Here is a 57,671-nt window from a genome sequence, read left to right as displayed (position 1 = left end):
GCTGACCTTCACGCCCGCAAAGGCGGTCAAGGATCAGCTGAACGGCTAACAGGCCGGGCGCCCCTTCCGGCAAGGAACGGGGCGCCGCGAATGTTACGATTGCATGACATGCAATCGACATGCCGATCTAAACAATTGTCAGGAGAGGGTCGCGGCGGCAAATGCCGCCCTGCCTTTCAGGCATCCTCTCCTAAAAACTCATTAGGCCGGTCCTTTTTGGACCGGCCCTTTTTTTTGGTCCGCAGCGCGACGGCCGGTTACTTTCGGCGATAGCGGCGTATTTTGGATGCGCATTTCGCGGTCCTCCTCCGGCGACAATATATAAGATGGTTACGGCCCAAATTGTGGGTAGAGCCGCGTTCAATCAACATCTTCACCAATCATGTCGATAATGAGATGGGACAAGATCAGCCCTCTAGTAAGGGCGCCACAGCAGCGGAACATCAGAAGCGTCCATCATAGGGACAGATATCGCCACACTAAAAGAGTGAAGGTGATTTACATTTGAGTTGAAAGCGCGCAGAAGGTCGCTCCAGTTATTCGGTGTGGAGAAGCGTACCAATGTCTGAAGAATCGCAGCCCGACATCACGACGCTCACAGTTCAGCTTTTGAGTGCGTTTGTCTCCAACAATTCGGTTACGAGCGAGGGGCTCCCCGAGCTTATCCGGACAACCCGGATCGCCTTGACTGAAGATCCGGCGGCGGAGTCTGCCGATGCGCAGGCAGCGACTTACACACCGGCCGTTTCCGTTCGCAAAAGCCTGTCGTCACCCGACCACATCCTGAGCATGATCGACGGCAAGCCGTACAAGACGCTGAAGCGCCATTTGGCGACGAATGGCCTTTCGCCGGACGAATATCGCCAGCGCTACAATCTGCCCAAATCCTATCCGCTGGTTGCGCCCAGCTATTCCGAAGCGCGCCGCGCCGTTGCCACGCGCCTTGGCCTTGGCCGCAAGCCCGCAGTCGCCAATGGCGTGAAGGCAGCCGCACCGCAGCAGGCGGATGCAGGCGCCAAGGCAGCGCCGAAGGCAGCGCCGAAGGCAGCCGGTGCCGCTGCAAGTGCCAAGACGCCCGCAGGCAAGGTCGCGAAGGCTGCAAAGCCCGCCAAGGCAGCGGCGAAGCCCGCAGCAAAGCCTGCCGCCGCTCCGGCAAAGGCGGCTGACGGCGCGCGGCCGAAGGCGGCGAAGGCAGCACGCAAGCCTCGCGCAAAGGCGGCAACGGCCGGGGCCGAAGCCAAGAGCTGACGCCTCCCCTTTCTTTTCGAGATAATGGACGGGCCGTTGCGGTTGGCGCAATGGCCCGTTCTTCGTCCGTCGAAGGTCAGTCGTCCCTGGCGGTTACGCGTACCGGTACATGGCCCACCCGCTTGGCGAGTTCGACCGCATCCGTCAGTTGCAGACGGCCCGAACGCAGGATGACATCGCCACGCCGCCGCATCTGTTGCAGTGTGCGGTTGACGTGAACGGACGTCAGGCCGAGGGCATCAGCAAGAGCGTTCTGGGTCAGCGGCCATGCAAAGCTGCCCTCGCTCACCAGGCCGCACAGCGCCAGACGGTCGCGCAATTCCAGCATGAGATCCGCGAGCCGTTCCTCCGCGCTGAGGCGGCCGAGGCGCGTGATCTGGGCAAGCAGATAGGCTTCGTCCAGGGCGTGGCTTATCCGGTAGGCCTGCTGAAGCGCCGGGGAGCCGATGGACGGCGCGGCACAGACCGTCAGCTGGCTGAGCGCGACGACGGTCGATACCGACAAGGGGCGGTCATGATGGCAATTGCCGATGAGGTCGCCGGGCAGGATTATGCTCATGATCTGCCGCCGTCCGTCGGGCAGGAAACGCGTTCGAGCGGCCCAGCCATTGAGGATCAGCAGCGGGTTCGGAACAGGCGCGCCCTCCGCGATCAGTTCGCGCGCGGGCTTCAATATGCGGCTGCGCAGGGCGGCATCGGCCAGCGCCGCCTCCGCATCCTGATCGAGAGGCGCAAGCGCGGAGAGCCTGCGGATGGCTGGGCGCGCGGGAGCGGACAGGCGGGTGATGGCGGTCATGGCTGGACGACAGGATTGATGACAGCGCGTTTGCCGATCAACCGCGCCATCGCGAACGGCTTTCCGAACCGGGGCGCGTCAATGGGCCGCAAGCCGCCCCTAATTGTCATGGATAGGGGCAAATTCTTCATTGGGAATGCCTGTCCCATGTCACTGACCTCCAACAGCGCCCGCCTTCTCACAGGGGTGAACAATCGATTTTGCCTGCAAAGGTTAATATGAACGGATGGGAAACGATGTTGGGGGCGAAAGGGTCCACATGTGGTGGTCAACTGGACCGGTTCGTCTTAAGCCTGCCGATGGAGCTTGGCATTCGCCCGATGGCGTCGCGGGCGATGGAGCATTATCCGCGTCAGCACATGTGCATCATTGGGGGCCTGCCAAAGAAGCGTAGAATTCGGTGAGATCGGCAGAATATCGACACATGCCATAGACCTGTGCCGTCGGCGATGCGGTTGGGGCGGTCAGAGACCAAGCTCCCCCTGCCGCGGGCGCACTGGCGCGGATATTGGCGGAGCAAGCGGCGGCGGCATGGGCGGCATGGCGGCGGATGCTATCAGGATACGAGCGAGGCCGGTGAGCGTATAAACGGCCTGTCGCTGTGCGCCGCGATTATGGTGATCGACGCGGTAGCCCTGATAATGACGGCGCAGCAAGCCCGCCGCGACCATTTCCGATACGGCGCGGCTAAGGTTGGTCTTGCCCGAAGCGCGGACCCGAAGCTTCACCTCCTCTTCGACCGCGAGATTAGCCGCATCGGGATCGGCGGGAAGGCGCCCCTGTACGGCAAGTTCGGCGCGCACGCGCGCGGCCAGCGCCATGCGGCGAGGATCGCGGCCGCCCATGGGGGTCAATGCGTCGCACAGCCAGTCGCGCAGGGGCTGCAAGCCGCCCTCTTTCGCCACCAATGGCCCGGCGCTGCCGTCCGGGCGCGCCGCTTCGGCAATCAGGGTCAGCAGCATGAAGGCGTAGCGTGGCCGCGTGCTGACATGCGCAAGCCGGTCCAGCAGCGCGGACAAATCGCCACTGGAGGAAGAAGGAGGCCTGATCGAACCGTGAAACATAACGGGGATGAATCAAGCACAGGTGGAGGCCAATGTGAATCCCTTGCGTTGGGAATTGGTCGCTTTTGTCGCGAATGACACTTTGCCCGAGGGTAAAGTGTCATTGTTGGCACTTTGGTCGATGGGGTAGTTGAGGAACGGTGGATGGCGGCTCAGTGCAAGCCCGACCCACCCCCCGTCAGTTCCTTGGCGATGGAGCCGACCATGTCCTTGGCGTCGCCGAACAGCATCTGGGTGTTGCTGTTATAATAGATCGGATTGTCGATCCCGGCAAAGCCCGCGTTCATGCTGCGCTTGATCACGAACACAGACTTGGCGCGGTCCGCCTCGATGATCGGCATGCCCGCGATCGCGCTTTGCGGATCGTCGCGCGCCGACGGGTTCACCGTGTCGTTCGCGCCGATGATCACCGCCACGTCCGCCTGCGGCAGTTCGGGGTTGATGTCGTCCAGATCGACCAGCTGCTCATAGGGGACGTTCGCTTCGGCCAGCAGCACGTTCATGTGACCGGGCATGCGGCCCGCCACCGGATGGATCGCGAACTTGACGTCCACGCCCTTCTTCGTGAGCGCCTGATACAGCTCGCTGACCTTGTGCTGCGCCTGCGCGACCGCCATGCCATAGCCCGGGATGATGACCACGCTGCTCGCATTCTCCAGCTGCATCGCGGCTTCCTCGGCAGAGGCGGAGCGCACCACCCGGTCGTCCTTGCCGCCCGCAACGCCCGCGACCACCTTGCCGAAGCCGCCGAACATCACATTGGCAAAGCTGCGGTTCATCGCCTTGCACATCACCAGCGCCAGGATGAAGCCCGATGCGCCATCGAGCGCGCCCGCCACGATCAGCAGCTTGTTGCCGAGCGCAAAGCCCATCGCGCTTGCGGCAAGACCCGCATAGCTGTTCAGGAGCGCAATGACCGTCGGCATGTCCGCGCCGCCGATCGGGATCACCAGCAATATGCCGAACAGCAACGCCAGGCCCGCGAAGGCCGGGAACAGCCAGGTCTGCGTCGGGTCAAGCGCCAGCGTCACGCCGATCGCCACCGTCGCCAGCGCCACCGCGCCATTGACGATGCGCTGGCCGGGGAAGGACACCGGACGGCTGCCCATCAGTTCCTGCAGCTTGGCAAAGGCGACGACCGAGGCCGTGCAGGTCAGGAAACCCAGCAGCATCTCGAACATCAGCGCCCACAGAATGAAGCCGCCCGCATATTCCGCATGGGCATGCTTGTAATATTCCGCCGCGCCGATCAGGCCAACCGCCAGCGCGCCAAAGGCGTGGGAGATGGCGGTTCGCTGCGGGATCGCCGTCATCGGCATCAGCAGCGCCATCGGAATGCCCGCCGCCGCGCCTGCGATCATCGCGATGATGATCAGATTATAGTCCACCACCTCATGCTGGACCAGCGCGCCGATGATCGCGATCACCATCCCGATCTCGCCCGCGCGCACGCCGCGACGGGCGGTCGAGGGATGACTCATCCACATCAGCGACAGGATGAACAAAGCGGACGCGACAATCGCCGCGAAGGGTACGAAGGCGTTCATCTGTTACTTCCCCCGCGGCTTGAACATCTTGAGCATGCGATCGGTAATCATGAAACCGCTCACAAGGTTCACCGTCGCGCAGAACACCGCGATGAAGCCCAGCGTCTTGGCCAGAGGCGTCGCCCCCGCCTCACCCGTGATCGTGATCGCCCCCACAATCACCACCGCCGCGATCGCATTGGTCAGCGACATCAACGGCGAATGCAAAAGCGGCGATACCTTCTTGATCAGCTGAAAACCCAAAAAAGCCGCCAATATGAAGACGAACAGATAATCTGCATTGAAAGCGTTCACTGAATTATCCCCTGTGTTCAGGCCGCCGCTGCCTGCACGAAGCGCGGGTGGACGATCTCGCCATGGCGGGTCAGCGTTACCGCTTCGATCAGCGCGTCATCGGCGGGCATCGCCAACCTCTTTTCCGCCTTGTCCCAATAGGCTTCGATGAAATTGTAGCAGTTGCGCGCGAACAGGTTCGATGCGTCCACGGCGACCTTTGCCGCTCCATCGACAAGCCCGATGAGCTTGACACCATGACGCAACACCATTTCTCCGGCGACGACACCTTCGACATTGCCGCCGCTTTCGGCGGCCAGATCGACGATCACACTGCCCGGTTTCATGCTAGCGATCTGCGCGTCGCTGATGAGGTGCGGGGCGGGCCGTCCGGGAATGAGGGCGGTCGTGACGACCATGTCCTGCCCGGCGATATGTTCGCTGACCAAGGCCGCCTGGCGCTGCCGATAGGCTTCGCTCATTTCCCCGGCATAGCCGCCCACCGCTGCGGTCAGCTGGTCGCCGTCCTGAATCTCTTCGAATATGGGCTTGGCGCCCAGCGACATGATCTGTTCGCGCGTTTCGGGCCGCACATCGGTGGCGGAGACGACCGCGCCCAGTCGCCGGGCGGTTGCGATCGCCTGAAGACCCGCGACGCCCACACCCATGACAAACGCCTTGGCCGCCGCGATTGAGCCTGCGGCCGTGGTCATCATCGGCAGGCAGCGATTGAGTTCGGTCGTGGCCCGCGCGACTGCATGATAGCCAGCGAGATTGGCCTGGCTGGACAATATATCCATCGCCTGCGCGCGGGTCGTGCGCGGGAGCAGTTCAAGCGCCATCGCTTCCACCCCCAGATCGGCATAGGCCGCCATCCTGCCCGGATCGGCAAAGGGCGCCAGGCCTCCGACCAGCTTCGTTCCCGGACGAACCCCGAGCAGTTCGGCGGCAGCCGGGGGACGCACCGTGACCACGACATCCGCCTGTCCAAGCGCTTCCTTGCGATCCACGATCAGGGCACCTTGCGCGGCATAGGCGTCATCGGAGAAGCCCGCAGCAAGACCTGCACCGCTTTCAACCAGCGTCGACAGGCCAAGCTTTGCATATCGCGCAACGATCGAAGGCGTCATGGCTACGCGATGTTCACCAGCCACCTGTCCGGCCAGGACGGAAATATTTACCATCGATCCTCTCTCTGCCTCAATCAGCCGGGCAACGATCGCCGCAGCTGATGCGCCTCGCTATGCGGGGATAGCCCGATCCAGCCTTCGCGGGCTGCGCCAGTGATACATATTACCTGACATATGTCAATTATCAATGCGGCCCGAACAGGTTCGCGCAGCGGGCCGTCATGGAGCAGGCGTCGTCATGAAGACCGGCGCCTGCCCAAAGGTTCAAAGCGAAATGCCGCCGTCGACGCAGGTGATCTGGCCGGTGACATAGGACGCCTGTTCAGACGAAAGGTAGAGCACCATGCTGGCAAGCTCTTCGCCACGGCCCGGCCGATTGCCCAGGCGAATGCGGCTGGTCATCCATTCCAGCGCTTCGGCCCCAGCGTCGCCGCCGGTCATGGCACGACCCGGATCATCGAGCGAAGCCTCCGTCTTGTCGATCGCGCCCATGCCGAAGTTGAACCAGCCCAGGCGAACGACATTCGCGCGCACGCCGTAGACAGCCTCTTCCGCCGCCAGATAGAGCGCCATGCTTTCAAGCCCCGCCTTCGGCACCGCCGACTGACCGTCGCGATCGAAGCGGCGGGCGTTGCCGAAGCTGGTGCAAACAGTGATGACGCCCTTATTGGCGCGCATCTGTTCCTTGGTGGCGCTGATTACATTGAAGAAACCGAACAGTTCGGTCTTGACGAGAAACTCCATGAAGCTGGGCTTCACATCGGCCAGTTGCAGGGTGTTGTCCCACATCGGCCCGGACGCATAGATGACCGTGTGGATATGGCCGAAACGCTTCACCACGCCGCTGATGCATTGTTCGACAGCCTGCAAGTCGGTTATGTCCAGCTTGCTGGCCGATGCCGTTACACCTTCGCTTTCCAGTTCATTCACCAACGCATTCGCCTTGGTTTCATTGCTGTTGTAGGTGAAGGCGATATTGGCGCCCGTCTTTGCAAAGGCGCGCACGATCGCCGACCCCGCGCCGCCGGTTCCGCCGATGATGAACACGGCACCTTCGCGCCGCACCGTCAAATTATAGGTCATTTTTTCCTCTCCATAAGTCTGCGTTGCAAGCACCCAATCCGCCAGCGAACGCCCGTCAGCGCCAAAGGTGTTGGCATATTACCTGACGGTTGTCGTTCATTTAGTCAATGACCAATGCGCTGCCCGGCCGTCCAAAGAGCGCCTCCGCCCCGCTCCATTCGGTCGATACCATCATTTATCAATTTGACGAATGGAGGCATATTCGTTAGCAGACATTTGTCGTTTGTCGAGAAATCAGCGACGGAGGAGCTGGGCATGAGCCGCTCCGGGTAGAGGATGAACGATCATCAAAAGGTCACCAAAAACGCGGCATAGCGGAGAGCCTCCCGGTTCAAGGACCAGGAAATACGCAGGTTTTCGGACCTGCGGCATGTCCCTGGCCACCGTCGGCCGACATGGCCCGATGCCGTCGGCGAAGATCGGATCCCTCGCGCGATTACCCTCACCATCGAATCAATCATCTGACAATTGTCTTTGAAGGAAGCAACGCCATGAGTGATTTTATCTTCACGCCCGCCCTCGCGATCACGCAGATCGCTTTTGTGGTGCCAGACGCCATCGAAGCGGCCCGCGCCCATTCCCGCCGCTATGGATCGGGTCCGTTCTGGGCAGTCGAACATTATCCGCTTCACGTGCATCGCTATCGCGGCAAGGAAAGCACCATCGACGTCACCTCCGTCTATGGTCAGTGGGGCAATATCACCGCCGAATTCGTGCAGCAGCATGATGACGAACCGTCCGCCTATCGCGATCTTGTGAAGAAGGGCGAGTCGCGGATCCATCATTTCGCCATGTTCGTCGATGATCTGGACAAGCGGATGGCGCAATATGAAGCTGAAGGCTGCGAAGCTGCCCTTTATGGCGAAACCTTCCCTAATCGTATGGGCCGCTACGCCATCATGGATACGTCGAAACAACTTGGCGTGATGACTGAACTTTATGAAGAAGAGGGCACCCGTCCCTTCTACGACCATATGAAGAAGTCCGCGGAAGGATTTGATGGAACCGATCCGATCCGCCGGATGCAATTCACCGACCTTTAAGGCGAGGCGAAGGCGCCCCGACAAGCTGACAGGTCGGGGCGGCTACCGCGTGTAGCAAACGGGTTGTTCAGGCGGTGCCCACTCCGCACCGCCTCCGCAGATTCAATATCAGATGGCGCGAATTCCGAGCCGGGATGCGGCTGGTTGATATACGGCCACACAGCGTGCGACGCGCTGGAAATCGAAATGCCGCCAGCAGCAAAATAGGGAGGGTAGCCAGTGCTACCCTTCCTTTCTTGACCCTGCGCCGTTTGCGGACGGAAGCAATGCTCCCGCCCGCACCGCTGTGTCGTTGTCAGCTGCTCAGATGCGCCGTGGCACGCGCGGCCACCTCGCCCAGTTCGGACAGGATCGGGTTGCGACGGAGCGTGAGCCCGCCATTCACCTGAAGATTCTGGCCGGTCATGAAACATTCGTCGGATGCCAGCCATACGACCGCAGCCGCAATATCTTCGCGCGTTCCGAGGCGGCCTAGCGGATATTCCTTTGCAAAGGCGTCGATCAGTTCCTTCACGCTGAAGCTGTCGCCAGCCATCGGCGTTTCGGTGAGGCCCGGCGAAATGGAGTTCGCCCGGATGCCGCGCGCGCCATATTCGTTGGCGACGGTGCGGATCACATGGTCGATTCCGGCCTTGGTGCCCATGTAGGCGGCGTGATTTTCGAGCATGATGGTCGCCGTGGCGGAGGAAATCTGAATGATCGATCCGCCCTGCCCCATTACCCGCAACATCGCCTGGATGAAGAAGAAGGGGCCTTTGAACTGAATGTCCATGATCTTGTCGAGATCAGCCTCGGTCGTTTCGTGGGTCGGCTTCATCAGCCCCCAGCCAGTCGCGTTCACCGCAACGTCCAGCTTGCCATAGGTTTGGACGGCAAAGTCAGCGGCGGCATCGACATCGGCCTTGCTCGTGATGTCCATCAATATGTAGCTGCCGCCGATCTGCTCCGCGATGGCGCGCAGCGGCTCTTCATGCCGCCCTGTCACGACGACCTTGCAACCTTCCTGCGCCAACCGCTCCGCAATTTTCTGGCCCATATTGGCGGTTCCTGCCGCCCCGGCGACCAGCGCCACCTTTCCTTCAAGCCTCATCTGAACAACTCCTACGTTTCAATTGGCGGCAGCTTGTCGTTCTTCGGCTCTGAGCATTGCAGGGAGGGTCTGGACCCGCCTGCCGCTCAGAGCCGAGGCTCGATCAAAAACGCGCCGTCAGCGATGCGCCCCACTGGCGGCCAGGCGACGGATTGGCGAATTCGATGAAAGTGCCTACCGCGTCACCGGAGGTATATCCATCATATGTCGTGTTGTTGGTGACGTTCTTCACAAAGCCGGCCAATTCGACGGTCGTGTTGCCCGCGACGGGCAGCTCATACCGAACGCCAAGATCGATTTTCGTGACGGGCGGGATGGAGCCGCGAGGATCGTTCAGCACGTCGGTTTCATAGCGACTGGTGTAGAAGATCGCCGCATTGAGCCCCACAGTGCCCGGACCCGCCGAGAAGCTGTAATCCGATATGGCGCCTGCGGTCCATTTGGGAACGCGCCGCAGCTTGAGGCCGCTCAGATCCGCCGGGCCTTGACCCAGATCTCCGAAGAAATCCTTATATTTGGCGTCCAGATAACCGACCGACCCGGTGATCGTCCAACCGCGCATCGGTGCGAGGGCCAGCTCTGCTTCAAAGCCCTTATACTGCGCCTTGGCCACGTTGAGAGTGGTGGCGACATTGGTCGTACCCACGACCTGGAGGACATTTTCCTGCTTGTCATCCAGAGTATTGTGGAAAGCCGACAGGTTCAGGCGAACGCGCTTGTTGAAGAGTTCGGTCTTGAGGCCGATTTCATAGGCCTGCATCGTCTCCGGCTCATAGGCCTGAACGGCGGTGACCAGATTGCCGGGGCGTCCGTTGAACCCGCCAGTGTTGTAGCCCTTGCTATATTGCGCATAGGCAAGAATGTCGGGCGTGAACTTATATTGCAGATTGACCTTCGGCGTGAACTTCTTGAACTTCGCGCGGCCTGTGACCTGGCCAACAAGTGGACCGATCGCGTCGTTGTCACGAGTGTCCGAAACTATTGGTGCCCAGAGGCTGTAATCGGTCGTCTTCTTGTCCCAGGTTTGACGGCCGCCGACGGTCAGGCGCAACTTTTCGGTGATGTCGTAGTCGGCCTGAAAGAACAGGGCGAAAGTCTTGTTGGTCTGGAACGTGCGATAGCGGTTCAAAGAATTGAGGAACGCTACGCCCGGCGGTGTCGAGAAGGTCGGCAAGCCGTTGGTCAGAATGACATCTCCATTTGCATCCATGTCCGGCAGCACAGCCGCGTCCAGCGACGGGTTCTGCTTTTCGGTGTACCGGTAATTCATATAGAAGGCACCGGCCACGATGTTGAAGGGGCCTGAGAAAGATGTCGCGAAACGCGCTTCCTGCGAAAACTGCTTCGCGTCGACCGATGCCTTGTCGCGGAACAGGGCGAAACGCGTCGCGTCGAAGTCGCTGGTCTGCCGTTCGTGGAATTCGCGATACCCGGTTAGGGACGTGAACTTCACTTCATCGGTCAAGTCATAGGAAATTTCGCCAGTGGCTGCGGTCAGGCGCAGGGAAGCTGGCAGCTGGGTGGTTTCGACTTCATTCTTGCCCTTGTCCAGATCGCTCAGGGGACGGCAGATGATCTGCGTCGCGGGATTGAGACAAGTGGAGTTCAGGCCGCCGAAATAGCCGGGGATGGGATAGGCAATAAGATCGGGGACAGGCGTGGCCACATAGGGTGGGATGGCGCTGTCATTTTCCAGCCGGTCGAAAGCGACATAGATGTTGAGCCTGTCCGTGGGCGTCGCGACTGCGGCCAGCGAATATTGCCGGACGTCGCGATCCCCTTCGCGGCCGCCGTCCACGATGTTGCGGAACTGACCATTGTCCTTGCGTACGGCGATGGTTGCCTTGACCGCCAGCATATCCTTGACGACTGGCGCCATGATATAGCCTTCATAGTCGTTCTGGCCAAAGCTGCCGATGGTGAAGCGAACCTTTCCGGTCGTGTCGGCGGATGGGTCTGGACGAAGGCGCACGACGTTGATCGATCCGCCCGTCGTGTTCTTCCCGTTCAGAACGCCTTGAGGACCGCGCAGCACCTCCACGCGCTGCACATCGAACGCGTCGATCAGAGCGCCGCGCTGAAATGCGATGGGGATACCGTCCAGGGTGATGCCGATGCCTGGTTCCACGCTGGGCAGGACGTCCTGAATGGAAATGCCGCGCAAGCTGATCTGCGGCACATCGACGGCTGCGCCTGAACGTGTGACGGTCATGCCCGGCACGAGGCCGCGAAGGCCGGTCAGGCCATCGACACGGGCCTTTTGAAGCGTGTCATTGCTGAATGCGGAAACGGAGACAGGCACACTTTGAAGTGGCTCGGCACGCTTCTGCGCGGTCACGATGATGTCCGAAAGTCCTTCGGATTGCTGCGGCTGATTGGCTGCGGTCGCGTCCGGCGCCTGCTGCGGCTCCGCGGCCAATGCCGCCTGAAAGCCGCCCAACGCAGTTGCGATCGCTATCGCCGACGAAAATGCCAGGCCTCGCATATGCCCTCCCCATTCAACGCTGATTTTTGATCCGATGTGGCCGCGACTCTTTCTGGATCGACTTGTCGCTACACAAGTGTGCTAGCTAACTGCTTTTCTCAGGAGGGTCAACAGTGAAGGGGCCGTAACAAGCGCTTATGAGCATTTTTATCTGACATATGACGCTTATTTTTTCTTCTCGCGCCCGGTTATGGGGCTATCCCTGTCACGCGATCGGCTGATCCCTGATGCATCATGTCGTCGCTTGAATATCAGACGTTCGTCATTTATCGTAAGATTATGCGGTGAGAGCCAGGCTCCGACCGCGATCGCAAGGAGTGGATATCAGATGAGCGTTTATCTTCAGGCAACGTTGGAACTCGATTATGAAACGCTTCCCGTCTTTTTGAACATAGTTCCGGAGATGAAGCGCATCGCCGAAGGCGCGGGTTGGGAGATGATCGCGGGACTCGTCACCAAGATCGGGCGGGCGAATACCGTCATCCATCTTTGGAAACTGCCGGACATGAACGCTTTCGATGCCGGTATCCAGGCCATGGCCAGCGCCCCTGAAGGTGGCAAAATCTATCAGGAAATCTGCCGCAGCGGTGCGAAGGAAACGCTGATCTTCGCTGATGCAGCGCCCTATTCACCAGCGCATTGACGCAAAGCCGAAAATGAAACGGCGGGAGGCTTAGAGCTTCCCGCCGTTTCTTATACTGGTGCTCCCCAGCCGCAGTGACCGGGGGCCGCCGCTAGAGCGCGCTGCGTTTAATCGGGCGCAGGTCGCGCGCTCTAGTTTTTTGTTATCGCATCCTTTTAAGCGCAAAACCGGTTCCCACTTTTGCGCACGATGCTCTAATTACAGCTGATCCAGCTCCGCCATTATGTCTTGCGGCAAAACTGTCATGCAGGCCTGCGCATTGGCGTAAACCTGTTCAGGCTTGGTCGCCCCGGCAATCACGGATGAGACGAAGGGCTTTGCGGCGAGCCAGCCGAGGGCCAGCTTCACCATCGGGATGCTCGATTTACGGGAAATTTCGCCGAGACGGCCGACCTTCTCAAACCGTTCCGGCGTCAGGAACTTATCGAAGAAGGGTATCTGCTTAAGGGTTTCCAGACGGCCCGAACTGTCGTCGCCACCCAGATATTTGCCCGTCAGCAACCCGTTGGCGAGGGGGAAGTAAGGCAGAAACCCGACGCCATTGGCGACCATCAAGGGTGCAAGTTCGCTTTCGACATCGCGTGCCAGCAGGCTATATTCGGATTGGCACGATATGAAAGCCGCACGATGGGTGGCTCCCGCTGCGTCCAGTGCTTCAGCCAGTTGGGCGGCGCTGTGGTTCGCACAGCCGACATAGCGCACCTTACCTTCCTGGATCAGCTGGTCGAATGCGGCCAGCGTTTCGCCGATCGGGACGTTCGCGTCGGGATAATGCAGCTGATAGAGATCAACATAATCGGTGCCCAAATTGGCCAGGCTTTCTTCCAGAGCCCGCCGGACATAAGCAGGGGCAGCGCCCTGATTATCGTCGCTGTCGCCAACCTTGTCACCGACTTTCGTGGCGATAATCACGGAATCCCGACGGCCGCGAAAAGCTTCGCCGAGGATGCGTTCCGATTCTCCGGGAGGAAAACCATAGTTGTTGGCGGTGTCGAAGAAGTTGATCCCGGCGTCCAGCGCAGCAGAGATCACCTCAAGGGATTTTTCCTTGTCGAGGAACCAGCCGAAATTATTGCAGCCAAGACCGGCAATAGAGACTTTTAGGTCGGATTTCCCGAGATTACGCTTTTCCATGTCGAGAATATCCCCTTCAGGGTTGGCCATATATGTAGCGGATGGGATCGGACCCGTCCCAGCCGTCGGCGGCATCCCGCACCATCTTGTAAAAGTCGCTGACAACAGCCTCTTCATAGAATTCGGTCAGCATGCCGAACTCCTTGCGCGTGTCCATCATCGCATAAGGGCTGGGTTTGGAGTCGCCGAGCGGTGACACGACCGAATAGAGGATGTTATCAAAGCCCTTGCTTTCATAATCCTTGATCGCCGCGTGAATGTCATCGACGAACACCGTCATATGGTGCAGGCCGGGACCACCTGTCGGATAAAGCTCGCTGTAGGCTGATGGCGTGTCACAATGCTGCTCCACCAGCTCGACCATCACGTCGCCCCATTGGCCCACGACACCTGTCGTATCGAGGTCGATTTCCTTGCCGCGATAGGTTTGCAGGTCATGGGGAAGGTGCGCGAGCACAAAGAAGGGGCCAGAGCCGAAGCGGGCCATGTGCCGACGCGCCCATTCGATCGCGTCCGGCACGACGAATGCGATCTGCCGCACTTTCTTGAGTTGGCCTGAAACAGGGTCCAGGAACATCGAGCCTCTCCTTATCTTTAGAGCGCCGCCCGTGGGTGCGGGCGCACGTCTTGCGTTTCGCCAGCTACCGGACGACATCCGTTACACCAAAGGCGCTGCGGACGCGTACGCCCGCAGCGCCGTTCGTCATTCAGCGGCGATGGACATCCCATTTTCGGCGATCAGTTGATCGATACGGTCGTGATAGTGGGAAATCCGCTTTTCCTGACCGGCCAGTTCCGCGCCATTCCAGCCGCGCGAATGCATGCCGCGCTGCTGCGCCTCCATGATACCCGCGTCGCCATCGAGCGTAATGCCAAGGCTCCCTTCGCCGAAGTTGCGCCATTCGCGTTCCACAGGCGCACGCGCAGTGTCAGCCACGCCGCCCGCCGAAGTCAGCATCTTGGTGAAGAAATCCTCTGAACCCGTCGCATAGAACCAGGTGTCGAAGGTGCATTTTTCCGGGTCGGTCGGATGCGGCCAGGCGCGCAGGAACAGCATGCCGTCCGAAAAACAGGTCAGCGTGAGGTTGGGGAAGATCGAATAGAGGAAGGTATCGGTCAGCTGCGCGTCTTCCATCCGGTCATAATGGCTATGGCCGCGTTCGACGCCCAGCTTCCGCTTTTGCGCGATGATCGCTTCCCGGATCGCCAGCGGCTTGTCCTTGAAATCGTCCGGCTGCAATTCCCAGGTCTTAAGGTCCTGGATCAGATACTCGTCGATCGCCAGCTTGCCATCGGGCAGATAGCGCGAAGGCTGGCTGCCCGGCGTCACAAGGCGCGCGTGCCCGTTCTTCAGCGTTTCGATGACCGCTGTCACATAATAGGGCTCGTTCACATACAGCCCCTCCGGATGCGCGGTGGGGATGTGATATGTTTCGCGGAAATTGTCCGAAATGATCTTCCAGTTGCAGGGCATCCGCACCGATATGGCCTGGGTGCAGTGCATCTGCTCGAAGGGATAGCGCGCCAACGGTTCGTACAGTTCGCCCAGATACTCCTTGAGAGGCATCGGGTTGGCGTCCATGTTCACCCAGACGAAGCTGGCGAAGGTCTCGCTGTTGATTTCGGCGAGCCGCTTGCGTCCGCATGGGGAGCCTGCGGAGAAGTCCTCCGGGTCCTGCGCGCCGATGCATTCGCCTTCCAGCGACCATTTCCAGCTGTGATAGGCGCAGGTGAAGGATGGCATGGACCCTTCCGCCACGGACACCAGCTTGTTCCCGCGATGCTGACACACATTGTAGAAGGCCTTGATGCCGCCATCTTCCTGACGCACCACAAGGATGGATTCCGTGCCAACCTCTTCCACCAGGAAGTCGCCCGGCTCAGGAATCTGGTCTTCGCGGCACACCACGAGCCAGCTCTTGGTCCATACCGCATCCCATTCCCGCCCCGCGAAGTCGCGGTCGAAATAGCGCCAGCCCTGAAGTTTCGAAGAATGTCCGGCTCCCGCCTCGGCGACCAGATTTTCCGTCATTTCCATCTCCTGTCGATTCAATCCAGTCGCACCTCGGCGCGCTGATCCTGTTTCCAATCGTCCAGCTACATCCAACGGCCCGCTTTACGCGCAGTAGGCAAGAGGCGGCCAGGTTCCGGACGATCATGCATAACGGACATTTGTCCGTCAATAGCGGAGTATCCTTCCTTCGCGGAGTCCACGCCTTTACGGCAGACCCCGCGCAAGATTTATCCTTGTGACGGCTTGTCCACCGCCTGGGCGATCTTCATCGCCAGATCTTCAGCAACCGGTTTCAGCATCGGTCCCAGCAGCAGGTTGAGGACCGGCCCGGTGGCGCCACCCGCCTGAACGTTCAGCCGGAAAGTGATCTGCGTGTTCGGATCGCCCGCATCTGCCACGGGCGCTGCCGCTTGCACATCGACGCTGTTGGTGACGCGTCGCAGCAACCAGCGGGAGAGGCGTTCCCACAATCTGCTGAGCCAGCCGCCTGAGCGCGCATGTGCGGGGACGGAGGCCGGTGGCACGGCATTCGCTATGCCGCCGCCCAGGTCGATCGCCAGAAACTCGCCCGAGCCGGTGACAGGCTCCTGCAAACCCTGCATCACGAAGGTCACGCGGCTAGGCTCGTTCCATTCCGTGACCTGAACCTTGAATTCCGCGCTGCGGGTCAGGCCGCCCAGTTCGCCCTTCACAACCCAGATGGATTCATCGCGGTTGATCTTCTCGTGGCGCTGATACCCTGTGAGGAACGGCGCCCAATTGTCCATGTCCTCGACGAAATTCCAGACCTGAGGCAGGGAGGCGGTGACCTTTGTGGTATGTTCGACTTCGGGCAATGTCGCCTCCTTTTCAGAACCTGTTGACGCTGGACGCCGCCTCGCGTCCGGCGATGTGGCCGAAGACCAGGCCCGGCCCGATCGTGGCTCCGGCGCCGGGATATGCCATGCCGGTGAAGCCGCCGGAGACGTTCCCCGCCGCGTAAAGGCCGGGGATGCGGCCGCCCCTGACGTTCACCACTTCCGACTTGGCGTTGATCTTCGGCCCGCCCTTGGTGCCGAGAACGCCGGAATAGACCCGGCAGGCGTAGAAGGGGCCTTGCTGGATCGGTCCTAGCGACTGGAGCGCACCTTCGCGTGACGGGTCGCCATAATGACGGTCATATTTGCTCCGGCCACGGTGGAAGTCGGGGTCCTCACCCCGTTCGACATTCGCGTTGAAACGCGTGACCGTGTCTTCAAGGCCATCGGGATTTACGCCGATTTTCTCCGCCAGTTCGCGCAGCGTTGGCGCGGATTCGAGCCATGCCGGAATCGGATCGCCAGGATAGCGCGTGCCGAACGGATATTTGTCGAGGAAAGTCGAATCGAGGATGATCCAGGCGGGCAGGTTCGGATAGTCGAACGCCACGGGATCGAAGTTGCGGAAGGAGCGGCCAACGTCATTATAATTGTGGGCTTCGTTGACGAAGCGCTTGCCCGCGCGGTTGACCATGATCGAACCGGGGGAGGCTCTTTCGCCGACCACCATGCGGTTGAGTTGCTGCCCTTCATATTCGTCGCCCGGAATGCGGATCATCGGCATCCACCAGGCTTCATGGGCGTTGGCCATGCTGGCCTGCGCCTCGGCCGCCATGATCAGACCGTCGCCCTCATTGAAAGGCGGGCTGAGCGGACCTTCGATGGGAGCGCCCATCAGGTCGGTCGCCATGTCCTTGTTCCATTCAAAGCCGCCGCTTGCCAGAATGACGGCGCGGCGCGCGCCGATGCGGACCATGCGGCCGTCCTGTTCGACCTCAATGCCCACAATGGCGCCATCGTCGATCACTAGGCGGCGGCCACGGGCGTTGCGGCGAAACTCCACACCCTTGTCCACCGCACCCTTGATGAGGCCAGCCATCAGCGCCATGCCGGTACCCACCATGCCTTTGGCTAGACGATCGCCGATGATCTCGGGGTCCAGCATATTGGTCCCGTCATCGATGTCGGTCATCGCGACAGGCAGCGGGAAGCAGGGGGCCGAACGCAGGTGCGCGCGCAGATCCCCCAACTCGCCCGCAGGAAACAGGCCGGGGCTGACGGAGCGGCCGAAGGTGCCGCCGGGATGTTCGGGGTGATAGTCAGGCGTCTTGAGCGCCCGGAACGCCAGCTGGGTCTCTTGCTCCAGATAACGCAGCACGCCCGGCGCTTCATCGACATAGGTTTCGGCGAGTTCGATATCCATTTTGCCGAGCGAAAGGCTGCGAAGATAGGTGAGCGCCTGTTCGCGCGAGTCGGTCGTCCCTACCTCGTGCATGTGGTGATTGTTGGGGATCCACGGCACGCCGCCCGACACGGCGCTCGTCCCGCCCAGCTTGTCGCTGCGTTCCAGCACCAGCGTCTTGCAGCCGCGATGCTGTGCCGCGATCGCGGCGGAAACGCCCGCTGCGCCGGAGCCCATGACCACCACGTCGAAAACCTCATCCCATACCGGCATTATAGCTCTCCAGTCGCTCGCGGTTCGCGCCGCGTCCTATGTCTTTTACACTTGTCACGCATGGCTGCGGTCCCTGATCAGGTCCGCCGCCTTTTCGCCGATCATGATGGCGGGCATATTCGTATTCCCGCCGACGAGAGTCGGCATCACCGACGTATCGGCCACCCGTAGCCCGCCAATGCCCCTGACCCGCAGGCTGGCATCGACGACGCTGTCATCGTCCGATCCCATCTTGCACGTACCGGCCGTGTGATAATCCGCACTTGCGTTGGCACGGATGAAGGCGTCGATCTGGCTGTCGGTCTGTACAGACGCGCCCGGCGACAATTCATCGCCGCGATAGGGATCGAACGCGGCCTGTCCGAAAATCTGGCGGCACACACGGATGCCGTTGCGGAAATCGACCATGTCGCGGGTATCGCTAAGGTAGCGGTGATCCACGACCGGCGCGGCATGCGGGTCGGGCGAGGCCAGCGTCACATGCCCACGGCTGTGCGGCCGGACGACGCAGACATGCGCCATGAAGCCGTGACGCGGCATCAGGCCTGTCAGCGTATCATTCATCAACGCCAGCACGAGCGAGAGCTTTATGTCAGGTTCGGCGATGCCCGGTTGCGATCGCACATAGGCGACCGCTTCCATGCCGGTGCTGGCGAGCGGCCCCGTGCGGAAAGCCAAATATTGCGCAAAGGCCAGCACGCCCTTCAGCGGGCTGACATATTGATAATGGGATACCGGCTGCGTCACCGCCTGCTTCACATAGGTGGACAGATGGTCCTGAAGATTCCGACCGACGCCGGGCAGATTATGGACCGGGTCCACGCCGACCTGCGACAGGGCCGAGGCGTCACCGATGCCGGACAGCATCAGAAGCTGGGGCGAATTGATGCCGCCGCCACAGAGGATCACCTCGCCGCCCACGCGGAGGTCAAGCTCCTGCCCTTTTTCCCGGATGCGAACGCCGACGGCGCGGCCATTTTCGACCAATATCTTCAGCACCTGCGCGCCGAGACGAACATCCAGGTTCGAGCGCGAGCGGAACGGCTTGATATAGGCGGTCGCCGCGCTCCACCGGCGGCCCCGGCTGACGAACATATCGACGGGACCGGCGCCATCCCGAACCGCGCCGTTGGTGTCGTCATTATAAGGGTAGCCAGCTTCTTCGCAGGCTTGCAGGAACGCCTTGGCGAGTGGATTGTGAACGCCGGGGCGGCTGATCCTGACCGGCCCGGAGTGACCGTGCCACCGCGCGTCCCCGCCCGGCTCGTAACTTTCGGCCCGTTTGAAATAGGGCAGCACATCCTCATAGGACCAGCCGGAATTGCCCAGCGCCGCCCACCGATCATAATCGCTCGGCGTGCCTCGATCATAGATCATGCCGTTGATCGAGCTGCCGCCGCCCAGAACCTTGCCACGGGGCAGGAAAAGGACGCGGTCGTTCAGCTCTTCCTGCGGCGCGCTCCTGTAGTTCCAGCTATGCTTGCCCGATGTCAAAAGCGGCATCAGCCCGCCGGGCGCATGGATGAGGGGATCACGGTCAGTACCCCCCGCTTCCAGCAGGATCACCTTGTGGCGGCTGTCTTCCGACAGACGGTTGGCGACGGCGCAGCCCGCCGCCCCCGCGCCCACAACGATATAGTCCGCGTTCAATGCCCGCACTCCGGCAACGAGGTCCGTCCATCGTAAAGGGGAGCCCCGCTGCGACAGCCGACCAGCGCACAGTGGCGGAAATGCAAATGACCTTGCAACGATCCTACTCCTTCAGGACGCATTTCGCCCCAATTTTTCCCCGGACGCCGTGATGCGCCCCGACCCACATTATGCGACCCTTGTCACATTACGCAATGGCGGCCGACCGCAGCTGTCTCAACTTACCTCCGCAGGCACCGCGACCTCTACCTGACCATCCACGACACGTGTTTCAAATGTACGGAGCGGCTTGTCCGTCAGCTGACCCTTGGGATTTCCGGTTCGCAGATCGAAAGGCATGCCATGTTCCGGACACAGCACCATGCAGCGTCTGATGCGTCCGGCCGCCAGGGAAAATGCGCGATGCGTGCATTCATTCTGCACACAGAAAAACTCTCCGTCCGCATGGCACAGCAGAAGGTCCAAGCCGTTCAATGTTATCGGCTTGCTGCTGTTGTTCGGCAGATCGGCGGCCGCAGCGACGGGAAGGAAGTCGGCGCTCATGCTATGGTCAAGCCTCCATCAACGACAAATTCAGCACCCGTCACATAGGACGCCTCTTGCGATGCCAGGAACAGGGACATGTTCGCGACATCTTCCGGCCGGCCCAATCGACCGAGCGGGATCGGCGCCGTCGCCGCGTCGATAGCGGCCGGATCGCCCTGAAGCAATTGATCGACCATCGGCGTTTCGATCGTGCCGGGGTGTACCGAATTGCACCGGATGCCATAGGGCGCTTCATCGAGCGCGACACTTTTGGTCAGCGCACGAACAGCCCCCTTGGTAGCGGCATAAGCAGCGCTTCTGTGAACGCCCGTCAATGCGGCAATGGACGAGATATTGACGATGGAACCGCCGCCATTGGCGCGCATGTGCGGGATCACCACCTGGCAGCCCAGGAAAGCGCCCCGCAAATTGATATCGAAAAGGCGGTCAAGCATAGCGACAGGTGTGTCAGAAACATATGCCGCATGATAGATGCCCGCATTGTTCACGAGAATGTCGATCTGCCCGAACCGTTTGAGGACGTCGGCGGCGAGTTCCTGCCACCCTTCTTCCTGACGGACATCCTGCGATCGCGACGACGCAACGCCGCCTTCCTGCGTGATGGAAGCCGCCACCGCCGCAGCGCCCGCTTCGTCAAGGTCTGCCAGGATCACCGACGCGCCTTCCCGAGCGAACAGACGGGCGGTCGCCGCGCCCATGCCGTGCATCGAGCCAGCGCCTGTGATAATTGCCGTCTTGCCAGACAGTCGACTGCCCAACGCACCTCTCCCTACAGCCCGCTCTATACCCGGCGTGATCGATCACCACAGCCTTTCAGAGACAGACAAATGTCACATAAGGACCATCTATCGCGCCAGCGGAAAGGTGTAAAGCGATATCGTGCGCTAGGATACTATTTTTGCAACATCGGAGTTGACAGCCGTTGTCGAACCGACTTCACTTGAAACCTAACCCCGCTATGATATGGTTCAATGATGAAAAAACAGGGACTGGCGCCGCTCAAAGGTAAAGCGGAGAAAATATCGGCGAAGATCAAACCTCACAGTTTGAAAACAGATTCCGAGCCCAATACCCTTCAGTTTCTTCAAAGCGAGTTGCTTTCCGAACGGGAGAAGCTGGGGCAGCGCGCGCCGGGCAGAGCCCGCGTCGACCGGATCATCGAAGCGACGATTGAACTGCTCAAGGCGCATAAGCCAGCTGACATCTCCATCGCCATGATCGCCGACCATGGTGGCATCACCCGGACATCCATCTATTCCCACTTCGCCAGCGTCGACGAGATATTGGGCCAGATCGCGATCCGGTTTGTCCAGCAGACTGGTGTCGAAGTGGAAGGCTATGTTCGGCGGCGCAAGCCAGAAAGCCTGGAGCAATTGGTCACGTTGATGATCAAGGGCATCCAGGATTATTTCAACCAACCCAATCCCGCGAAGCCGGGCGCCCTGGCCCGTCACATTCCGTTCGAATCCCGCCATTTGGTGCGGGATTTCGACAAGGTTGCTGCCCTGCCCTACCACACCTTGTGGCATACGGGCTGGGCGATCGAACCGCTGTCGGAAGAAGACCCGTTCCGCACCCTTGTCATCATCCAATCAGCCATTTTCGAAGCCAGCATCCAGCAGCAGGGCAAGATTACGGATCTGGCGGTAAAGCAGGCGACAGAAGTCGCGCTGGATTTTCTCGCTCGGGCCGAAGCGCGTTACGGTGCAGCGCCGGAAGAAACCACGACCGCAGAGCCCACGCCGGAAGACAAAATAATGGCGGCCGCTCGAACCCTGGCCGCGCACGACGACCCGGCCCTCATCGAGATGGCCATAGCGCAGATCGAATTGCTCGCGTCCACGGTCACCAAATTGGCAGCCAAGCCCGCGGCGAGGCGTCGCAAGAAAGCGTGAATTGAGCAATGCCGACGCTGCGTCGGCACTTTCGCTGAAGCTCCCCGGCACGATCGCTCGGCCGGTGGGCGGGTGGCGGTGAAGGACGAGTCGTTCGCCTTCCCATCACCGCCCGCATCTCCTAACCCGGCATCCGTCCGATTACGGCATTGTCCCGCGCCCATGATACCGACGCGGTGAGCGGCGGCGCGGCTCCCCTGTCGCCCCCTTTGTCCTTGCTTTTCAACGTCCGACAAGCGTCAGATATTGGTCGGCGGTCACCGGCTTGGTCCTACGGCCTATTATCCAACTTTCCATAATGTCCGGAATGGGTTTTCATATGATCCGTGGCTGTCCCAGGACGAGCCATCGGTAGTCAGATTTATAGTCGCGCGAAAAATGACGCGACAAACGGAAAACCGACAACAGACATAATGGAGGGGATAACATGCGGACCTTTACAGGAACTTCGCTATTGGCGCTCAGTTTGGGCGTGATGGCACCCGGCAATGCCCTGGCGCAAGCTTCAGGCGGATCGACACAGTCATCGTCGGCGGAACTGGCGGACATCATCGTCACCGCCCAGAAACGGGCCGTGCCGTTGCAGGATGTCCCCGTCGCCGTGACGGCTTTCACCGGTGAGGCTATGCGCGCGTCCAACCTGGATGCATTGACCGGGCTGCGCGGCATGGTGCCGGGCATGACGATCTCGCGCTCCGGCGCTGCGCTCAACACGCCCCAGATCAGCCTGCGCGGCATCTCGCTTCAAGATCCCAACCGCGCCGTTGAATCCGGCATCGGTTTCACCATCGACGGCATTCCGCTGGCATTCCAGCGGGGTACGCTGCTCGACGCGTTCGACATCGAACGACTGGAGATTTTGCGTGGTCCGCAGGGCCTGCTGTTTGGCCGCAACACGACGGGCGGAACGGTGAACGTCATCCGGTCCCGTCCCGATCCCGACGCTCCCGCAAGCGGCAGGCTGCGCGCGACGGTGGGCAGTTTCGGACGAACGGATTTTGAAGGTGTCATAATGGCGCCGATCATTCCCGGCCTGTTGGCGGTCAAGGGCGCGATCGCGGTCAAGAAGCATAAGGGTGAGTTCCGCAACAGCATCACCGGCGATCGCGAAGGCAAACGCGATATGCGGGATTACATGCTGTCGCTGGTCGCTACCCCTTCAGACCGGACCAGCATCTACCTTTCGCTCGAGCGGATGGAGGATCATAGCGAAGTGCCGCCCTATGTGCCGGTCCTGACCCCCGACCTCATTCCACTGACCGGTCCCAAGCTGCTGACGGCCAATGGTCTGGGCACGCTGGGGTATCCGACCTATGTCTCCGGGCAGAATATACAATGCCTCAATCCCGCGACCTCGATCGTTTGCAGGCCGCTCAGCAAGAAGCGTAATGACGTCGAGACGACGCAATTTCCGGCCTATTATAATCTGAATGCAGTAACATTGGAGGTCGCGCACGAACTTGACGGCGTCAAGTTGGTCAGCCTGTCGGGTTATCGCGAGGACGAAGAGGACCAGCTCGGTGACTTCGACGCGACCCGCTTTGCGATACAGCGTAACGACAAGCGGGAAAGCTCCTGGCAGTTTTCGCAGGAGCTGCGTGCGGAAACGCAGTTCGACGGCCCGATCAACTTCGTGGCTGGCGCATTCTTCATTGAATATGCGTTCACCGCGCGGCAGTTCCCGTCGGTCGATTTTGCCGGGCTGTCGGCGACTACCGCGCCGGGCACGGCCTATTTCAACTCGCTCAACGCCTATCGCATCCGGCAAAAGAGCCGTTCCTTCGCCTTGTTCTTCCAGGGTGACTGGGACATCACGGACAAGCTGCGCCTGACGGCGGGGGCGCGGCAGACATGGGACCGCAAGCAGACGAACTTCACGCTTTGGGGAAGGCTACAGCAGCCGATCCGCGATCAGTTCGTGCTTGGCCCGCAGCAAGGGCCGGTGAGCGCTTCGGTCAAGTTCAACGAACTGACGCCGCGCATCGGGTTGCAATATGATGTGAAACCCGACCTGCTCGTCTACGCAAACTGGAGTCGCGGCTATAATGCGGGCGGGTTCAATGGCCGCGCGGGAAGCATCGTCAACGCCGTCATCCCTTATCGTCCTGAAATCATGGATGCTTATGAAGTCGGCTTCAAGAGCGAATGGTTCAACCATCGGGTTCGCCTGAACGTCGCGGCGTTCCACAACACGCTGAAGGACAAGCAGGAAGATATCCTGACGGTCGCACCGGGAGGGGGCATTGTTACGGCGACGGTGAATGCAGCCAAGGCCCGGTACAAGGGCGTGGAGGCCGAACTGGCCGTGGTCCCTGTCGCCGGATGGACGATCACCGGATCGGCAGGCTATCTGGACGCGAAATATCTGAGTTTCGTCGGGAACCTTGCGGGTCAGGGTCTTGCGGACCTCTCAGACCTGAAGCTGCGCCGTACGCCTAAATGGACTGCGGGCCTGATCTCCGACTATGCTTTCGATCTGGGGGCAGGCCGGGCGGGACTTAATGCCGCGCTCTATTACACGTCGCGTTACGAAACGAGCGTTCTCAATGATCCACGCGGGTCCATTCCGCCGGTGACCAAGGTCGACCTGGCCATGCGTTACCAGTTCCCGGTGCATGACAAGCTGAACATGACGCTGACTGGCTTCGTCAAGAATGTGACGAACAACACCACTTATGACGGATTCACTTCCAGCAACACGATCGGGTCGTTCATCGACTTTGCGATCCCGTCGGTCGGCCGGACCTGGGGCGTGTCTCTGGCGGCAGACTTCTGATGGGATTGGAAGAACTCATCCCGCGCAATGACAGGATGGCGCTGTTGCAGAATTGCTGGGTCGTGGCGGACCTGGACGATGCGATGGAGCGGTGGTTGTCCATGGGGGTCGGGCCGTTTTTCCGGCGCGACTCCGACTATCCTGACGCATTGTATCGCGGGCGGCCCGAGCCGCTCGCTTTCAGGGCGGCGCTGGCGCAGGCGGGGCCGGTCCAGATCGAACTGATCCAGCAGACGAGCAAGGGGCCGTCCGCCTATCGCGACATGGTTCCCGAAGGCCAGGTCGGCTTTCATCACATGTGCCGGATCGTTCACAATGTCGGCGAGGAAATCGGGCGCCTGAGAGCGCGAGGTATAGAGATGGCGAGCGAATTCCGGTCGGTCGGCGGGGCGCAGGTCGCCTATGCCGACACCCGCAATGAACTGGGCTGCATGCTGGAACTGGTGCCCGCAGAGCCGGTGCTGATCAACCTGTTCCGCGACGTGGCCGAAGCCGCGCAAGATTGGGACGGGACCGACCCCGTCCGGATGTTGGAACTTAAAGACGGCCCGGCCGCACAAGTGGGAGGATTACAGTGAAGACAGAGGCAGCCAAGACGCTGGACGAAGTCACGTTCGCGACGACGGCGGATGTTGTAATCGCCGGGCTGGGAGGGGCTGGCGCTTCCGCCGCGATTGCAGCGGCCGAAGCGGGCGCGGAGGTTTTGGTCGTTGAAAGGACGTCTGGCGGGGGAGGCTCCACCGCCATGTCCGGCGGGTTCATCTATCTGGGCGGCGGAACGCCTCCGCAAAAGGCCAATGGCTTTGCCGATACGCCGGAGAATATGGCCCGGTTTCTAAGGGCCACGCAGCCGAAGGCCGCAGTCGACAAGATCGAGGCCTATTGCGAGGGTAGCGTCGGCCATTATGACTGGCTGATGTCGATGGGCGTCACGTTCAACGAACGCTATTTCGACGGCAAGCATTTCCACCCCCATAGCGATGAAACGCTGGTGTGGACCGGAAGCGAAGCCTGCTGGCCCCTGTCTGAAGCGGCGGAGCCTTTCCCCCGTGGTCACAAGCCGGGCGGTGGATTTGTCGGGCACTTGCTGTTCGACCGGTTGCTCCAGCGCCTGCACGAACTCAAGGTGCGCGTCGTCTACGATGCGGCGGTCAATGCCCTGGTCCGGGACGAGGCAGGCGCGGTTGTTGGCGTCCAATATCGGCAGGAAGGCCGCAACATGGCGGTGGCGGCGCGCAAGGGTGTGGTGCTGGCGACCGGCGGTTGCGAGTGGGACCGGGACCTGGGCCTTGCCCATGGATCGAAAGCTGGACGGGAGGGCATCGCTCCACTGGGCGTGCCGACCGCCGACGGATCGGGCATAGCGCTGGGCCAGAGCATGGACGCGGCGACCGTCGGGCTGGATCAGAGCATGATTACATCGCCCTTCTATCCGCCCGCCAGCCTGGTCAAAGGCATATTGGTGAACAGCCAGGGTCGCCGCTTCGTGGCGGAGGACGTCTATCACGCCTGGTCCACCGACGCGATTTTGAACCAGCCCGAGGGCAAGGCTTACCTGATCTGCGACAATGTCAATTTCGGACGGCCAGAGCTTGGCGACATCCGGTCCGAGCGCAAGCATGAGGTCGTCGATGCCTGGGACAACATACCGGAAATGGAAGCCGACCTTGGCATGCCTGAAGGGTCGCTGGTGGAGACGATCGGCAATTATAATCGCTATGCCGCGACAGGCTATGATGAGGAATTCCGCAAGAACCCCAAATGGCTCGCCCCGATTTCGGAGATACCCTTTGCCGCGATCGATTGTTCGGTAGGTTCGGCCTATTTCTGCTGCATCAGCCTGGGCGGCGTTGATACTGACGTCGATGGCCGCGCGCTGAAAGCCGATGGCACGCCTGTTCCCGGCCTTTACGCGGTCGGTCAGGTGGCCCCCAATCTGTCGGTGGAAGGCTGGGGCTATGCGAGCGGCCTGTTGATCGGCGGCGCGACCTTTTTCGGCCGCAGGGCAGGCAAGGCCGCCGCCGCCGAGCCCCCTCGCCACGCTCTCGATACCGGATCGAAGCATCCCGAATTACCGGCAGATGTCGCCTGATCACGCGCGCGTGATCGGCCACCCCCCAAATCTAACATTTCAGGAGCATTTCATGACATCCACCCCGACGGCCAATCTCTACGAAAGATTGGAAGAAGATCCCTGGCGCTTCCTGGAGCTTAGCCAGGAGGAACTGTTCGACCTGGATTATGCCGAAGTCGAAAAGATCCAGCTCGCCCTGTTCCAGCGGCGATTCCGGGACTTGAAGCCCAAATTGCGCGCGCTCCAACGTCTGGCCGATGAAGTCGGATTAGAGGAAATCAGCGGGTTCGATGACCTGACGCGTCTGGCCATGCCGCACACCATGTTCAAATCCTATTCCGCGCTGGATGTGCAAAAGGCACGCTTCGACAAGCTGACCCGTTGGCTTCAGGCGCTTACGACGCACGACCTGTCCAGCGTTCATGCCGAACATTGCAAGTCGATCGAACAATGGTTGCTGGAAGTGGAGCGTTCGACGCCTCTGCGGCCCGTCACTTCGTCGGGGACGAGCGGCAAGATTTCGCTCTTCCCCCTCAGTACCGTCGAAGAAACCCTGTTCGTCGACAAGAACACCTATATCGTCGAGCCATATCGCGACGAACCGGGCATTTACGCGAAGAGCGGCGAATATGTTTTCGTCTGCCCGTGGCCTTCGCGTTACGGCCGTCACAACATCCCGCTCATCATGCGGGTTCTGAAGGAAAATTGCTACGACGGCCGGGAGGACATGTTCATCACGCTGGATGATGGCACGCTGACAGCCGACGAGATGTGGTTGAACGGGCGGCTGCAACGCGCACAGGCGCTGGGCGAGGAACTGGAACTGAGCCCGGCCGAGCAGGCAATCGCCAGTGCGCTGGCAACCCGTGCGTCCAACGCGGACGAACGGTGGACCCGCTTCATCGACCATGCCGTGGTTGGCCTGAAAGGCCAGAAGGTCATGTTCTACGGGGCTCTCATGAACCTCTACCTCATGGCCGAGGCGTGCCGGAAGATGGACATCTTCGTCGAATGGCATCCCGATTCCATGATCATGACCGGCGGTGGAGCCAAAGGGTTCAGCTTCCCCGAAGGGTGGCGCGATGTCGTTGCCGAACGCTTCCCGCATCATGTGCCAGGACGCGTCAAGGAAGTCTATGGCATGACCGAATCCAGCTCGACAGCGGTCTGCTGCCCCCATGACAAGCTGCATCCCCTGCCCTGGGGCATCACGCACCTGATGGACCCGGCAACCGGCCAATCACTGCCGCGCACCGGCACGCAGACCGGACGCATGGTCGTGTTCGATCCCATGCCCACCACCTTCTGGGCCGGGGTCATCACGGGGGATCAGGTGACGGTCCATTTCGACGGTGGATGCGCATGCGGGCGCAAGGGTCCGTTCATGGACAATGACATCAACCGCATTTCGGAACTGAATGGCGGCGACGACAAAATCGTGTGCGCCCGCACGCCGCAGGCCTTCCAGAGCCTGGAAGATTTCCTGGCCAAGGCGTCCTGACCCAATCTGTCTCGGAGTATCGAAGATGAAAGAATATACTATCCCGCTCATCATCCGGGGCCGCATCATAGAAGATGACCTAGTCCGCTTTGAAGGACGCCGGGGAGAAATCGCGTTCCTGACCCCCGACGTGAACAAATATCTGGACCAGATCGTCCTGCGCAATGGCGCTGATCTTCAGGATTATTATTCCGTCAGCCTGGACAATATTCTCGACTTCCTCGAAGAATTGGGCCGCAGGCTGCACCCGGACACAAATCCCGACATTCGGTTGGCGCTGGAAATGAACATGCAGTCGTCGGGCCAGTCGCCTGACATATTGCGCACTGCCTATGTCTCCTTCGCTGCCAATCTGCGGCGGACCATTGTCGAGGAAGCCGTCGACCAGAATATCGGCCGCGACTATCTGGAAGGCTGGAAGCCGAGGTCACTGCATGACCGCGACGCGATGGTGCGCGCCTTTGGATCGCGCATCGTTCATCTGAACGCGGGCAATGCACCCAATGTTGCGTTGCACGCGGTCATCAACGGGGCCGTGCTGCGTTGTGATAATATCGTCAAAAGCCCGTCGAACGACCCCTTCACCGCCGTCGCCATCGCGAAGACGATGATCGCGATGGACCCCGATCATCCGATCACCCGCCACATGACCGTCGCCTATTGGAAGGGCGGGGACCTGGGCTTTGAGAAGAAGCTGTATGACACGCGCAACATCGACAAGATCGTTGCGTGGGGCGGCCCTGCTTCGATGAACCACATCCGGCAGCATCTGACCTCCGGTCTCGACCTGATCGCGCTCGATCCCAAGGTCAGCGCCTCGATCATCGGCGCAGAGGCGCTGGAATCAGAGGAGCAGATGGGCTGGGTTGCGCAGCAGTTGGCCAAGGATTTTGGCTATTTCAATCAGGAAGGCTGCGGCAACAGCCGCCTCGCCTATGTCGTATGCGGCAGTGATGATGCGTCGCTCGACCGGCTGAACCGCTTTGGCCGACTGGTGCATGAAGCGTTGCAGGCCCTGCCCCCAGCCTATAGCTCCCCTCACCCCGCGTTCGACCCGGTGTTGCGCGACGAGATAGAGGGCATCCGCTATTCCGACGATTATAGGGTGTTCGGCGTCAAGGCGAATGAGGGCGGCGTCATCGTGTCGCAACAGGCGGAGGCGGTTGAATTCAGCGACCGGATCGGTGGGCGCGTCATCAATATCATTCCCGTGCCGGACCTTGACGCAGCAGTGGCCGCCGTCACCATCCACACGCAGACCATCGGCATCTATCCCAATGCAGCGCAGGCCGAAATTGCCGACCGATGCATGTTGCGAGGCGCGCAACGCCTCTCACCACTGGGCTGCATCGCTTATGAAGGGCTGGGCTATCCGCATGATGCCATGGAAATCATGCGCAGGCTCGCCCGCTGGGGTGTTCGCGAGCAATTTGACGAAGCCGTGGCGGAAGCAGGCGCCGGGATGATGTGCGCCGCCTGACGAGGCGGGCACATTGCATGAAGGGGAGCGGGATCATAGATTCTCCGATTGGCCGCTCAATATTACGATCTTCCCCGATCGGGCGGCTCCGGTCAAAGCTCCCCTTCCTTTTTAACGCGCGATAAAAGCACCGCCGTCAAATTTGGCGGTAGCGATCGTCGATAAGCTTAACGGCCTCTTCTTCCCAATTGTCCAATATGTGGCTGATCTGGTGGCCTATCTCCGACATGATCTGCCCCACCAGCATCGGTGAAAGGACAATGGAGATGATGGAAAAGGCGGCAACTTGCGGATCGGTATCCGCCCGATAATATCCCTGGTCTACCAAGGTTCGGATCAATTCCTGCATCCGGATGAAGCTGCCCTGCGATTTCTTCTGCCGGTAGGAATGCCACACGGTGGAATAAGGACGGAAACTTTCGATCAGGACCACGCTGGCCGTGCCCCGGTGCGTTTCCAGCACCTTCATCCACGCACTGACAATCTTGCGCGTAGCGTCCTGGCAATCGGTCAGGAACAAGCTGTTGAGATCGTTGAGTATCTGCGCGATGTCGCTGCTCAAATTATCCAGCGCCGCGTCGATCAGGCCGTTCTTGCCATGATAATAATAGTGGATCATGCCGGCATTGGTCCCGGCGGCGGACGCTATTTCCCGCGTCGTCAGATCCAGATGACTCTTGTTCCGCAAGCCATGCTCCATTGCATGGAGCAGTTCGTTCGACACTTCGCGGTTGTCGGAGACCGTGGGCCGACCACGCGCGGAACATGCGCCAGGGCGGGCGTCGCCTGCGTTCGTCATGGGTACCTCTCCATCACTTTATCGATGCAGTCACTCCCACCGACATTGTCCCATGAAAGGAAGAGAGGCGCAACCGCTACCGAAGGTGGCCGCGGTGCGCCTCGCTCGTGGGTCAGTTGATCTTACTGCGGAAGCTGGTGCAGCGCGCAGAGCTTGTTACCGTCCGGATCGCGCAGATAGGCAAGGTACAGAGCCCCCATCGGCCCCTCGCGCACGCCCGGAGCGTCCTCAATGGAAACGCCACCATTGGCTACCCCGGCCGCATGCCATGCGTCCGCCTGCTCAGGACCCTGAACGGCGAAACCGATCGTGCCACCATTGGCATGCGTCGCTGGCTGGCCGTCAATGGGCTTGGTGATCAGCAGCGATAGGCCATTGTGCATGTAGATCAGCCGTCCGTTATCATCGACGAAGGCCTGTGCGCCGCCAAGCGCCCCGAGCGTCGCGTCATAGAAGCGCTTTGATTTTTCTATGTCATTGCTGCCAAGCACGATGTGCGAAAACATGAAACTCTCTCCATAAAATGCCACCCTTGCAGGCGGGAATGTGCCGATGGGAGCTTGGTTTATTCCGGACTAACCGACATCTGTCAATAACAGCATGGACTGTAGATTGACAGATGTTAGTCAATCCGCCGTTCAGGCGGGAGCGAGCGCGTCCTGCTTCGCCTGTTGCAAGCAGGATTGCGCGGCCCTGCGGCCTGTGAACACGCAATCGGCCAAAGAAAGGCCGCTAATGTAGGTGCGCGATGGTATGCTTCCGGTAGCACGGCCCGCAGCATAAAGGCCCGCTATCGTGCTGCCATCTGCGCGCCGCACGGCGCCTGTCGCCTCTTCGAGCGCCAACCCGCCTAGAGTATGGAAGGTGATGAAGCTGTAGCGGTTGGCAAGGGACACATTCATCGCCACATAGGGACCGTTGCCGAGCGACTTCAGATGATCTTTCAGCTTTGAAAAGTCGTCGTCATGCCGGTTGCGGACCATGTCTTCATAACGGCGTACAGTTTGGCGCAAGCGATTAGGATTGATGCCGCATTTTTCCGCAAGCACGTCCAGATCCCTGGCCCGCTTTGTGCCGCCAAGCATGAGGTTCAGCATGGCGGGCGCGCCAAAACGCATGAATGCGTCCAAGCCGTCCGTTGCCACCTGGCGCATCGCCTTGCGAATGTCCTTCGTGGACATGATCAGCCACGCCTTGCCCTCCGGCTGGTCGGCAATGGCGCGGCCCAGAGTGCCGACATAAACGGCTTCGTTGGCGAACCGGTCCCCTGCCTGATTGACAAGAATGCCATCCAGCAGGGCCGCCGGAGGAGATTGGACTCGTCCAACGAACATCGCGTCCATGCCCACGGTGTCCGCGCCCAGCGCCGTGCCGAGCCGCACGGCCGTGCCATCGTCCCCCAGAGTGCCGAGGCGCATCATGGTCTTGTAATGCTTGCTCAACATGGGCGCATGTTGGCCGAGCATGTCGAGGTTGAAGACGAAGCCACCCGTCGAAAGGATGACGCCGGTCTTCGCTCTTATGTAGCGCAACTGGCCATGCTCCCGCTCCATGACGCGGGCCGCCTTGCTCGCGATTTCGGCCTTGCTCTCCTTGAAGGGAGCGGTAGGCGGGAACTTGTCGTAATATTTCTGGTGCTCGGCGTGTTTAGCGGCGGGAAGCTCCAGCGCAGCGACGCCGACGACGCGCCCGTCGCCGTCGATCACGAGGCTCTGGACGATCGTATGCAGCTTCTTGCGAATGGCTGACCGATCCGCGGTCTCCCGCAATGCGCGATACAGCTTGTTTCCGGTAAAGCCGCGCCCCAGCGTCCGATGCCCTCGCGGTGCTGGTCGGGCCTCGCGGCAATAGGCCTCTACCTTCTCATTACCGGAATATTGCAGGAAATAGCCTTCCGGCGGATAGGTCGTCTTTCCGGTGTACAGTTTGGTCCCGAACACAACGCCATGCGACTGCAACCATTGCAGATTGCCTGCGCTTTGATCGCAAAAACGTTTCAGCGTCTCCGGCTGAACGACATCACCGACCTCCAGCCGAAGATATTTCAGCATATTGTCGGGATCGTCCTCAACGCCATTTTGCCGCTGAATGTCGGTCCCTGCCGCATAGACGACGCCGCCGCTGAAGGCCGTTGCGCCGCCGCCATTGAAGCGGTCTATGGCAATCACGCTGGCGCCGTTTTCCACCAGTTCGAGCGCTGCACAAATTCCCGCGCCGCCATAGCCGACGACGACGACGTCGGCCGTGTCGTCCCATTGGAACATGTCGGCATTGTCGATGGAAATCACCGGCTGACCATCTTGGGAAATCATTTCATCTCTCACGCCGTCATTTCCTTCGAAGATATTTCTCTGCCGTTGCTCATCACCGATCCGCACAACATCCGCTTTTCCGCCAGCGTCCGATTACAACCTCATGCCGCCGCTTGCCTGAATGATCTGCCCGGTGAGCCAGCCCGAGGCCGGGGACGCGAGGAACAGAACGATCTGCGCTATGTCGTCGGCGGTCCCGATGCGGCCCAGCGCGGCCATGCTTTTGAACATGCGCATTGCCTCCTCACTGTCCCGATAACCGTTGATGAGGTCGGTATCGACCGGTCCAGGGGCGACAGCATTGACGCGAATATTGCGCGGCGCAAGCTCTACCGCCATCGAAACCGTGAACGAATTCACCGCCGCCTTGCTCATGGCATATGCGAAGCCGGGCGGCTGCGCCATTAGCCCGCTCATCGACGAGATATTGACGATCGCGCCACCATCATTGAACCGCTTCAACGCCTGTTGGGTGACCAGTATCGGCGATTTAAAGTTGACCCGATACATGCTGTCGATTTCTTCTTCATCGATCGTGGTGATTGGAGAGGTTCGTCCCGCGCCGGCATTATTGACCAGAATATCAAGCTGCCCTCCGGCCTGTTCGTCAAACTGCTGGAACAGCTGCCCGACTCCTTCGGAATGGCTGAGGTCCGCCTGCACAATCACCGCATCGCCGCCTGCTTCGCGCACTTCGGCCGCCGTCCGTTCGGCGCCTTCACGGCGAGAAGAATAGTGCGCGACGATCCGCGCGCCGCTTTGCGCCAAGGCAACGGCGATCTGCCGCCCGATGCCTCCCGAGGCGCCGGTCACCAACGCAACCTTCCCGTCCAATACAGCCATCTTCGCACCTCTCCCAACTAATTGCCCGACGCTTGAAGCCGGGCCAGCCGTTTTCACAAGACGGCGTCTTACCGTGTTATTACGTGACTAATGTCTGACAAACTGTCAATACTGCCCGCATATGTCCTTGATATGCGGTCGGGCTGACACAGAGGGGAAAGGCCATTGTGTCCGACAATCCGCCGTGTCATAGAGGCGTATATAAGACGAATGTCATTTAATTTCCGGAGAGGTCATGGCTGAGGAGTTCGACTTCATCATTGTGGGCGCAGGCAGCGCCGGTTGCGTGCTTGCCAACAAGCTTTCCGAAAAGCCATCGAATCGGGTGCTGCTTCTGGAGGCCGGTGGCGAGAACAAGCACATGTTCGTTCGCATGCCAAAGGGCGTGGCGAAGCTGGTCGGCGACCCTACATTCGCGCAATATTTCCCGGTGCAACAGCCGCGTGAAGAAGGACTGGACGCGAGTGAGATTTGGTTGCGGGGCAGAGGGCTGGGCGGTTCCTCCGCCATCAATGGCATGATCTATATCCGGGGCCAGCCTGAAGATTACGAGCAATGGGAGGAACGCGGCGCCAAGGGATGGGGCTGGAACACCATGTTGCGGTCCTTCAACGCGATTGAGGACCACGAGCTTGGCGCATCCAACGAGCATGGCGTCGGCGGCCCGGTGCATGTCTCGACCTCCAAGTTCCATTACCCGCTTGCAGACCGGATGATCGAGGCGGGCAAGCAAATGGGCTTGCCACGCAACGACGATTTCAACGCCGGTAGCCGGGAAGGCGTCGGCTATTATCATTATAATATCAAGAACGGCCGCAGGCAGAGCGCGGCGGTCGCTTTTCTGGACCCGATACGCCATCGGCCCAATCTGGTGATCCGAACGGGCGTACAGGTGGACCGCATCATCATCGAACAGCGCAAGGCGAAGGGCGTCATGTGCAGGATCGGCGGGCGCAAGACGGAGTTCCGGTGCCGGGGCGAAGTCATCGTGTCAGCAGGCGCGATCGCATCCCCCAAGCTGCTCCAGCTTTCGGGGATCGGGCCAGCCGAGGATTTGAAAGCCGCAGGCGTCGATGTCATCGTGGACAGCCCGGACGTAGGCCGACGGATGCAGGAACATCCCATCTACGGCATCAATTACGACTTGCAGGGCGAGAAGGGCCTGAACCATCGCTATCGTGGCCTGGGTCTGGCTCGTAGCCTTGCCGAATATTTCCTGTTCAGGGGCGGCCCGATGGCGACGGTTCCGCAGGAGGTCGGCATCTTTGCGCGCAGCCGTCCGAGTGTAAGCCGCCCGGACCTCCAGTGCTTCGTTGGTGGCGTCACCCTGGCGCAGGGCGAGGCGGATGTCGCGGTTCCGACCAACGGCGTAAACAAGACGCCCGGTATGATGATCGCCACGGCAATGCTGCGGGCCACCAGCGAGGGTTGCCTTACCATTACCTCGCCCAATGCCGACGATCCTTTGCGCATCCATCCCAACTGGCTGACGACGCAGGAGGATTGCGAGACGGCGGTCGCGATGGTGCGTTTCGTGCGCAAGTTGATGACGCAGCCCGCCATCGCGCCCTTCGTGACGCGCGAAATCGCTCCTGGCCTGAACGGCAATGATAGCGACGACCAGATATTGACCGCCGTGCGCCGTCATTTGAGCTGCGGCACCCATGCCGTGGCAACGTGCCGGATGGGCAGCGATGATGAATCCGTGGTCGATCCACGCACGCGCGTTCGCGGAGTGGATGGCCTGCGGGTGATCGACTGTTCGATCATGCCCAACCTGACGTCGGGCAACACCAATGCACCAGTGATGGCAATGGCCTGGCATGCCTCATCACTGATCCTCGAGGACGCGCGCTAAGGCGACGCAGGCAGCCGCGAGCAAGACCCGCAAAGGGCGTGCGCGGCCAGCCAAGGGATAGAATGCAGGAGAGATATCGTGACGACCCAATGGGATGAGGAAACAGACGTTCTGGTGGTAGGCTCTGGCGCTGCCGGTTGCTCTGCGGCGCTGGCCGCCCGGACGGCTGGCGCAGAGGTGCTGCTGGTCGAACGCACGGATAAGCTGGGCGGCACGAGCGCCGTTTCAGGCGGCGTGCCGTGGATACCCAACAACCATCATATGCAGGAGATTGGGCGCAGCGATTCCCGCGAGCAAGCCCTCACCTATCTTCGCCGCATTTCGTTGGGCAAGATGGACGACGTCATGATCGAAACCTTCGTGGACACGGCGCCGCGGGTGCTGCTGTTCCTCGAAAAGGAGACCGATCTTCGCTTCCGCGCCCTCAAGATGCCCGACTATCACCCTGAATTTCCCGGCGGCAATATCGGCCGTTCGGTGACCGCAGGGATTTTCCCCGCTGGGCAGCTTGGCGAATTGCGTCCCGCGCTCCGGGCGAGCGCGCATTTCCCCATTCCCATTTCCATCGCCGATGTGGAAGACGGCATCAATGTGCTGGATTCCGAGATTATCGGCGGCCGCCTTAATGAAGATATGGTGGGCATGGGCGGCGCGTTGATGGCGGGCCTGCTCAAGGGGGCCATGGACCATGGCGTTCGGATCAAGCGCAATATTCGCGTGCTGCGGCTTGTGCAGGAAGGCGATGTCGTGGTCGGCATAGAGGCGGACAATGACGGCAAGCCCCTGCGTATCGGCGCGCGCAAAGGAGTGATTCTGGCCTGCGGTGGGTATGAGTGGAACGAGGACATGACCCGGCAGTTCCTGCGCGGCCCGATGCACGGCCCGCACAGCCCGCCCTGGAATGAAGGCGATGGGCTGAAGATGGCGATCCAGGCAGGTGCTGCCCTTGGCAACATGTCGGAAGCCTGGTGGCAGCCATCAGTAACGATACCGGGCGAAGAATATGACGGACGGCCGCTCGTCCGGCTGACCGGTATCGAACGCTGCGGTCCCGGATCGATCATCGTCAACCGGACAGGTCGCCGCTTCGTCAACGAGGCCTGTAACTATAACGATATCGGGCGCGTGTTTCAGGCGTTCGACCCTGTGAACTTCGACTATCCCAACCTGCCCGCCTGGCACATCGTCAGCCAGGATTATATGGATCGCTTCCCCTTCCTGACGCGCTATCCGGGCGATCCGGTGCCGTCCTGGATGGTGAGCGCGGACACGCTGGCCGAACTGGCGGGCAAGATCGGGGTCGATCCTGCCGGACTGGAGGCAGAGGTCGCGCGCTTCAACGATAATGCCCGCAAAGGCGTCGATCCCGACTTCCGTCGCGGCGAAAGCGTCTATGAACTGTATTGGGGCGATGCTCAGGCAGAGGGCGCCGCGAAGACATTGGGGCCACTCGAACGCGGTCCCTATTATGCGGTCGAAACCAAGATCGGAACGATCGGGACGAAGGGCGGCCCACGCACCAACGAGCGGGCCGAAGTGATGAGCCTGTCGGGCGGCATCGTCCCCGGGCTTTACGCAGCGGGCAACGCCATGGCGAGCATCATGGGCATGGCATATCCGGGGGGCGGTGCCACGCTCGGCCCCGCGCTGACCTTTGGTCACATTGCTGGCCGTGAAGCCGCGCGCGGATCAAACCGATTCTGAACACCCTGTCGAGCGGAAGCGGCCTCCCCCTTCCCGCGATGTTGACGAAGGAATTTCATCATGAATGATCCGAAAATTGTCGCGACCTATTACACGATCGCGGGCGATGCTTACCCCGGCGCGCCGGTCGCCAGCCCTTTTCCGCTGGAACGGCGCGCTGCGGCGGCGGTTGCTGCGGGCTATTACGGCATGGGCCTGTCAGGCGATGATCTGGCCGCGAATGTTGCCTTGCATGGCACGGCGGGTATTCGCCGAATCCTGGACGACGCCGGTATCCAGTTTCTGGAAATCGAATGCCTGACCGACTGGTTCGCGCAGGGCGAGGCGCGGGCCGCTTCTGACAAGATGCGTCGGCTCTGGCTGGATACCGCCGTCGAGATCGGGACCAAGCATATCAAGATCGTCGGGGACATCAGCGACAGTGGCGTGTCGATGGAGACCATGGCCGGCGACTTCCGGCTGCTCTGCGATCAGGCTGCGGAGGTGGGTGCCCATGTATCGATCGAGGTATTCCCCCTGGCGAATATCCGCGACCTCAAGTCGGGGCGGCAACTTATCGAAATGGCCGGGTCGGATAATGGCGGGTTGTTGATCGACATCTGGCACATGACGCGTCCGGGCATCCCCTATGAAGAGGTAGCCGCCCTTCCCGCCAGCTACATCAAGCATGTCGAGCTGGACGACGCGGCTGCTGAAGTCGTTGGCGGCCTTTTCGACGATTCGACGGACAATCGCCTGTTGCCGGGCGAAGGCAGCTTCGACGTGCCCTCATTTCTGCGGGCCATCGCGGCGACCGGCTATGACGGCTGCTACGGGATCGAGATGTTGTCGCATGAATTCCGCGCCCTTGAGCCGGAGGAAGCGGCGAAGCGATCCTTCGACGCCGTCGCGCGCCAATTCGCGCTGGCGCGGGAAAATGCCTGACCGGCCGTGGCGGCGCCTTCCAATCGGGCGCGCTGCAAGGACCATATGACAGTTTCAGGAGAACAGGGTGCCAGAGCAGGATCGGATTGAAGAGACCGACGTCATCGTGATCGGCTCGGGCGCTGCGGGGCTCGCAGCGGCGCTGAGCGCGCGCCATGCCGGAGCAGATGTCGTCATTCTGGAACGTTCGGAAAAACTCGGCGGGACCACGGCGATGTCGGGGGGCGTCCCCTGGATTCCCTGCAATCACCACATGCATGAAGTCGGAACCAGCGACAGCCGCGAGGCGGCGCTCACCTACATGCGGCGTCAGTCCTTGGGCCGCATGGATGACGAGATGATCGAAACCTATGTCGATCAGGGCGCGGACGTCATCAAGTTCATCGAGGCCCAGACGGACATTCGTTTTCGCGCGCTCAAATGGCCCGACTATCATCCTGAGCTGCCCGGTGGGACATTCGGACGGTCCCTGTCGGCAGGGTTGTTTCCCGGCAATAAGCTGGGGGAATTACGGCCGAGATTGCGGAGCAGCCTGACCTTTCCCATTCCGGTGTCGAGCAACGACCTTGAGGATGGCGTCGACATCTTCGACCCTGCCATAATCGGCGACCGGCTGGAAAAGGGTCTGGTGGGCGTCGGTAACGCGCTGGTGGCGGGGCTAACCGCCAGCGTGGTCGAGAAGGGCGTGCGCATCCTGTTCGGCATGCGCGCGCAAAGCCTTGTCATTCATGAAGGCGCGGTCACGGGCGTTGCGGGCAGCAACGAGGGCGAACCTTTCAAGATGCGTGCGCGGCGTGGCGTCATTATCGCCAGCGGGGGCTTTGAGTGGAATGCCGGTCTGGTAAAGGACCTGCTGCGCGGCCCGCACGACGGGGCGGCGAGTCCGCCGGACAATGAGGGCGATGGCCTGTTGATGGCGGCAGAGGCTGGAGCCGCCCTCGCGAACACCGATGAGGCATGGTGGATGCCGATCATGAAGATTCCGGGCGAAGAATATGAGGGCAATCCCGCTATCCGTTTTGCCGTGACAGAGCTGACGAAGCCAGGGTCGATCATGGTGAACCGCAAGGGGCAGCGGTTCGTGAATGAAGCATGCAATTATAATGACCTTGGCCGCTCCTTTTTCCAGTTCGATCCTCAGACGTTCGACTATCCCAATCGGGAGGCATGGATCATTTTCCATCAGGCTTATCTGGACAAATATCCTGTACTCACACGTTATCCTGGCGACCCCTTGCCGAATTGGATGATACAGGGCGCGACGCTGCGCGCCCTTGCCGAGCAGATCGGTGTGGACGCCGATGGGCTGGAACATACGGTCGAGCAGTTCAACAGATCAGCTCGCGAGGGCAGCGATCCCGCCTTTCACCGGGGCGAGAGCCAATATGATCGCTACCATGGGGATTGGTCGCTCGACGGCGCATTGCAAACCGTCGGGCCGCTGGATCAGGCGCCCTATTACGCGTGCCGTGTCTATCCCGGCGTTCTGGGAACGAAGGGCGGCCCGAAAATCAGCGTCAGAGCGGAAGTGCAGAATTTGCGCGGAGGTAATATCCCCGGCCTATATGCGGCTGGCAATGCCGCAGCGAGCATTACCGGCATGGCTTATCCCGGAGCGGGCGGAACGATCGGCCCCGCACTGGTCTTCGGCCACATCGCTGGCCGCGAGGCTGCGGTCAGGACGAACCGGAGATAGACATCTCAAAAAATAGATACATATATTTATCGTTCGCATGTTTACTTACTTGACAGCTGTCGTAGATGGTGCTGGAATGCGCCCTCTGGTAGGGGTGCAGCAATTAGCACCCAATGCGAAGCGGCCGGAAATGGTACTACTTCATAACAAGGTCAGACAAAAAAAACATACTATTCGCCTTGTCACACTTTCGGTCGAATAACTTATAATTATAATATTTAGTCGAGGGGAAGATCAATGAAGAAGAAGGCGTTTTCGATCGTTGGCTTATTATTGGCGAGCGTGGCCCCCATGCCCCTGCTTGCCCAGACGGATGCAGCCCCGCAAAGTGACGCAGCGCCGACGTCCTCGCCAGTTGGCCTTCAGGAGATCATCGTCACGGCTCAGCGCCGTAGCCAGAATTTGCAGGATGTCCCCGTCGCGGTAACGGCGTTTACGGGGGAAGCTCTGGAAACAAAGGGCATTTTCCGCGTGTCAGACCTCCAGCAGGCCGACTCTTCACTGTTCGTTTCACAGATGTCCGGCGTTGTTGTGCCGTTCCTGCGCGGCGTCGGAAATCCCGGTGCATCGACACCGGGTAACGAGGCAAGTGTTCCTGTCTATATCGACGACGTCTATTATTCCCGCCTTGCGAGCGCCTATCTTGAGCTGGCGAATATCGAACGTGTCGAAGTTCTCAAAGGCCCGCAAGGCACATTGTTCGGCCGCAATTCAACTGGCGGCCTGATGCAGGTTTTCACGCGCGATCCCGGCGACACCACCGATCTTTCGGCAACGCTGGGCTATGCCAATTACGATACGATCAGCGGCAAGCTTTATGCGGCGACGCCGCTGGGTGACGGTGTGGCCGCCGGAATCTCCTTCAGCGGTTTGAATCAAGGTGATGGATGGGGGAAAAACCTGTTCACCGGCAAGGATACATATCGGCGCAAATTTTATAATATCCGATCCAAGGTCGTGTTCGAACCGAGCGACACGACAAAGATCCGTCTGAGCGGCTTTTATACCTATCAGCGGCAGAATCAGGGCAATTCAGTCAGCATCTATCCGGGAACGACCCGTGGCTATCCTCTGGGATCACCCCTTGAGGGCACGCAATATTTCGATCCTCCCGGCTTTTTCGATATCAATGAGAATACCGAGATTTTCCATCGCCTGCGCGGTTGGGGTGGTTCGATTAAAATCGACCAGGAGCTTGGCTTTGCGGATTTCACCAGCATTACTTCCTACCGGAAGGCGAAAGAATTCCTGAGTTATGAGGGCGATCATACCGAATTGAACTGGCTGGCATTTCCTATCAAGATCGGAGACCGCCAGATTACCCAGGAACTTCAGTTGAAGTCTTTGTCTTCATCGAAGATCAGCTGGATATTGGGCCTTTTCTACATGAATTCGCGCACTGACGTGAATGTCGCTATCAACGGTGACGCCCTCACTCTAAACGGTCTTGCCAGCCAGAATATTGGTAGTCAGCAAAGGATCGAGTCTTTGGCTCCCTTCGCGCAGGCGACTTTCCCCGTTGTGGATGACAAGACCAATGTCACGCTTGGCCTGCGCTACACGAAAGATCGCGTGGAAGGGAACGGCCGCGTTTCACTTACTCCACTAGTTGGGGCAGACATTCCGGTTGGGAATTTTCATCAGGTCGCCAGCTTCGACAAATGGACTTACAAGGTTTCGGTCGATCACAAATTTACCGACGATATCATGGCGTATGCGACATGGAGTCGCGGCTACAAGTCGGGTACGTTCAATACTATTCCGTTGGCCGCCCCGCCGACCAATCCGGAAACGGTGACGTCCTACGAGGCGGGTTTGAAGATGACCCTGTTCGATCGCAGGGTGCGCGCCAACCTTGCCGTGTTCCGCAACGACATCAAGGACCCGCAGGTCCAGCTCGTCCAGCTTGTGGACACGCCAGCTGGGCCGACGCCCTTCGTCGCCTTTGCGAATGCAGAAAAGGCGCGGACCAAAGGTTTCGAGTTCGACACGACATTTCTGGTGACCGAGCGGTTGAGGCTCGACCTGGCGGGACAGTATCTCTGGGCGAAATTCATCAGTTTTGACAGCGCCCCGATCAACGTTCCCATCTTCACACCGCCTTGGGGCGTGGCCCTGGCAGTCGGCGATGTGGGTGGGAACAGGCTTTCCCAGACCCCGAAATGGAAAATCAACGCTGGCTTCAACTATGATCTGCCAACCTCTGTCGGTCAGTTCAGCTTTGCCGGTCAAATGTCCTACCGGTCCAACCTGAAATGGGACCCAGACAACATATTGACCGAACCGAAGCTGACGCTGTTCAACGGTAGCATCTCATTCAAGCCGGAATTCAATGACAAGCTGACCTTCCGCTTGTGGGGCGCTAACCTCACTAACGAGAAATATTTCAACAACGAAATTCCGCAGACCAATACGCCCGCCGGTGATCTGGGCGGCGTTGGAGATCCGCGGACGTACGGGATTGAGGTACGCTTCGATCTTTGATGACGGTCGCCTGCATGGTTGCTGAAGAATAAAAAGGATGACCCGCGCCAAGTTAGACTGGCGCGGGTCACGAACATGGCCGGCACCGCCATATTATGGTCGACAGGGCGCCTTTGCGCCCTTTTCCCGCTTTTTGGAGGCGATTATGCTCCTGCACGAAGATTACCCCCACACAGTTCCGGCCCGGGCCTGGTTGCGTTGGAAGGAAAATTACTTCTGGGTCTTCATGGATCCCGACCGGAACCTATGCTGCCTTGCGCATAGTACGGCGGAACCGACCTTTGACCGGGCTTTTGCCTCCTTCACGGTGCTGCATAGGGGTGTGAAGGTCAGTCACAGCGGCGAGGTTCCCCTGCCCCAGCCGTTCGAACATCAGAATCTGCTGCGCTATGGCAATCAGACGGTGCATTTTCTGAAGCCGCAGGAAGAGTTTCTCGTTGAATATGAAGACGACAATGTCGCGGCATCGCTACGGTTTACCCGGCGCATGCATCTGTTCGACTTCCTCGCCTGCGCCGACGTCAATCCAGACCAGTTTTCCATTTCGGAAAATACCGCGCTCGATAGATCCGGCTTTCGCCATCAAGGCCAATGCATGAATGCGACCGGCAAGGTGACGTTCAAGACAGGGGAGCTTGCGGGTGTGTCCGTTGACGTGAACGGATCGGGCTATCGCGACCACAGTTGGGGCATGCGCAATGACCAGATCGTGATGGATCACAACTGGTCCTTCTTTAATTTCCCCTCCATGGGCTTTCACCTTTTCACGGTGCGCAACATCGTTCGTCCTGAGAATATGACGGCGGAAGGCTATATCGCGCGGCTGGAGGGGAATGAGGTCATCAAGACACTCAGGATCGAGAATGTCGGCGAAGGGCCGGAAGGAATGCCGGACAAGGTCATATTCCATACCATGACCCTTGGCGGCGAGAAATTCACCCTGACAGCGGATGTTGGCAATGCCTTTGCCCGCCTGCCGCTGCATTCGCAGAAGCCCGGTGCTAAGGTCTATTATAATGTTGAGAATATGTGCCGGGTGAGGTGTGAAGAAACCGGCGAGGAAGGCTTGGCCAATGTCGAGATCGGCACATTGAAGGACGCATGAAGCGCTGAAACGCCATCCGGCTGGAAAATATATGCCGGATGGCGGGAGCTTTTAAACTTCCCGAATATGAGCGCCGGGGATCGTCCGTTCGTAGCAGCCATAGCCCTTCACCGTCCCGTTGAGGAGAAGGCTGACGGACTGCTCGTCCACCACGCGCGTTGGACCCGGATCGGTAGGATAGACGCCGACATATGTGTCGTTGGGCGAAGCGAGCGACAGGTAGGAGCTGCCGTGGAAGGCTACCGTGCCGATGACCAGCGTGCCGTTCTCATAACTTAGCACCGTCCGGATCAGCTTTTGGTCGTCATTCACGTGGCTGCATCGTTCGATCTGTTCGATCCTGGCTTCGAAACTCTTGCCATCCTCGTAGATGACGGCCTCTGAAAACACGACCTGTTCACCCTGATCGATCTCTGCATCGAACAGCAGGAAGGACAAGCCATTTTCAAAATAGCCCTGAAACCACTGGTGACTGTGCAGATTGCGATTATCGCGCCCGCCAAGGCTGTGATCCCGGTTGGCCATCGCGTTGAAAGAGAATTGCTCACTGCCGACGCGGATCGATCCGGAAAGAAGACCGGGCTGTTCGATGTGGCCAGCGGGGAGAAATTCCTGCAACGCGCCGACCTTATGGAGATCCCAGATGTCGGCCGTCGATGTGAAGGTCAGGTCGAACGAAGCAGGCGTACGCCTTCCGTCGCCCACCAACCCGTCGAGCATCTCCGCGGCGGGAACACGCATCACACCACCGTTGAAGCGGTAAGTCAGCTTGCGCCCAGGCTCCACGATCCGCACCGCCAGATGAGGGCCGCCCGGCCCGTCCTCAGCGGCATGGGCATTGCCGATGGCTCGATGGGCGATCACCGTGTTGTCGGGCAAGCGGATGATGACGACCTCACGGAAGAGGGTGAGGTCGTGATGCCAGCGGCCGATGTGGAACCAAAGGCCAACGCCCGACTGCGGATCGAACCCGGCGAGACAGAAATTCTCGCTCCAATTATCGATCTCGGGAAAGGCGCCCTCCCAGGGCGTTTCCTTTAGGGGGATGTGCATGATCTTCTCCAACTCAGGGGAGCGCGCCCACGCCTTTAGCGGACGGAAGGGAATACCGGCGCGCGCTTTTCGAGGAAGGCTGTCACGCCCTCTTCGAAATCAGCGTCGCCAACGCAAGCGACGATGCCATCTGTTTCGGCATCGAGGACCTGCGCAAGGCTGCGCGCTGCCGCGTCATTGACTAGCTTTTTCGCGGCCACGACAGCGCGTTGCGGCGCCTGCGCGAGGCGGCGGGCGATCTTTATCGCCTCCCCTTCCAACGCCTCCGCTTCAACGATCTTGTGGAGCATGCCCAGCCGGTGCGCTTCAGCGGCATCGACCTTTGCCCCAGTCAGCAGCAGCATGCGGGCCATGCGCGTTCCCACCACCTGCGGCAGCACCGCTGTCACGCCGCCATCGGGACTGAGCCCCACACGCTGGTGCGCGAAGACGAAGGTCGCGCTTTCGTCGCCAATCGCATAGTCGGCGATCAACGGGTAGAATAGTCCCGCACCCGCAACTGCTCCCCGTACCGAGGCAAGGATTGGCCGATCGAACGCGACGACGGCCTCCACCAGATGTCGCGCCAAGGGGAGGCGGCGAGCGAAATCCGCCTGCCGCACCACCACCTCCTGCTTGATCGAGTCCGCAAAGCTCGCGACGTCGCCGCCCGCCGAAAAAACCTTGCCCTCGCCCCGAACCAGGATGCACCGGACGGTTCGATCCGCCTGCGCCGCACGGAAAAGTTCAGTCAGCAGCGGCACCATCGCCTTGGGAATGGCGTTGCCTTGTTGCGGCCGGTTGAATGACAGACGCAGGACGCCATCTTCCAAATCGACCAGATAGCTTTCGTCCGGCGCCGATTGAAGCATGCCCGATATTCCTTCCCTGCTGATCAGGCGAGCGCTTTGCGAACGGCCGCCTGGATCGTATCGGCGCTGGGCGCGAACGCCTGCTCCAGCGGTTTGGAAAATGGCACGGCGCAATAGGCTGCCCCCACCCGCTGGACCGGGCCTTTGAGCGTTCCCCACAGTTCCTCGGAGATGACGGAGGCGATTTCGGCGCCGATGCCGAACTGCTTCACCGCCTCATGCACGACAACCGCCCGGCCGGTCTTGCGCACGGATGCAAGCACGGTTTCGCGATCCCAGGGTGAGATGGTGCGCAGGTCGATGACCTCCACCGAAACGCCCTCCGCTGCCAGTGCGTCCGCCACAGCCAGGCTGAGCGTCACCATCAGCGAATGCGCGATGATCGTCACATTGGCGCCTTCGCGGGCGATGCGCGCCTTGCCGATCGGCACCACCTGCTTGGTCACCGGGGCTGGCGTCCAGTAGCTTGGCATATTTTCGATGAACAGCACGGGATCGGGATCGTCGATCGCCGCCCGCATCAGGCCATAGGCATCATCGGGGGTTGAAGGCGCGACCACCTTAATGCCTGCCGTATGGGCGAACCATGCTTCAAGATAGTCACTATGCTGGCCACCCGTGGAGAAGCCCGAGCCCGTCATGGTGCGGATGACCATCGGCACGCCGGTCTGGCCGCCCGACATGAAGCGCAGCTTGGCGGCATGGTTGAAGATCATGTCCATCGGGACCGCGATGAAGTTCATCAGCATGATCTCCGCCACCGGCTTGTACCCGCCCACGGCTGCGCCGATCGCCGCCCCAATGATCGCCTGTTCGGATATGGGGGTGGATTTGACGCGCTCTTCGCCGAAGCGGGTGGACAGACCCTTGGTCACGCCCATGACGCCGCCATCCTGCGGATCGGCAACATCTTCGCCAAGGACGATCACCTTGGAATCGGCCTCCATGGCATCGTGAAGCGCCAGGTTGATGGCCTCCACCATCGTCATCTTCTTGGGTTCGGTGTCCTGCGACGCGGGTGAAGCCTGCGTGGCGGATGCAGTGATTGTGTCGGTCATTGCCATTACCTCAAGCGATTTCTTCAGCGAACACGTCACGCTTCAGTTCGGCGACGTCTGGGAAGTCTGCGGCCATGGCGGCTTCGATCGCTGCCACGATCCGGCTGTCAGCATCCCGTTCGATTTCGGCCAGATCCGCTTCCGTGGCGATGCCTTCGGATAGCAACCGCGCGCGCAGGACGGGCATCGGGTCCTTTGTCTGCGCCTCGGCATAGATGGTCTTGTCCATATAATGGCCCGCCTCACCGAGGATATGGCCATTGAAACGGAAGGTCATGGCCTCGATCAGCGTCGGCCCCTCCCCTGCCCGGGCACGTTCGATCGCCACCTTGGCAGCGCCGTACATCTCATCCGGGTCGTTCCCGTCTACGGTCACGCCGGGCATGCCGTAAGCCGCAGCCCGATCCGAGATGCGGTCGATCGCCCGCGAATATTCGGGAGCCGTATGTTCGGCATAATGGTTGTTCTGGCACAGGAAAATGACGGGCAGCTTCCACACGGCGGCCATGTTCATCGATTCATGGAAGGCGCCGATATTGGTCGCCCCGTCGCCAAAGTTTGCGACGGATACCCGGTTGCGGCCGTCGAGCTTCGCTGCCCAGCCAAGGCCGGTGGCGATCGGCATGGACGATCCCACGATGCCGGTCGTCACCATCATGCCCTTTTCAGGGCAGGTCAGGTGCATCGGCCCGCCCTTGCCCTTGCACGTGCCGGTTACCTTCCCTGCAAGTTCCGCCCACAGCTCATCGAGAGGAAAGCCCTTGGCGAGCATGTCGTGGATACCGCGATAGATGGTGCAGATATAATCATCATCATCCAGGCTGACGGAGATCGCGGAGGGGATGATTTCCTGCCCGCGCGGGCTGTAATAGGGCATCACCAGCTTGCCCGCCATCATCTGCTTGATGACATGTTCGTCATTCTGCTTGATGAGCGTTGCCTTGCGATAGATTTCCAGGAGCGTCGCCGCGTCTGGTTTTGGCCAATTGGACATGTCATCCACTCCAGCTGATTTTCTTAATAGGACTTCGGCAGATCCAGAACTTTTTCCGCGATGAAGCTCAGGATCAATTGCTCGGTGATCGGCGCGATCCGCATCAGGATCGACTCGCGAAACAGCCTTTCCACCTGATATTCGGTCGAATATCCCATGCCGCCATGCGTCATGACGGCGCGGGTACAAGCGTCAAAGGCAGCGCGGCCACCCAGGAACTTGCCGGCATTCGCCTCCGCTCCGCAGGATTTGCCGGTGTCATACAGGTGCGCTGCCCGCATGATCATCCAGTATGCGGATTCCAGATAGGTCCAGTTTTCCGCCAGCGGATGCTGGATGCCCTGATTCTGACCGATATAGCGGCCGAACACCTTGCGCTCACCAGCATATTTGGCGGCTCGCGCCAGTGCTCCCCGGCCCAGCCCGACCGCCTCGATTCCAACAAGTATGCGTTCGGGATTGAGGCTGTGCAGAATGTAATTGAACCCCTTGCCCTCTTCACCAATCCTGTCCTCATCCGGCACGAAATAATCATCGATGAAGGTGGCGTTGGAATCCACCGCGTTCCGGCCCATCTTGGGGATGCGGCGCACCTCAATCTGACTCTTGTCAAGGTCGGTGTAGAACAGCGTCATGCCGTCGGTCGGCTTCTTGCATTGTTCCTTGGGCGTCGTGCGGGTCAGCAGCAGGATCTTGTTCGCGACCTGTCCGGACGACGTCCAGATTTTGCGGCCAGTAACGCGATATCCGCCCGGCACCTTCGTCGCGAAGGTCTTGATGCTGGTCGTGTCGAGCCCGGCGTCCGGCTCCGTCACGCCGAAACAGGCGCGATCCGTGCCCGCGATCAGCGGTTCGAGCATCCGCTTCTTCTGCTCGGCCGTCCCATGGACCACCACGGCATGAGGGCCGAAGATGTTCAGGTGGATCGTGCTGGCCGCCGAGTAGCCCCCGGCACTTGCCGACACCTCATGCATCATGATGGCGGCTTCGGTTACGCCCAGATTGGCGCCGCCAAATTCCTCGGGCATGGTGATGCCCAACCATCCGGCATCGGCCATCGCCTTGTGGAATTCGGATGGGAAGGTCTTCTCATCTTCGCAGCGGGACCAATAATCGTCCCCGAACTGGTCGCACACCTTTCCCACACTGTCACGGATGGCTTCCTGTTCTTCTGATAAGCTTATATCCACTGCACTGCTCTCTTTGCGCGGGGCTTGTCGATTCAAGCGCGCCTAAACATTGGTACGCGATATTACTATATGCTCCACTCCCTATGTCAAGCGCGCTGAGGGGTAGCGCGGAAAAGGATAGATTTTGGCGTCAGACAATGCCTCTGTTGATTAATATGTTATCATACCATATGCATGCGGTCTAAAGAGGAAGCCGATGACAAACGCACGTCATATTTGGGCCGTGGCCGAAGCCTTGCAGCGAGAGGTTCGCCCCTTCGTCGCGGACAGCGATGCGCGCGCCACGTTGGACAATGGCATACGAGTCCTGACCGCTACGGCCAACGGATTGGAACCGGGGCCGTCTGCCTTCATGGACTCGCCCAGCCCGGCGCAGCTCGTTGACACAGACCGATTAGGAGGCCCCGCTGAAAACGCCGCCGCCTATCGATCGACGGGCGCAGTCATCACAGATATGGCCGGATGTCTGGACCGGGGCGATCCACTTACCGCTTTCCGAGATGCGATAGCCGGTGAATGCAGCCTTCTTGAGGCAGCCGTCGCACGCATGGATGAGGTCGAGCGTGCCCCGCCCAAACAGACGGGCGCCGACAAGGACTCCATCGATCCCAAAAGATTGGAAGCTTATCTCCGGCAGCGAACCGGGTGTGAAGGATTGCGCGTCGATTCGTTCAAGCTGGTCGTTGGCGGCAGATCGCGCCAGACGGCGCTGCTTGGCCTAACAGATATGGGCGATCTTCCTGCCCGGCTGGTCATCCAGCGCGGCATCCCCAACCTGGCCACCAATGACAGCTTCCTGGACGAGCTGACGCAGTTCAATTTGCTGGACCTGCTCCACAAGGCGGGCATGCGCGTGCCAGCGCCGGTTCTGGTGGAGACGGATCCCGCGTGGCTCGATGCCCCCTTCATGCTGGTGGAACATGCTCCGGGCACGACCGCGCAGCCCGAATATTGGCTGCCGGTCGCTGACCGCAATGTCGTGCTGGATCTCGCGAGGCAAATGGCGCTTCTGCACAAGCAGCCGGTCGAAAAAGTGGGACAGGGCCTGCGCCCTTCACGAAGTTCATTCGACACTGAAAGCTGGAAGGCGGAACTGGAAGAGATGGCGAGCGAATGGCACGCCCTTGCCCGCTGGCCCTCCATCACCATGTCGGCCGCCATTTCCTGGCTGCGCGCCAATGTCGACTGTCTGGATGACCGGCGATCGATCGTCCACAATGACATGATTTTTCATAATGTTCTGGCGGAGGACGGCAACATCACCGCGGTCCTTGATTGGGAGCAGGCGGCGATCGGTCATCCCGGTGAGGACCTTGGCTATTGTTACCCCGTCGTGATCGCAGCGACTGACTGGGAAAGTTTCATAGACGCCTATCACGCTGCGGGCGGTCTGGACATACCGCAGAGGCAGATCGATTATTTCGCTCTACGTGCCGGATTGCGGCTCATGAATCTGGTGCTGAAGGGCGGGCGCGATACCTTTGAGAAAGGCTTGAGCGACGACATATTGGTTGCAAGCGCAGGGGCACATTTTACGCAGCGGTTAATGCACCGCATCGCCTTGGTGCTGCGATCTGTATTGGAGCGTTCGTGATGTCACTTATAGAAGCTTTCCCACTACATGTTCCGCAGGAGCAGCTTGACGATCTCCGCCAGCGACTGGAACGGACGCGCTGGCCGGACGAGCAGCCTGTGCCGGGCTGGGAACAGGGCGCGCCCTCAGCCAGACTGCGCGTCTTGGCCGACCATTGGCGCACAAACTATGATTGGCGGAAATGCGAGGCGCTGCTCAACAGCCTTGGCCAATTCCGGACGCGTATCGACGGGCTGGACATCCATTTCCTCCACATCCGTTCGGCCGAGCCGGACGCCATGCCGCTCCTGCTGACACATGGCTGGCCTGGTTCGGTGCTGGAGTTCCGCAACGTCATCGGCCCGCTCACCGATCCGCTCTCCCATGGCGGAAAGGCTTCAGACGCGTTCCACCTCATCATACCATCCCTTCCCGGTTATGGGTTTTCCGAAAAGCCTCCCGTCACAGGATGGGGGGTGGAACGGATTGCAAAGGCCTGGGCCGAGTTGATGCGGCGGTTAGGCTATGACCGTTATGTGGCGCAGGGCGGCGATTGGGGGTCGTTGGTGACGATGTGCCTCGCTCTCGATGAGCCCCCGGAACTGGCGGCCGTCCACTTCAACATGCTGACAGTCATTCCATCCGATCTGACGGAATCTCTCGATCCTGAAGAGCAGGCAGCACTAGATTCGATGCGACAGTTTAATGAGGGGGAATCCGCCTATGCGCGGCTTCAGGCGACCAAGCCACAAACGATCGGCTTTGCGCTGGCGGACTCCCCGGTCGGCCAGGCGGCGTGGATTTATGAGAAGTTGCAGCGCTGGTCCGACTGCGACGGCGTACCGGAAAGCGTCTTCTCTCTGGACGAGATGCTGGACAACATCACCCTTTATTGGCTGACCAACAGCGGCGCGTCATCCGCGCGGCTCTATTGGGAAAGCTTGAGCGGTTTTCAGCCCAGAAATGTCAGGGTGCCGTTGGGTTACAGCCACTTCCCGCGCGAAATCGTCTCGTCAGCCCGCGCGTGGGCAGACCGTTACTTTGAAAACATCATTCACTGGAACAATGTCGATAAGGGCGGCCACTTCGCCGCCTGGGAACAACCCGGCATCTTCGCGCGCGAATTACGCGACTGTTTCCGGGCGCTGCGCGGCTGACAGGCATAAGCAACGTAGCGTGATCCAATCACTGATACTGAGGGCATATAATGGCGTCTGACAACATACTCCCGCTGACCGGCATCAGGGGAATCATCGCGCAGAAGATGAGGGAAAGTCTGCAAAAGACCGCCCAGCTCAGCTTCTTCTGCGACATTGACGCATCTGCGCTTGTCGCTGCGCGCAACAGTTGGAAAGCGGCCGACACGAAATTAGGCTATGAAGACCTGATCATCGCCGCGCTGACATCCATCCTGCGCGATTTTCCCTTGTTCAATGCGGTGGAGACGGATCGCGGCGTGGAGCCGCAGGAACAGATTCATGTCGGTTGCGCGATCGCGCTGCCCGGCGCGCTGGTCGCGCCCGCCATTTTCGATGCAGGCAACCTTTCCCTGCCCGACATCGCGGAGCGACGCGCTGATCTGGTGGCACGGGCAAAGGTGAATAAGCTCACGATCGCCGAACTAACAGGCGCCACGGTGACCGTCACCAATCTGGGCCTGACGCGCGTCGAGCATTTCACTCCGATCCTCAGCTATCCTCAGCAAACGATCATCGGCCTGGGGCGCATGACAGCGAAGCCTTGGGTAGCCGAAGATGGCCAGACCATCGTGGTGCGGCCAGTGATGGGCTTGTCGCTGACCGTCGATCACCGGATCATTGATGGCGCTCCGGCGGGCGATTTCCTCACCCGGCTGGCCCAGGAACTGGAAAGCGGCTCGGCCTTTTCTCCTCCTACGATCTGATCCGAAGCTGATAAAAAGGGGCCGCGCATCATCAGATACGCGGCCCCCTTTGGCCTTACCATGCCATTTCTGGCGAAATAACGTGGCTCAGCCCCCCTTTTTGCCTTCCAGATAGAGATCGAGTTCAGCATAGAAATGCTGGATGCGGCGCTCCTGCTCGGAAAAGACGATGGTGCCGTTCAATCCCTTTGATCGCATGCCGCGCTGCATCGTCACCATGTTGGCGATGTCCTGTTCGACCACTTCACCAGCCTGGGGGTTGTCGTGAGTCGAACGGCGGATCGGGGGGCGAACCTTGCCCGAAACGTCGACATCGTCCTCCACGCCCATATAGGCTGGCGGCCGCCGTCCTTCCGCCAGCTTGGCAGACAACACAAGGACATCCTGATATCCGCGCTCGGGGTCAGTCGGATGAGGCCGGAACCGCTGGAGCAATATGCCTTCGGGATGCATGTTCATCGTCACGTTCGGGAACAGCGACGGATTCCAGTCATCGGTCAGTTGATTGTCGGTGTAGCCGGAATAATCGACGCCAAAGGGATTGTTCTCGCTTCGCTTGGCCTGCTGCAACGTCCGACGAACGTGCCGCGCATCGCCTTTAAGCGCCGACATCTTCACGCCCGCTTCCTGAAGAAAATAGGCGAGACCGACATTCACGAAACGATTGTCCGGCCAGCGAGGGCTGACAGAACCTACCGAGAACAGATTACGATTATGCCCATTACGGTAGAAGTCGTACTGGACATAATGGTCATCAACATAGGGTTTGATCTGGGGATGCGTCGCGTGCGCGTGATAGGTCTCGTTGAACGCCGAGTACATCGTCTTCCAGTTGGCGGGTATATCGACCGCCAAATGCTTGACGACAAACATTTCCTCGATCTTGTAGGAAGCCAGCATCGGAAGAAGATCAGCGTAATATTCCTCAAACGGCATCGGATTGGGATTCATGCTGACAAACACCAATCCGCCCCATTCCCTGACATGGACCGGGGTCAGGTCCAGGTTCTGGCACAGCGCTTCCTCGCGGAATGTTTCCCGGTCGGTCACGCGTACATTCTTGCCGTTCAGGTTGAAGCGCCAACTATGAACGATACAGGTAAAGGAGGTGGCACCATGGCCGAAATCATCCTGTACCAGCTCATTCCCACGATGTTTGCACACATTATAGAAGGCGGCCACGCCTTCCTTGTTGCGGACAATGATCATGGACTGCTTGCCGACGTCGAACCGGAACCAGTCGCCGACATCGGGAATATCGCTGGAAACCCCCGCCAGCAGCCAGACCTTACTCCACAGCCGATCTTCCTCGGCGGCCATGACCGCCGGATCGATGGACCTGTTGGTTTTGACGGTACGATAGTCGGCGATATTAGGGTGCAGGTCTTCCAGCCGCCAAGGCGACTTCTTTTCAAAGTCGGCCGTGACCTCCCCCGGTTCCAGGATAAAGCTCTCCGGATCAGACAGTTGTTCTTTAATAGGACGGTCGTTGAACCGGATTTCCGCGTAGCGAGCATTGGCCGCCATTTATCTTACTCCTGAGTACCCCCGGATCAGAACTGGACACGCTTCGTAAAGCCGCCGTCGATGACCAGATTGGCCCCCGTGACGTAGCCGGCCGCCGGGCTCGCAAGGAACGCGATCGACTTCGCTACCTCCTCCGGTGATCCCAGCCGTCCCATGGGAATCTGGGCAACGATGCCGTTATAGAGGTCGGGCATGAGCGCCTTGGCCCCTTCCCAGTTGCCGCCCGGATAGCTGATCGGGCCAGGCGTCACCATGTTGACGCGAACGCCCTTGGCAGCCCAGACCTGTGACAGCTGCTTGCCGTAGGTGATCAGCGCCGCCTTGATGGCGTTGAACGCCTGAGGCATCAGGAATGTCTCGATTGCCGCCGTGCTCGACATGAAGATGACCGAGCCAGCTTGCGACTTTTCAAGATATGGCTCGAGTGCTTCACATGCATCGACCGCGCCCAGCATGTCGATACGATAGCTTTCATCCCAGTCCATGGCGCCTTGCGCGCCCGATGAGCTGATCGAATGGATGAATATGTCGCACCCGCCCAGTTCTTCGGCGAGGCCCGTCAGCATCGCCTTATAACCTTCGCGATCCTCCAGCGTGAATTCCCGTGTGACGGCCGTGCCGCCCAACTCACTGTTGAATTCCTCCAGCGCGTCTCCGTTGCGCGAGAAGAGGCCCAACTGCGCGCCTTCCGCAGCGAACAGTTCGGCGGCGGCGCGGCTGATCCCGCGGGTCGCGCCGCCCATGATGACCTTCAATCCTGACAAGCCCAGATCCATGAACCCTCTCCCATTTTTGGATAATGACTGGCAAAGCCGGACGACCGGCCTCCGCGCCCCATCATCATTACTATGCTAGCATACTATTTTCAATAGCCGACATTAGTCATTTTTCCAGTAAAGCTGATCCATGCCTTCGCCAGCGTCGAAGCGTGCCTGAATCGCCTTCATGCTGACCACGCTGTCGGGGTGCGCGAACAAGCCCTGGCTGATCAGCTGATCATTCTCGATGCCCTGGCTCTGGTTGAGGTCTTCTGCCTCACCCAGCATCTTCTTCATCCCGGCGACCGACTGCGGCGGGAGCGATGCGATATGCCGGGCGAGCGCAAGCGCCTCTTCAACCGCTTTGCCTTTGGGAACCACGCGATTAAGGCCGCCAAGCTCATATAGCCGTTGCGCGGTCAGGGGGCGCCCTGTCAGGACGACTTCGGCAGTGGCCGTCCGTCCTATCAAACGCATCAAGCGGGACGTTCCGCCAATCCCGGTGCCTGCGCCAATGGCTACTTCCGGCTGGCTGAAGCGCGCCTGCTCCTCCGCGACCCGCAAGTCGCATCCCCAACCCAGCTCACAACCGCCGCCCGATGTGTCACCGTTGATCGCAGCAATCGTGACCGCAGGCCCACGGTTGAGAAGCTGGAGCGAGCGGAACCACCCGGCCGGGTCGCCGGTGGCGGCCTTCCCTTCGACCAGATTCACGATGTCGCTCAGATAGGCATGCTCGAGCCAATGCCCCTCGATGGATGATGCGAGCACGATGACGCGGGCCTTTTGCTCGATCGCTCCCTCCAATGCGTCCGCAAGCAGGCTTACCGTGGCGCAGGTGGTCAGGCTTCCCGATACGCCGCCATCGCCCACCGTGATCAATGCGATACCCTCGGCGGGCCATTGCGTGTCCACATTTCCCTTCACGTGCTTCTCTCCTGATTCTGGCAGATCGCGTTTGAGTATCGCTCAACGCTCCTTGACAACCGTCACTACAATATGGCGCATAAACATACAAATGTCATTTATTGATGCGGGCAGGGTCATGATGCAAGATGATGGGACAAGGCCACCGCCAAACGTCGGCATGATTCGCAGCGGCATCCGGCACGGAACAAAGGGGGATGAGGGTGGCGAGAAGCAGTGACAAGATGAAACGGGCGGAAAAGCCGGATAACGACGCGCAACAATGCTCATTCCCGATGTTCAAAAAGACATTGGCATATCAGGCGCAATTACTGGCCCGTATCACGCAAGCGGATTATCTTGAGAGGATCAGGATGACAGGAATAGCGCCTGCTCAAGCCTATGTTCTTGGAGAATTATGGCTGGAAGAACCTCTCTCTCAGGTAGAATTGTCGCGGAGACTCGAGATTGGCAAAGCGACAATAGGACAGACGCTTCAGAGGCTTGAGAAGGCGGGCATAATAGAGCGGCGGCGGGTAGCGGCCGATCGGCGACTGGTGATGGTCCACTTGACCGCCAAAGGACAGACATTGCACCAGCCATTGAAAATCGGCGCAGTCGAGCAGGACGAGCTGCTATCGCGAAAGCTGGGGTCCGAACGAATCGCTATGCTGACGGACCTTCTGGAGGAATCAAACCGACTCCTGTCGGGCAGCTTGCCGATCGATGCGGGCGGAGCGGAGATATTGGAATGAGGCAAATTTCTAGACGGTTCTCATATTTTCACGGATGATAGTATGCTAGCGTTCTAGATTCTGCTATCTGGTTGTTACAAGGCCGAGCGAACCCAAGCATCACTGGGAGAGGACATGAAGTTCGAGCATTATGAGACCCTGGCTTTCGAGCGTGTAGGACGGGTTCTGACCATAAGGATGAACCGCCCGGACGTTATGAACGCCGTCAGTTCCGCTCTTCATGAGGAAATGGCCCGCGTCTTCTTCGACGCTGCGGACGACCCCGAGAGCGACATCATCGTCCTGACCGGGTCAGGCAACGCCTTTTCCGCAGGCGGTGACCTGGAGTGGTTGGAAGACCAGGCCGCAGGCCGCCGTGAACCTTTCGTCAATGATGCAAAGAGTATGCGGCGCATCGTCATGGGCCTGCTCGACTGCCCCAAACCGGTGATCGCCAAAGTGAATGGCGACGCGATCGGATTCGGCGCGTCTATTGCACTGTTGTGCGACATCGTCATCGCCGCCGATCATGCCCGGTTCGCCGATCCCCACGTGAAGCTGGGCCTCGTCGCGGGGGACGGGGGCGCTCTGATCTGGCCGCAACTGATCGGTTTCGGCAAGGCGAAGCATTATCTGCTGACCGGCGAAGCAATCGGCGCGGTGGAAGCGGAAAGATGTAATTTGATCAGCTTCGTGGTTCCGGCGGCCGAACTGGACGGCCATGTCGCCAAATATGCGGAACGCCTCGCTCGCGGCGCGCAATCGGCGATACGCTACACCAAATCGGTCACCAACATCGCCCTGCGGCAATTGTTCAGTTCCGTGTTCGAAGCGGGCGTCGCTTATGAAGGACTGGCGACCTACACCGCCGATTTCGGCGAAGCGTTGCGTGCGGTTCGGGAAAAGCGGCATCCGTCCTTCACTGGCCGTTGATCGCGGCTCGAAGGAAGGGGCGCTTTCCATCTTGCGTTATCCTGCATTACGTATGTATGCATATGGTATTGATACACACTATTTAGGGCTAGGTTGAGCCGATGGATCCCGCCTACAGTGAAGAGGATAAGGCGTTCAGAGCTGAAATCCGAGCGTTTGTGGAAGCCCACCTTCCAGCAGAGCTCGTCCGGCGCGGCCGCCACGACTTTCATCCCCACCGCGAGGATCAGGCGGCCTGGACGCGCATTCTCGCCGAGCGGGGATGGTCGATGCCGCACTGGCCCGCGGCCCATGGCGGTCCCGGCTGGAGCGCGGTTCAGCGGTTCATCTTCGAGGATGAGATGCGCCGCGCCTATGCGCCAACCGCAGACCGGATCGGTGCCGAACTGGTCGCGCCGGTCATTTACACTTTCGGTTCCGAAGAGCAGCGGCAGGCCCATCTTCCCGGTATAAGGCTGGGCGAGACATTCTGGGCGCAGGGATTTTCGGAACCGGGCGCGGGCTCCGATCTGTCCTCGCTGC

Annotated in this window: 50 protein-coding genes (2 of these 50 running past the window's edge); 22 read left to right on the top strand and 28 right to left on the bottom strand. The window is 60.1% G+C overall.

From position 1 onward, the window contains the following. Together AC6JBC_RS14845 and AC6JBC_RS14840 are read left to right on the top strand one after the other, a co-directional pair. Window positions 1–49, top strand: the 3' end of a protein-coding gene (locus AC6JBC_RS14845; RefSeq protein ID WP_097093579.1) for an HU family DNA-binding protein. Its footprint begins 227 nt before the window's first position; 49 of the gene's 276 nt are visible here — the last part of the coding sequence; the start codon falls outside the window, past its left edge; the stop codon is at window positions 47–49. A gap of 512 nt (window positions 50–561) precedes the next feature. Next, a complete protein-coding gene (locus AC6JBC_RS14840; RefSeq protein ID WP_498026252.1) occupies window positions 562–1,248 on the top strand; it encodes a Ros/MucR family transcriptional regulator in 687 nt (228 codons plus the stop codon). A gap of 76 nt (window positions 1,249–1,324) precedes the next feature. On the opposite strand, the gene AC6JBC_RS14835 is transcribed toward AC6JBC_RS14840, so the two are convergent. The 6 genes from AC6JBC_RS14835 to AC6JBC_RS14810 all read right to left on the bottom strand — a co-directional run bounded on the left by AC6JBC_RS14835 (window position 1,325) and on the right by AC6JBC_RS14810 (window position 7,141). Beyond that, window positions 1,325–2,044 carry a Crp/Fnr family transcriptional regulator gene (locus AC6JBC_RS14835; RefSeq protein ID WP_498026251.1) on the bottom strand — a complete coding sequence of 240 codons (720 nt, stop codon included), beginning with the start codon at window positions 2,042–2,044 and terminating at the stop codon, window positions 1,325–1,327. A gap of 464 nt (window positions 2,045–2,508) precedes the next feature. After that, window positions 2,509–3,108, bottom strand: coding sequence for a hypothetical protein (locus AC6JBC_RS14830; protein WP_498026250.1), 600 nt, complete (start codon window positions 3,106–3,108; stop codon window positions 2,509–2,511). 152 nt (window positions 3,109–3,260) lie between these two features. Further along, on the bottom strand, window positions 3,261–4,655 hold the full coding sequence (locus AC6JBC_RS14825; RefSeq protein WP_498026249.1) for an NAD(P)(+) transhydrogenase (Re/Si-specific) subunit beta: 1,395 nt from the start codon (window positions 4,653–4,655) through the stop codon (window positions 3,261–3,263). Between the two features lie 3 nt (window positions 4,656–4,658). Continuing rightward, on the bottom strand, window positions 4,659–4,949 hold the full coding sequence (locus AC6JBC_RS14820; RefSeq protein ID WP_196227069.1) for an NAD(P) transhydrogenase subunit alpha part 2: 291 nt from the start codon (window positions 4,947–4,949) through the stop codon (window positions 4,659–4,661). A 17-nt stretch (window positions 4,950–4,966) separates the two neighbouring features. Continuing rightward, window positions 4,967–6,112 (bottom strand): NAD(P) transhydrogenase subunit alpha, encoded by a 1,146-nt coding sequence (locus tag AC6JBC_RS14815; protein ID WP_498026248.1) that lies wholly within the window; start codon window positions 6,110–6,112, stop codon window positions 4,967–4,969. Window positions 6,113–6,322: 210 nt separating this feature from the next. Then, window positions 6,323–7,141, bottom strand: coding sequence for an SDR family NAD(P)-dependent oxidoreductase (locus tag AC6JBC_RS14810; protein ID WP_460988924.1), 819 nt, complete (start codon window positions 7,139–7,141; stop codon window positions 6,323–6,325). A gap of 491 nt (window positions 7,142–7,632) precedes the next feature. Here AC6JBC_RS14810 and AC6JBC_RS14805 point away from each other — a divergent pair, with 491 nt between their 5' ends. Then, window positions 7,633–8,184, top strand: coding sequence for a VOC family protein (locus tag AC6JBC_RS14805; protein WP_464789876.1), 552 nt, complete (start codon window positions 7,633–7,635; stop codon window positions 8,182–8,184). 295 nt (window positions 8,185–8,479) lie between these two features. On the opposite strand, the gene AC6JBC_RS14800 is transcribed toward AC6JBC_RS14805, so the two are convergent. Both AC6JBC_RS14800 and AC6JBC_RS14795 read right to left on the bottom strand, forming a co-directional pair. Beyond that, window positions 8,480–9,274 (bottom strand): SDR family oxidoreductase, encoded by a 795-nt coding sequence (locus AC6JBC_RS14800; RefSeq protein ID WP_498026247.1) that lies wholly within the window; start codon window positions 9,272–9,274, stop codon window positions 8,480–8,482. Between the two features lie 103 nt (window positions 9,275–9,377). Beyond that, entirely contained in the window at window positions 9,378–11,759 is a 2,382-nt protein-coding gene (locus AC6JBC_RS14795) for a TonB-dependent receptor (protein WP_498026246.1), read from the bottom strand. Between the two features lie 328 nt (window positions 11,760–12,087). Here AC6JBC_RS14795 and AC6JBC_RS14790 point away from each other — a divergent pair, with 328 nt between their 5' ends. Then, a complete protein-coding gene (locus AC6JBC_RS14790; RefSeq protein ID WP_196227133.1) occupies window positions 12,088–12,402 on the top strand; it encodes an NIPSNAP family protein in 315 nt (104 codons plus the stop codon). Between the two features lie 198 nt (window positions 12,403–12,600). Here AC6JBC_RS14790 and AC6JBC_RS14785 read toward each other — a convergent pair whose 3' ends face one another. From AC6JBC_RS14785 to AC6JBC_RS14750, 8 genes are all read right to left on the bottom strand, one after another. After that, on the bottom strand, window positions 12,601–13,566 hold the full coding sequence (locus AC6JBC_RS14785; RefSeq protein WP_498026245.1) for an aldo/keto reductase: 966 nt from the start codon (window positions 13,564–13,566) through the stop codon (window positions 12,601–12,603). After that, complete coding sequence (locus AC6JBC_RS14780; RefSeq protein WP_196227132.1) at window positions 13,553–14,113, bottom strand: VOC family protein; 561 nt, start codon at window positions 14,111–14,113, stop codon at window positions 13,553–13,555. The genes AC6JBC_RS14785 and AC6JBC_RS14780 overlap by 14 nt, the downstream gene beginning before the upstream one ends. Window positions 14,114–14,239: 126 nt before the next feature. Next, window positions 14,240–15,568, bottom strand: coding sequence for an aromatic ring-hydroxylating oxygenase subunit alpha (locus tag AC6JBC_RS14775; protein WP_498026244.1), 1,329 nt, complete (start codon window positions 15,566–15,568; stop codon window positions 14,240–14,242). A gap of 209 nt (window positions 15,569–15,777) precedes the next feature. Further along, complete coding sequence (locus AC6JBC_RS14770) at window positions 15,778–16,386, bottom strand: SRPBCC family protein (RefSeq protein WP_498026243.1); 609 nt, start codon at window positions 16,384–16,386, stop codon at window positions 15,778–15,780. 13 nt (window positions 16,387–16,399) lie between these two features. Then, a complete protein-coding gene (locus tag AC6JBC_RS14765; protein WP_498026242.1) occupies window positions 16,400–18,022 on the bottom strand; it encodes an FAD-dependent oxidoreductase in 1,623 nt (540 codons plus the stop codon). Window positions 18,023–18,076: 54 nt separating this feature from the next. Next, complete coding sequence (locus AC6JBC_RS14760) at window positions 18,077–19,681, bottom strand: GMC family oxidoreductase (RefSeq protein WP_498026241.1); 1,605 nt, start codon at window positions 19,679–19,681, stop codon at window positions 18,077–18,079. 207 nt (window positions 19,682–19,888) lie between these two features. Further along, window positions 19,889–20,215, bottom strand: a complete 327-nt coding sequence (locus tag AC6JBC_RS14755; RefSeq protein ID WP_498026240.1) for a Rieske (2Fe-2S) protein — start codon at window positions 20,213–20,215, stop codon at window positions 19,889–19,891. Then, window positions 20,212–20,976 (bottom strand): SDR family NAD(P)-dependent oxidoreductase, encoded by a 765-nt coding sequence (locus tag AC6JBC_RS14750; RefSeq protein ID WP_498026239.1) that lies wholly within the window; start codon window positions 20,974–20,976, stop codon window positions 20,212–20,214. The genes AC6JBC_RS14755 and AC6JBC_RS14750 overlap by 4 nt, the downstream gene beginning before the upstream one ends. 288 nt (window positions 20,977–21,264) lie before the next feature. Here AC6JBC_RS14750 and AC6JBC_RS14745 point away from each other — a divergent pair, with 288 nt between their 5' ends. The 6 genes from AC6JBC_RS14745 (at window position 21,265) to AC6JBC_RS14720 (ending at window position 29,944) form a co-directional block, all read left to right on the top strand. Beyond that, window positions 21,265–22,113 (top strand): TetR/AcrR family transcriptional regulator, encoded by an 849-nt coding sequence (locus tag AC6JBC_RS14745; RefSeq protein ID WP_498026238.1) that lies wholly within the window; start codon window positions 21,265–21,267, stop codon window positions 22,111–22,113. A gap of 427 nt (window positions 22,114–22,540) precedes the next feature. Then, window positions 22,541–24,889: a TonB-dependent receptor gene (locus AC6JBC_RS14740; protein ID WP_498026237.1), complete on the top strand. Its 2,349-nt coding sequence runs from the start codon at window positions 22,541–22,543 to the stop codon at window positions 24,887–24,889. Beyond that, window positions 24,889–25,467, top strand: coding sequence for a VOC family protein (locus tag AC6JBC_RS14735; protein ID WP_498026236.1), 579 nt, complete (start codon window positions 24,889–24,891; stop codon window positions 25,465–25,467). The genes AC6JBC_RS14740 and AC6JBC_RS14735 overlap by 1 nt, the downstream gene beginning before the upstream one ends. Further along, window positions 25,464–26,981 (top strand): FAD-dependent oxidoreductase, encoded by a 1,518-nt coding sequence (locus AC6JBC_RS14730; protein ID WP_498026235.1) that lies wholly within the window; start codon window positions 25,464–25,466, stop codon window positions 26,979–26,981. Before AC6JBC_RS14735 ends, AC6JBC_RS14730 begins: the two co-directional genes overlap by 4 nt. Window positions 26,982–27,033: 52 nt before the next feature. Then, window positions 27,034–28,464 (top strand): long-chain-fatty-acid--protein ligase, encoded by a 1,431-nt coding sequence (locus AC6JBC_RS14725; protein WP_498026234.1) that lies wholly within the window; start codon window positions 27,034–27,036, stop codon window positions 28,462–28,464. A 25-nt stretch (window positions 28,465–28,489) separates the two neighbouring features. After that, window positions 28,490–29,944, top strand: coding sequence for an acyl-CoA reductase (locus AC6JBC_RS14720; RefSeq protein ID WP_498026233.1), 1,455 nt, complete (start codon window positions 28,490–28,492; stop codon window positions 29,942–29,944). A gap of 136 nt (window positions 29,945–30,080) precedes the next feature. On the opposite strand, the gene AC6JBC_RS14715 is transcribed toward AC6JBC_RS14720, so the two are convergent. From AC6JBC_RS14715 to AC6JBC_RS14700, 4 genes are all read right to left on the bottom strand, one after another. Further along, entirely contained in the window at window positions 30,081–30,743 is a 663-nt protein-coding gene (locus tag AC6JBC_RS14715) for a TetR/AcrR family transcriptional regulator (RefSeq protein ID WP_498026232.1), read from the bottom strand. Between the two features lie 122 nt (window positions 30,744–30,865). Beyond that, window positions 30,866–31,249 carry a VOC family protein gene (locus tag AC6JBC_RS14710; protein WP_460988908.1) on the bottom strand — a complete coding sequence of 128 codons (384 nt, stop codon included), beginning with the start codon at window positions 31,247–31,249 and terminating at the stop codon, window positions 30,866–30,868. 132 nt (window positions 31,250–31,381) lie between these two features. Further along, window positions 31,382–33,067, bottom strand: a complete 1,686-nt coding sequence (locus AC6JBC_RS14705) for an FAD-binding protein (RefSeq protein WP_498026231.1) — start codon at window positions 33,065–33,067, stop codon at window positions 31,382–31,384. 81 nt (window positions 33,068–33,148) lie between these two features. Further along, a complete protein-coding gene (locus AC6JBC_RS14700; RefSeq protein WP_498026230.1) occupies window positions 33,149–33,898 on the bottom strand; it encodes an SDR family NAD(P)-dependent oxidoreductase in 750 nt (249 codons plus the stop codon). A 235-nt stretch (window positions 33,899–34,133) separates the two neighbouring features. Here AC6JBC_RS14700 and AC6JBC_RS14695 point away from each other — a divergent pair, with 235 nt between their 5' ends. The 6 genes from AC6JBC_RS14695 (at window position 34,134) to AC6JBC_RS14670 (ending at window position 43,669) form a co-directional block, all read left to right on the top strand. After that, the gene (locus AC6JBC_RS14695; RefSeq protein ID WP_498026229.1) at window positions 34,134–35,756 is read left to right on the top strand and encodes a GMC family oxidoreductase; all 1,623 of its coding nucleotides are present in this window, start codon (window positions 34,134–34,136) and stop codon (window positions 35,754–35,756) included. Window positions 35,757–35,834: 78 nt separating this feature from the next. Then, entirely contained in the window at window positions 35,835–37,460 is a 1,626-nt protein-coding gene (locus AC6JBC_RS14690; RefSeq protein WP_498026228.1) for an FAD-dependent oxidoreductase, read from the top strand. A gap of 60 nt (window positions 37,461–37,520) precedes the next feature. Then, window positions 37,521–38,384: a sugar phosphate isomerase/epimerase family protein gene (locus AC6JBC_RS14685; RefSeq protein WP_498026227.1), complete on the top strand. Its 864-nt coding sequence runs from the start codon at window positions 37,521–37,523 to the stop codon at window positions 38,382–38,384. A gap of 67 nt (window positions 38,385–38,451) precedes the next feature. Continuing rightward, entirely contained in the window at window positions 38,452–40,080 is a 1,629-nt protein-coding gene (locus tag AC6JBC_RS14680) for an FAD-dependent oxidoreductase (protein ID WP_498026226.1), read from the top strand. A 237-nt stretch (window positions 40,081–40,317) separates the two neighbouring features. Then, on the top strand, window positions 40,318–42,564 hold the full coding sequence (locus AC6JBC_RS14675; protein WP_498026225.1) for a TonB-dependent receptor: 2,247 nt from the start codon (window positions 40,318–40,320) through the stop codon (window positions 42,562–42,564). Window positions 42,565–42,709: 145 nt separating this feature from the next. Beyond that, entirely contained in the window at window positions 42,710–43,669 is a 960-nt protein-coding gene (locus AC6JBC_RS14670; protein WP_498026224.1) for a DUF7064 domain-containing protein, read from the top strand. A gap of 51 nt (window positions 43,670–43,720) precedes the next feature. Here AC6JBC_RS14670 and AC6JBC_RS14665 read toward each other — a convergent pair whose 3' ends face one another. The 5 genes from AC6JBC_RS14665 to AC6JBC_RS14645 all read right to left on the bottom strand — a co-directional run bounded on the left by AC6JBC_RS14665 (window position 43,721) and on the right by AC6JBC_RS14645 (window position 48,815). After that, window positions 43,721–44,722 (bottom strand): DUF7064 domain-containing protein, encoded by a 1,002-nt coding sequence (locus tag AC6JBC_RS14665; RefSeq protein WP_498026223.1) that lies wholly within the window; start codon window positions 44,720–44,722, stop codon window positions 43,721–43,723. Window positions 44,723–44,757: 35 nt separating this feature from the next. Then, a complete protein-coding gene (locus tag AC6JBC_RS14660; protein ID WP_498026222.1) occupies window positions 44,758–45,573 on the bottom strand; it encodes an enoyl-CoA hydratase/isomerase family protein in 816 nt (271 codons plus the stop codon). A 23-nt stretch (window positions 45,574–45,596) separates the two neighbouring features. After that, window positions 45,597–46,562: an alpha-ketoacid dehydrogenase subunit beta gene (locus AC6JBC_RS14655; protein ID WP_464795757.1), complete on the bottom strand. Its 966-nt coding sequence runs from the start codon at window positions 46,560–46,562 to the stop codon at window positions 45,597–45,599. A 79-nt stretch (window positions 46,563–46,641) separates the two neighbouring features. Next, a complete protein-coding gene (locus AC6JBC_RS14650) occupies window positions 46,642–47,625 on the bottom strand; it encodes a thiamine pyrophosphate-dependent dehydrogenase E1 component subunit alpha (RefSeq protein WP_498026221.1) in 984 nt (327 codons plus the stop codon). Between the two features lie 23 nt (window positions 47,626–47,648). Continuing rightward, a complete protein-coding gene (locus AC6JBC_RS14645) occupies window positions 47,649–48,815 on the bottom strand; it encodes an acyl-CoA dehydrogenase family protein (protein WP_498026220.1) in 1,167 nt (388 codons plus the stop codon). Window positions 48,816–49,011: 196 nt separating this feature from the next. Between AC6JBC_RS14645 and AC6JBC_RS14640 the strand changes: the two genes are divergently transcribed. From AC6JBC_RS14640 to AC6JBC_RS14630, 3 genes are read left to right on the top strand one after another with little or no spacing between them, the layout of a single operon-like run. Further along, a complete protein-coding gene (locus tag AC6JBC_RS14640; protein ID WP_498026219.1) occupies window positions 49,012–50,409 on the top strand; it encodes a phosphotransferase family protein in 1,398 nt (465 codons plus the stop codon). Continuing rightward, window positions 50,409–51,545 carry an epoxide hydrolase family protein gene (locus tag AC6JBC_RS14635; protein ID WP_498026218.1) on the top strand — a complete coding sequence of 379 codons (1,137 nt, stop codon included), beginning with the start codon at window positions 50,409–50,411 and terminating at the stop codon, window positions 51,543–51,545. Before AC6JBC_RS14640 ends, AC6JBC_RS14635 begins: the two co-directional genes overlap by 1 nt. A 50-nt stretch (window positions 51,546–51,595) precedes the next feature. Continuing rightward, window positions 51,596–52,291 carry a 2-oxo acid dehydrogenase subunit E2 gene (locus AC6JBC_RS14630; protein ID WP_498026217.1) on the top strand — a complete coding sequence of 232 codons (696 nt, stop codon included), beginning with the start codon at window positions 51,596–51,598 and terminating at the stop codon, window positions 52,289–52,291. A gap of 87 nt (window positions 52,292–52,378) precedes the next feature. On the opposite strand, the gene AC6JBC_RS14625 is transcribed toward AC6JBC_RS14630, so the two are convergent. From AC6JBC_RS14625 to AC6JBC_RS14615, 3 genes are all read right to left on the bottom strand, one after another. Continuing rightward, complete coding sequence (locus AC6JBC_RS14625) at window positions 52,379–53,818, bottom strand: aromatic ring-hydroxylating oxygenase subunit alpha (RefSeq protein ID WP_498026216.1); 1,440 nt, start codon at window positions 53,816–53,818, stop codon at window positions 52,379–52,381. A 26-nt stretch (window positions 53,819–53,844) separates the two neighbouring features. Beyond that, on the bottom strand, window positions 53,845–54,594 hold the full coding sequence (locus tag AC6JBC_RS14620; protein WP_498026215.1) for an SDR family NAD(P)-dependent oxidoreductase: 750 nt from the start codon (window positions 54,592–54,594) through the stop codon (window positions 53,845–53,847). 102 nt (window positions 54,595–54,696) lie between these two features. After that, complete coding sequence (locus AC6JBC_RS14615) at window positions 54,697–55,503, bottom strand: enoyl-CoA hydratase/isomerase family protein (protein WP_498026214.1); 807 nt, start codon at window positions 55,501–55,503, stop codon at window positions 54,697–54,699. A 224-nt stretch (window positions 55,504–55,727) separates the two neighbouring features. Here AC6JBC_RS14615 and AC6JBC_RS14610 point away from each other — a divergent pair, with 224 nt between their 5' ends. From AC6JBC_RS14610 to AC6JBC_RS14600, 3 genes are all read left to right on the top strand, one after another. Beyond that, window positions 55,728–56,237: a MarR family winged helix-turn-helix transcriptional regulator gene (locus AC6JBC_RS14610; protein ID WP_498026213.1), complete on the top strand. Its 510-nt coding sequence runs from the start codon at window positions 55,728–55,730 to the stop codon at window positions 56,235–56,237. A gap of 114 nt (window positions 56,238–56,351) precedes the next feature. Further along, window positions 56,352–57,149 carry an enoyl-CoA hydratase-related protein gene (locus AC6JBC_RS14605; RefSeq protein WP_498026212.1) on the top strand — a complete coding sequence of 266 codons (798 nt, stop codon included), beginning with the start codon at window positions 56,352–56,354 and terminating at the stop codon, window positions 57,147–57,149. A gap of 101 nt (window positions 57,150–57,250) precedes the next feature. Continuing rightward, on the top strand, window positions 57,251–57,671 hold the 5' end (the start) of the coding sequence (locus tag AC6JBC_RS14600) for an acyl-CoA dehydrogenase family protein (RefSeq protein ID WP_498026211.1). The gene runs 785 nt beyond the window's last position; 421 of the gene's 1,206 nt are visible here — the first part of the coding sequence; the start codon lies at window positions 57,251–57,253; the stop codon falls past the right edge of the window.

The sequence above is a fragment of the Sphingobium sp. RC1 genome (genome assembly GCF_059738765.1).
This window is presented reverse-complemented; position numbering and strand designations above follow the sequence as displayed.

Bases quoted from the DNA above. Each gene is read 5' to 3' on its own strand.
- AC6JBC_RS14840 (WP_498026252.1), top strand. From the start codon at position 562: ATGTCTGAAGAATCGCAGCCCGACATCACGACGCTCACAGTTCAGCTT.
- AC6JBC_RS14835 (WP_498026251.1), bottom strand. From the start codon at position 2,044: ATGACCGCCATCACCCGCCTGTCCGCTCCCGCGCGCCCAGCCATCCGC.
- AC6JBC_RS14830 (WP_498026250.1), bottom strand. From the start codon at position 3,108: ATGTTTCACGGTTCGATCAGGCCTCCTTCTTCCTCCAGTGGCGATTTG.
- AC6JBC_RS14825 (WP_498026249.1), bottom strand. From the start codon at position 4,655: ATGAACGCCTTCGTACCCTTCGCGGCGATTGTCGCGTCCGCTTTGTTC.
- AC6JBC_RS14815 (WP_498026248.1), bottom strand. From the start codon at position 6,112: ATGGTAAATATTTCCGTCCTGGCCGGACAGGTGGCTGGTGAACATCGC.
- AC6JBC_RS14810 (WP_460988924.1), bottom strand. From the start codon at position 7,141: ATGACCTATAATTTGACGGTGCGGCGCGAAGGTGCCGTGTTCATCATC.
- AC6JBC_RS14805 (WP_464789876.1), top strand. From the start codon at position 7,633: ATGAGTGATTTTATCTTCACGCCCGCCCTCGCGATCACGCAGATCGCT.
- AC6JBC_RS14800 (WP_498026247.1), bottom strand. From the start codon at position 9,274: ATGAGGCTTGAAGGAAAGGTGGCGCTGGTCGCCGGGGCGGCAGGAACC.
- AC6JBC_RS14795 (WP_498026246.1), bottom strand. From the start codon at position 11,759: ATGCGAGGCCTGGCATTTTCGTCGGCGATAGCGATCGCAACTGCGTTG.
- AC6JBC_RS14790 (WP_196227133.1), top strand. From the start codon at position 12,088: ATGAGCGTTTATCTTCAGGCAACGTTGGAACTCGATTATGAAACGCTT.
- AC6JBC_RS14785 (WP_498026245.1), bottom strand. From the start codon at position 13,566: ATGGCCAACCCTGAAGGGGATATTCTCGACATGGAAAAGCGTAATCTC.
- AC6JBC_RS14780 (WP_196227132.1), bottom strand. From the start codon at position 14,113: ATGTTCCTGGACCCTGTTTCAGGCCAACTCAAGAAAGTGCGGCAGATC.
- AC6JBC_RS14775 (WP_498026244.1), bottom strand. From the start codon at position 15,568: ATGACGGAAAATCTGGTCGCCGAGGCGGGAGCCGGACATTCTTCGAAA.
- AC6JBC_RS14765 (WP_498026242.1), bottom strand. From the start codon at position 18,022: ATGCCGGTATGGGATGAGGTTTTCGACGTGGTGGTCATGGGCTCCGGC.
- AC6JBC_RS14755 (WP_498026240.1), bottom strand. From the start codon at position 20,215: ATGAGCGCCGACTTCCTTCCCGTCGCTGCGGCCGCCGATCTGCCGAAC.
- AC6JBC_RS14740 (WP_498026237.1), top strand. From the start codon at position 22,541: ATGCGGACCTTTACAGGAACTTCGCTATTGGCGCTCAGTTTGGGCGTG.
- AC6JBC_RS14735 (WP_498026236.1), top strand. From the start codon at position 24,889: ATGGGATTGGAAGAACTCATCCCGCGCAATGACAGGATGGCGCTGTTG.
- AC6JBC_RS14725 (WP_498026234.1), top strand. From the start codon at position 27,034: ATGACATCCACCCCGACGGCCAATCTCTACGAAAGATTGGAAGAAGAT.
- AC6JBC_RS14720 (WP_498026233.1), top strand. From the start codon at position 28,490: ATGAAAGAATATACTATCCCGCTCATCATCCGGGGCCGCATCATAGAA.
- AC6JBC_RS14715 (WP_498026232.1), bottom strand. From the start codon at position 30,743: ATGACGAACGCAGGCGACGCCCGCCCTGGCGCATGTTCCGCGCGTGGT.
- AC6JBC_RS14710 (WP_460988908.1), bottom strand. From the start codon at position 31,249: ATGTTTTCGCACATCGTGCTTGGCAGCAATGACATAGAAAAATCAAAG.
- AC6JBC_RS14700 (WP_498026230.1), bottom strand. From the start codon at position 33,898: ATGGCTGTATTGGACGGGAAGGTTGCGTTGGTGACCGGCGCCTCGGGA.
- AC6JBC_RS14695 (WP_498026229.1), top strand. From the start codon at position 34,134: ATGGCTGAGGAGTTCGACTTCATCATTGTGGGCGCAGGCAGCGCCGGT.
- AC6JBC_RS14685 (WP_498026227.1), top strand. From the start codon at position 37,521: ATGAATGATCCGAAAATTGTCGCGACCTATTACACGATCGCGGGCGAT.
- AC6JBC_RS14675 (WP_498026225.1), top strand. From the start codon at position 40,318: ATGAAGAAGAAGGCGTTTTCGATCGTTGGCTTATTATTGGCGAGCGTG.
- AC6JBC_RS14670 (WP_498026224.1), top strand. From the start codon at position 42,710: ATGCTCCTGCACGAAGATTACCCCCACACAGTTCCGGCCCGGGCCTGG.
- AC6JBC_RS14665 (WP_498026223.1), bottom strand. From the start codon at position 44,722: ATGCACATCCCCCTAAAGGAAACGCCCTGGGAGGGCGCCTTTCCCGAG.
- AC6JBC_RS14660 (WP_498026222.1), bottom strand. From the start codon at position 45,573: ATGCTTCAATCGGCGCCGGACGAAAGCTATCTGGTCGATTTGGAAGAT.
- AC6JBC_RS14655 (WP_464795757.1), bottom strand. From the start codon at position 46,562: ATGACGATGGTGGAGGCCATCAACCTGGCGCTTCACGATGCCATGGAG.
- AC6JBC_RS14650 (WP_498026221.1), bottom strand. From the start codon at position 47,625: ATGTCCAATTGGCCAAAACCAGACGCGGCGACGCTCCTGGAAATCTAT.
- AC6JBC_RS14640 (WP_498026219.1), top strand. From the start codon at position 49,012: ATGACAAACGCACGTCATATTTGGGCCGTGGCCGAAGCCTTGCAGCGA.
- AC6JBC_RS14635 (WP_498026218.1), top strand. From the start codon at position 50,409: ATGTCACTTATAGAAGCTTTCCCACTACATGTTCCGCAGGAGCAGCTT.
- AC6JBC_RS14630 (WP_498026217.1), top strand. From the start codon at position 51,596: ATGGCGTCTGACAACATACTCCCGCTGACCGGCATCAGGGGAATCATC.
- AC6JBC_RS14625 (WP_498026216.1), bottom strand. From the start codon at position 53,818: ATGGCGGCCAATGCTCGCTACGCGGAAATCCGGTTCAACGACCGTCCT.
- AC6JBC_RS14620 (WP_498026215.1), bottom strand. From the start codon at position 54,594: ATGGATCTGGGCTTGTCAGGATTGAAGGTCATCATGGGCGGCGCGACC.
- AC6JBC_RS14610 (WP_498026213.1), top strand. From the start codon at position 55,728: ATGAAACGGGCGGAAAAGCCGGATAACGACGCGCAACAATGCTCATTC.
- AC6JBC_RS14605 (WP_498026212.1), top strand. From the start codon at position 56,352: ATGAAGTTCGAGCATTATGAGACCCTGGCTTTCGAGCGTGTAGGACGG.